The following is a 57,518-nucleotide window of genomic DNA, read 5'->3' as shown; positions in this document are numbered from 1 at the left end:
GTGACGAGCCCTGGGGCCGGACTCCCACGTGGGGTCCGGGACCTTCGGGACGGGGCCGAAGGAGGCACTCGATCCGGCGGCGCCGCGGCATCGCACGGGGGCCAGCTACGCCGGGTGACATTTGGTCACTCAGCGTTGCGCAAAGGTCACCGTGTCATACCGGCAATGCAGGGCTCACGCCCGACACGCCGGGCAACACGGCAATGTTGTGGCAGGCTGCACCCGGGCAGGCCACACTCGACTAGCGGAAGCAGCGACGCACGTGACGTCGGCAGGCACCACCCGGGAGGTCCCCATGCCCGAACTGCGTGTCGTGGCCGTCTCCAACGACGGCACACGACTGGTGCTCAAGGCTGCGGACAGCACGGAGTACACGCTTCCGATCGACGAGCGGCTGCGCGCCGCTGTGCGCAACGACCGCGCGCGGCTCGGCCAGATCGAGATCGAGGTGGAGAGCCACCTCCGCCCCCGCGACATCCAGGCCCGGATACGAGCCGGTGCCTCCGCGGAGGAGGTCGCTCAGTTCGCCGGGATTCCGGTCGACCGTGTCCGTCGCTTCGAGGGCCCCGTCCTCGCGGAGCGCGCCTTCATGGCCGAGCGGGCCCGGAAGACTCCCGTGCGCCGTCCCGGCGAGAACACCGGCCCCCAGCTCGGCGAGGCGGTGCAGGAGCGTCTCCTGCTGCGCGGCGCCGACAAGGAGACCGTCCAGTGGGACTCCTGGCGTCGTGACGACGGCACCTGGGAAGTCCTGCTGGTGTACCGGGTCGCGGGCGAGCCGCACTCGGCGAGCTGGACGTACGACGCGCCGCGACGGCTGGTCCAGGCCGTGGACGACGAGGCGCGTTCCCTGATCGGCGAGACCGACGATGTCGCCGCGCCCGAGCCGAGCTTCCCGTTCGTGCCCCGGATCGCCCGGCTGCCGCGCGACCGGCCGCTGGACCGTGCGCTCGACCGTCAGATGGAACGGCCCGCTCCGCCGCCTCCGCCCGAGCCGGAGGAGCACATCGTCGGAGTCTCGGCCGGTGAGCGCGACTCACTGACCAGCCTGCTGGAGGCCGTACCGAGCTTCCGTGGCGACATGGTGGTGCCGGAGCGGCCCGAGCCGCCGCCGACCGAGCCGACCGCGCAGGAGCCGAAGGCCGACGAGCCGCCGGCCGCGGCAGCCTCAGCGGGCGCCGGTTCCGCTTATGCGGATGTACTGATGCCGCGCGCAGTGGCCGGTCACCGCGACCGGTTGACCGGGACGACGGACCGCCAGGCGGAGGCGGACGGTGTCCGTCCGGGCCGCCGGGCCGCGGTGCCGAGCTGGGACGAGATCGTCTTCGGCACCCGCCGCAAGAAGCAGGACTGACCCGGGTGACCGTGGCATGACGAGGGCCCGTACGCCGCTGCGTACGGGCCCTCGTGCGGTCTGTTCCCGGAACCGATCGCGGCAGTTCCGGATGGCTGCGCTACTGCGGGTCGGGGCCCGTGGCCACCGGCCGGGACTCGTCGGCGGACCACTCGGACCAGGAGCCCGCGTACAGCGCGGCGGGGATTCCCGCGACGGCCAGGGCCAGCACCTCGTGCGCGCCGGAGACCCCGGAGCCGCAGTAGACGCCGACTTCCGGCGCCCCGTCCGTGCCGAGCTCCTTGAAGCGGGCGGCCAGCGCCTCCGCGGGCAGGAACCGCCCGTCACCACTCGTGTTCTCGGACGTCGGGGCCGAGACCGCTCCCGGGATGTGGCCGCCGACCCGGTCGATCGGCTCCACGTCGCCGCGGTAGCGCTCCGCGGCCCGCGCGTCGAGCAGCAGTCCGGAGCGGGCCAAGGCCGCCGCGCCTTCCGCGTCCAGCAACGGCAGCGCACCCGGTTCGGGCCTGAAGTCGCCCTCGGCCGGGGTGGGCGACTCGCTGGAGAGCTCGCCGTCCCAGGCCGCGAGACCGCCGTCCAGCACACGGACGTCCGGGTGGCCCGTCCAGCGCAGCAGCCACCAGGCGCGTGCCGCGGCCCAGCCCTGACCGCCGTCGTACACCACGACCGGAGTGTGACGGGAGACCCCGGCGCGGCGCATCACGGCGCCGAATTCCTCGGGATCGGGCAGTGGATGGCGGCCGCCGCCGCCTGGCGGACCGGCGAGTTCCGCGTCCAGATCGACAAAGACCGCGCCGGGGATGTGCCCGGCCTCGTAGTCGGGACGGCCGTGCGGTCCACCGAGCTGCCAACGCACGTCCAGGAGCACCGGCGGACGTGGCCCCGCCGACTCGCTCGCATATTCGAATGCGGAGATGATGGGCTTCATGGGTGCCATCCTCGCGCAACAGCCTGCTCACCTGTACCAACATTGAAACGGACGTGCCGCATCAAAACGGACTCCCTCTGTCGAGATCCGGGAACATGCGGCGCGGCCGGGGCGCATCGCGCGCCGGGTGGTGCAAGCATCTGCACGGGGCGTACACATCCCGCACCGCCGGTCGGCGCGTCGGCCCCGTTCCCCCCGTACGGCCACCACGATGGTCCGAGGAGAGAGTGACGATGACCGAGGCTGCCGTTCGGCGCACACCCGGAACACCTTGCTGGGTGAGCCTGATGGTGCACGGCCTGTCCACGACCCAGAAGTTCTACGCCGAGCTGTTCGGCTGGGAGTTCGGGCCCGGCCCGCAGCAGCTGGGCCCGTACGTGCGGGCACTGATCGACGGGAAAGAGGTCGCGGGCATCGGGCAACTGCCGCCGGAACGGCACCTGCCGGTCGCCTGGACGACCTATCTGGCCACCGACGACGCCGACGCCACGGCGGAGACGATCCGGTCCTGCGGCGGCACCGTCGCCGTGGGACCGCTGGACGCCGGGGAGGCCGGACGGCTCGCCATCGCCTCCGACCCCAGCGGTGCGGTCTTCGGGATCTGGCAGGCCGCCGCGCACCTCGGTACGGCGCTGGCGCGGGTCCCCGGCACCCCGGTCTGGAACGAGCTGGTGACCCGCGAGACCTCGACGGTCGCCAAGTTCTACCAGGCGGTCTTCGGCTACGAGGTCGAGGCTGTGGTCTCGGCCGACTTCGACTACCAGACCCTGCACCTGAACGGCCGCCCGGTGGCCTCGCTGCACGGCGTAGGCCGCGCCCTGCCGCGCGACCGGGGTCCGCACTGGATGACGTACTTCGAGGTCGTCGACACCGACGAGGCAGCCGCGCGGGTGGTGGACCTCGGCGGGCACGTACTGCAGCCCCCGCGGGACGGGTCGAGCGGGCGCGTGGCGACGGTCGCGGACCCGGAGGGCGCCGCCTTCACGATCGTACGGTCGGAGGATCGGTGATCCCCTGCGCCGCGGGCTACCGCGTCCGCCGGGTCGCCCGAGTCCCTGCCGTTCGCGCGGTCCCGCTACCGGTCCCCACCGGCGAGCGCCGGTTCGATGCGCAGAGAGACTGGCCACCCGCCGCCCGGCCGTCCCTCAAGCGCGCGGAGACAGGGCCTGGAAGGGGAGCTCCGCGGGTCCGGCGGCCGCTCAGCCGGACGTCACCGGAAGGACGTCCGGCGACAGCGCTCCCGCACGGGCCGTCGCGCTGGTCATCCTGCGCTGGTGGTGCCGCCTGCACAGCACCTCGTAACCGACCTCGTCCGCCTGCTGGTTGACGTCCCCCACCACGACCTGGGCACCTTCGACGACCATCTCGCCGCCCACCGTGCGGGCGTTGTGCGTCGCCCGTGCACCGCACCAGCACAGCGCCTCGACCTGAAGGGTCTCGACCCGGTCGGCCAGTTCGATGAGGCGCTGGGACCCGGGGAACAGCTTCGTCCGGAAGTCGGTGGTGATACCGAACGCGAAGACGTCCAGGCCCAGGTCGTCGACGATCCGGGCGAGCTGGTCGATCTGTACGGGGGCGAGGAACTGGGCCTCGTCCACGATCACGTAGTCCGCCCGGCCGCCACGGGTGACGTGGTCGACGAGATGGGAGTACACGTCCATGCCCTCGTCGGCCTCGACGGCCTCCGTGACGAGCCCCAGCCGCGAGGAGAGCTTGCCCTCGCCCGCCCGGTCGTCCCGGGTGAAGATGACGCCCTGCAGCCCGCGCGCCGACCGGTTGTGGCCGATCTGCAGCGCCAGCGTGCTCTTTCCGCAGTCCATCGTTCCGGAGAAGAACACAAGCTCGGGCATGACGGGGTGAACACCTTTCGGTTCAGGGGGGCAAGAGGAGAAAAACGGGTTACGAGCGTACTTCGAGGAGCGGGACGAGCTGCTCGACGGGGGTCATCGAGCCGTGCATGCCCACCATCGCCGATTCGTGCGGCTCCTGGACCGACGCGGTGACCACCACGTCGTCGCGGGCGGCCGCCACCACGTCGCCGATCCTGCCGTACACCCTCTCGTCGACCTTCGGACCGAACCAGCCGGCCGCGATCGCCTCGTCCCGGCTCGCCACCCAGAACTGCTCGCCGAGCACTTCCTGCCAGACAGTCAGCACATCGGTCTCGGCGCCCGGAACCGCGTACACATGGCGGGCCCGGCCCTCGCCTCCGAGCAGGGCGACGCCCGCGCGCAGCTCCCAGTCCTCGTCGAAGTCGATCCGGGACTGTTCGTCGAACGGGATGTCGATCATGCCGTGGTCGGCGGTGATGTACAGCGCCGAGCGGGGCGGGAGCTGCTCGGCGAGGCGCTGCACGAGACCGTCGACGTACATCAGCTGGCCGCGCCAGGCGTCGGAGTCGACGCCGAACCGATGCCCCTTGCCGTCGACCTCGCTGTAGTACGTGTAGACGAGCGACCGGTCACCGGCGGCGAGGCGGTCCGCGGCCAGGTCCATCCGCTCCTCGCCGGAGAGCCTGCCGTGGAACGTGCCGCCGCTCAGCGCGACCTCGGTGAGCGGGGTGTGCTGGAAGGTCGGGGCGGAGACCTGCGCGGTCGCCACACCGGCCTCGTCGGCGAGCCGGAAGACGGTGGGGTACGGCTGCCAGACCGCCGGCGAGGTCCAGGGCTTCCAGCGGAGCTGGTTCATCAGCTCGCCGGTCTCCGGATTGCGGGCGGTGTAGCCGGGAAGACCGTGTGCGCCGGGCGGCAGCCCCGTACCGACCGAGGCGAGCGAGGTCGCGGTGGTGGCCGGGAAGCCCGCCGTGAGGGGACGGCCCGTGCCCCCTCGAGAGGTGGGGAGCAGGGAGTACAGATACGGCGCCTCGTCCGGATGGGCCTTGATCTGCTCCCAGCCGAGACCGTCGATCAGGAAGACGCAGTTCCGGTCCGCGGGGGTGAGCTCCGGGATCGCCGCCGTGAAGCCGGGCACACCCTGTCCGGCGACGAGCGTCGGCAGCAGATCGGCGAGCGAACCGCTGCCGTACGCGGGGACGGGGGCGGTGTCGAGCGGGAGCAGAACGGGGTCCTGCCAGGCCGGCTGGGCCATCAGCGGCCGTTGGCCGCGGTCGCGGCCGTCGCCTCGGAGAGGGACTGGGCGAAGGCAAGGGTCTGCCGCACCGTGTCCGGGCCGTCACCGGCCTCGCTGACACGCAGGCTCAGGTCGTCGGCGGTGGAGCTGCCGGTGTAGCCGTGGTCCGCCTCGCAGTTGGGGTCGCCGCAGGCGGCGGGCTCCAGGTCGATGCGGGAGACCGCGCCCCAGCCGATGGTCAGGACGACCTCGCGGGGCAGTGTGCCCGGGACGTACTTCTCCGGGTCGGCCACGACGCGGCTGACCACCACCGACGAGATCCGGTCCAGCTTGACGGACTCGGTGGAGGTGGTGGCGTACGGCGACGGGGAACTGGTGTCCGCGTTCTGCTCGTCGGTGTGGCTGACGATGAAACGGTTGTCCGTCAGGACCAGGACCGTGACGTGCCTGCGCACCTCGTTGGAGTCGAAGGTCGTCTCCTGGTGCACCAGGTACGAGGCGACCGGCTCACCGCCGACGGCGGCCTCCACCGCCTCGGCCACAAGGGCCGGGTAGTAGCCGCTGCGCTCGATCGCCGCGCGCAGCCCCTGGGTCGTCGTACCGGTCTTCGCCATACGGACCATCCTACGGGGGGTGGATGACTGCCGGGGACGCTGTGGACGGGGCCTGCGGCGGATCGTCCGTGGATTCAGTAGTTGGGCAGGCGACGGGGGCCCAGGTCGGTACGGGCCGGTGGCGGCGACAGCCGGACGGCAGCGCCGAGGACGGTCAGTCCCTGCGTGGCGACCACGACCGGTTCCAGTGCGACGGAGACCACCTCGGGGTGGTCGTCGACCAGCCGGGACACCCTCAGCAGCAGTTCCTCGAGCGCCGCGGTGTCGACGGGCGCCGCACCCCGCCAGCCGAAGAGGACCGGGGCCGCCCGGATGGACCGGATCAGTTCGGCGGCGTCGCGGTCGGTGGCCGGCACGAGGCGGTGGGCGGTGTCCCCGAGGAGTTCGGAGGGCGCTCCCGCGAGACCGAAGGAGAGGACGGCGCCCGCCGCCGGGTCGATCGTGGCCCGTACGACGGTGTCCACGCCGCGCGGTGCCATGGACTGGACGACCGGCTGCAGCTCGGCGGGCTTGCCGAGCAGGTCGGTCAGCTCGCCGTAGGCCCGGCGCAGCGCGGTCTCGTTGGCGAGGTCGAGCCGGACGCCACCGAGGTCGGCGCGGTGGCGCAGATGAGGTGCGGTGGTCTTGAGCGCCACCGGATAGCCGAGCCGAGCAGCCGCGGCGACGGCGGCGTCCGGGTCGGGGGCGGGGAGCGTCGGCCGTACGGAGATGCCGTAGCGGCCCAGGAGTTCGCGCGCCTCCTCGTGGCTGAGCTGACGGCCCCGGGGATCGGGGTCGGGCCCGAGGAGTGCGTCGATGCGGTCGGCGGCGCCGGCCTCGTCGATGGTGTCGTCGAGGAACTCGGGCACCTTGCCGGGCACAGCGGCCTGCCGCCGCCACTGCGCATACTTCACCGCCTCGGCGAGGGCACGGACGGCACGCTCGGCGGCGGGGTAGGCGGGGATGCGGCCGCCGGAGGGAGCGGACGGCGTGGGGACACCGGGGCCGGGGGCGTGGGGCTGAGCCGGGGGATTCGGCGGAGCCGAGGTGGCCGGGGTGCCGGTGATGCCCGGCGTGGCCGAAGCGCCTGTGGTGCTCGTGACGCTCGGGGTGCCGTTGCCGTCCGCCGCGGCGGACGCACCCGGGGCAGCCGTCGCGGTCACCCGCGGCACCGCGACCGTGCTGCTGGCGGCCGCGAGCGCCTCCGCCAGGCCGCCGATCTCCACGTGGACCACGGCCACCGGCTTGGCCGGCCCCGTGGCCGCGGCCGTGCGTAGCGCGGTGGCCAGTATCTCGCCGTCCCCCTTTTCCGCCTGGCCGTTCTCCCCGACCCACGGGATCGCCGTCACGATCACCGCGTCGCAGCCCCGGTCGGCGAGTGCCTCCGCCAGCGCATCCCGGAAGTCCTGCGGGGTGGCCGCGGTGGTGAGGTCGCGGGGCGGGCGCGGGCGCAGCCCCTCGGCCAGGCAGGCGTCGTACGTGAGGAGGCCCAGGGACTCGGAGTTGCCGAGGATCGCGACCCGGGGACCCGCCGGGAGCGGCTGGTCGGCGAGGAGCAGACCCGCGTCGACCATCTCCGTCACCGTGTCGACGCGGATCACGCCCGCCTGCCGCATGAGCGCGGAGACCGTCGCGTCCGGGATCCGGCTGATCGGCACCGCGTGACCGGGCGGGGTGCTGCCGCTGTGCCGGGCCCCCTTCACCACGACGACCGGCTTCACCGCTGCGGTGCGCCGCGCGAGTCGGGTGAACTTCCGCGGGTTGCCGATGGATTCGAGGTAGAGCAGGGCGACGTCGGTGTTCGGGTCCTCGTACCAGTACTGAAGGAAGTCGTTGCCCGAGATGTCGGCGCGGTTGCCCGCGGAGATGAACGTCGACAGGCCCGCGCCGCGCCGGTAGAGCCCGGAGAGCAGGGCGATGCCGATCGCGCCCGACTGCGTGAACAGACCGATGCGCCCCGGGGCGGGCGGCTCGGGGGCGAGGGAGGCGTTCAGCCGTACGCCGTCCGCGTTGTTGATGATCCCGAAAGCATTGGGGCCGATGATGCGCATGCCGTACGAGCGGGCCTGGCGGACCAGTTCGCGCTGCCTCTCCCTGCCTTCGGCACCCCATTCGGCATATCCGGCGGAGAGGACGACGAGGCCCTGGACGCCGTGTTCGCCGCAGTCGGCGACGGCCTCCGGGACCCGGTCCGCGGGCACGGCGACGACCGCGAGGTCCACCGGTTCGCCGATCTCGCCGATGGAGCGGTGTGCGGGGACGCCGTCGATCGTTCCCTGATCGGCGTCGAACGAGCTGTTCACGGCGTACGTACGGCCGGTGAAGCCCGCACCGAGGAGGTTGCGCAGAACCGTGCGGCCGACCCCGCCGGGGGTACGGCCGGTGCCGATGACGGCGACGGACCCGGGTGTGATCAGCCGCTGCACCGACCGTGCCTCCGCCCGCTGCTCGCGGGCGCGCTGGACGGCGAGGGACTCGGCGGTCGGTTCGAGGTCGAGGGTGAGATGGACGGCGCCCTCCTCGAAGCTGCGCTGCTGGGTGTACCCGGCGTCGCGGAACACCTTGATCATCTTGTTGTTGGCGGGCAGCACCTCGGCCGCGAAGCGCCGGATGCCGCGCTCCCGCGCCACCGCGGCGATGTGTTCGAGGAGCGCCGATGCCACGCCGCGGCCCTGGTGCGCGTCCTGGACGAGAAAGGCGACCTCGGCCTCGTCGGCGGGGGCGGAGGCCGGCCGGCCGGCCGCGTCGATCCGGTCGTAGCGGACGGTGGCGATGAACTCGCCGCCGACCGTGGCGGCGAGCCCCACCCGGTCGACGTAGTCGTGATGGGTGAAGCGGTGGACGTCCTTGGCGGACAGACGGGGGTAGGGAGCGAAGAACCGGTAGTACTTCGATTCGTCCGAGACCTGCTCGTAGAAGCTGACCAGGCGCTCGGCATCGTCCGTGGTGATGGGCCTGATGCGGGCCGTACCGCCGTCGCGGAGCACCACATCCGCTTCCCAGTGGTCGGGGTACACGTGGTGCGGACTCTGCTCCGGCGTGGGCTGCATGGGCAAAGCCTACGGCGCGGTCAGCGGTCGCGTGGGGCCTGGAGCCGGGGCAGTCTGAGAGCTCCGATCGGCCGTGCGGCACGGGCTGGGGCCGGGTTGCGGGTCGGCGGGAGCACAGCGCACTGCGTGAGAGACTGGTCTAGACAACCATTGATTCGTGAAGGGCAGAACCATGGCTGAGCGCCGCGTCAACGTCGGTTGGGCCGAGGGCCTGCACGCCCGCCCCGCTTCCATCTTCGTCCGTGCCGCCACGGCTTCCGGCATCCCCGTGACGATCGCCAAGTCCGACGGCACCCCGGTGAACGCCGCCTCCATGCTCGCGGTGCTCGGTCTCGGCGCGCACGGCGGCGAGGAGATCGTGCTCGCCTCCGAGGCGGACAACGCGGAAGCCGCGCTCGACCGTCTGGCGAAGCTGGTCACCGAGGGGCTCGAGGAGCTCCCGGAGACCGTCTGATTCCAGGGTTCCGATCAGGGGAAGCCTTTCCGGCCGATTCCTGTCGGTCTATTTCTGTGGCGGAGCCGCGGCACCCCCAACCGGGGCCGCGGCTCCTTCGTTTTCGGATACCGATAATACATTCGGAGCGAATTCGGACAGCCCAAAGAAAGCCCCACCCATTTACTTCTCTTTGTATACGGCGCATGTGTTAATGCCGGCCGCCCGCGGTGTTTACGGCATGTTGCGAAGTCCTCACCCGGCCGCCGGAGCGGAGGGCGCGGGCATCGCGGCCCGGAGCACCGCCCGCGCGGCGCAGCCGGTGCGCGGCGGTGGCCCGCTCGGCGTGCTGGGCGGCCAGCGCCCTGGCCCGTTCCGCGTCCCCGCGCGCCACGGCGTCCACGATGGCTCCGTGCTCCGCCCAGGAATCGGCGGGGCGGGCCGACTGCTCGACCGCGTACATCCAGGCGATCTTGTGCCGTAGCTGGGTGAGCAGCGCGATGAGCCCGGGGCTGCCGGACGCCTGGGCGAGCGTCTCGTGGAACCAGCCGCCCAGCGAGCGCAGATCCTCCCCCTCGCCCCGCCGCACCCTCTCCTGCCCCAGCCTGACCAGACCGCGGAGCACCTTGAGGTGCGCCTCGGTGCGGCGTTGCGCGGCACGGGCCGCGCCCAGCGGCTCCAGCAGCATCCGCACCTCCAGAAGGTCGGCGGCCTCCTGCTCGGTGGGCTCGGCAACGCAGGCACCCGCATGTCGGCGAGTGACCACGAAGCCCTCGGACTCCAGGGTGCGCAGCGCTTCCCGCACCGGGACACGGGAGACCCCGTAACGACGCGCGAGCAGCTCCTCGGTGAGTCTGCTGCCGCGTTCGAAGACACCGGAGACGATGTCGTCACGGATTGCCGTGCATACCGATTGCGCCGGAATGCGCATGTCCGAACCTCCGCCTTAATCCCCGCGAAACGCGGCCGATCGACGCCTGTTCTGTGACTCTATTGCAATGCGACTGAATTTCCGATGCCGGGCCGAAAACCATGAATATCTTTTGGCCCGGGGCCGGTTCCGCGGGGCGCTTCGGCAGGGGCGGACGCGACGAAGGCCCCGGCGGGAAACCGGGGCCTTCGGGGTGTTGCGGAGGGAACGTCGGTCAGACGTTCACGCCATGGGCGCGCAGATACGCCACGGGGTCCATGTCGGAGCCGTACGAAGGCGTGGTGCGGGCCTCGAAGTGGAGGTGCGGTCCGGTGGAGTTGCCGGTCGAGCCGGAGAGTCCGATCTGCTGGCCCGCGCCGACGCTCTGGCCGACGGAGACGCCGATCGAGGAGAGGTGACCGTACTGGGTGTACGTGCCGTCAGTCATCCGCAGCACGATGTTGTTGCCGTAGGCGCCGCCCCAGCCCGCCTCGACGACCGTGCCGGCACCGACGGCGACGACGGAGCTGCCGGAGGCCGCGTGGAAGTCGATGCCCGAGTGCCTGCCGGAAGACCAGAGGGCACCGCTCGACTTGTAGCCGGTGGTGACGTACGAACCGGCGACCGGGAGCTGGAAGGAGCCCAGGCGGGTGCGCTCCGCGGAACGGGCGGCGCGGGCCTTCGCGTCGCGGGCCGCCTTGGCGCGGGCCTCGGCCTCGGCCTTGGCCTTCGCCGCCGCCTCGGCCTTCGCCTTGGCTGCCGCGGCGGCCTTCGCCTTCGCGGCTGCGTCGGCCTGGCGCTTCTGCACGTCGGCCTGGGTGGCCACCTGGTCGGCGAGGGCACCCTCGATGGCGATGATCTGGGTCAGGCCCGTCTCACTGACGTCGGGGGCCTCGGCATCCGTGGCGAGGGCCGGAGAGGCCAGTCCACCGATGACGCCGGTGGTCGCCAGCGTCGCGACTCCGGCGATGCGCGCGCTCCTGCGCTTCAGGCGGCTCGGGGCACGGTGCTTCCCGGTGGGGCGGGTGAACGCCATGAAGTAGCTGGTCCTTTCCTTCCTTCTCGCCTACCGGGTTAGCTGACGGGTTCGGAGCAGGAAGGTCTCCTACGGATCCCCGGCCTCACAGGAGGTCGCGGCATCCGATTCACCCCAGGGACTGCGTGGGTCCCCGGCTCCCCGGGCTCGCGCCTGAAGGGGACTCGGCGATCACTGCCCGGCGCCACGGATGCGGCATACGAGTGGCGGACAGTGGAGCCGACGCTAGGCGGGAGCACTTTCATTCACCAAACGGACAGGGCGTTTTGTAGTGCATCCCACAGGGCAAGCGAGAAGCTTTCATCTCAAATCAGACAAAAGGGGAGACCCTGGCGAGAAGCGACTCACCAGGGTCTCCTCTTGTCCCTCTTTGCGGGACTTTGTCACATCAGCCGGTGACGACCGACACCTCTCCGATGCCCAACGCCCTGACCGGCTCCTCGATCTGTGCGGCGTCGCCGACGAGAATCGTGACCAGCCGGTCCACGGGGAAGGCGTTGACCACGGCCGCGGTCGCCTCGACGGTGCCGGTCTCGGCCAGGCGGGCGTACAACTGTGCCTGGTAGTCGTCCGGGAGGTGCTGCTCGACCTGGTCGGCGAGCGTGCCTGCGACGGAGGCAGCCGTCTCGAACTTCAGCGGGGCGACACCCACGAGGTTCTGCACAGCGGTCTCGCGCTCGGCGTCGGTCAGCCCCTCGGCCGCCAGCGTCCGCAGGACCTTCCACAGGTCGTCGAGCGCCGGTCCGGTGGACTCCGTGTCCACCGAGCCGCTGATCGCCAGCATCGCCGCGCCGGTCGCACCGGAGGCGGAGTCCGGGGCCGTCGAGCGCAGGACCTGCCCGAAGGCCCGGACGCCGTAGGTGTACCCCTTCTCCTCGCGCAGCACCCGGTCCAGCCGGGAGGTGAGCGTGCCGCCCAGGCAGTAGGTGCCGAGTACCTGGGCCGGCCACACACTGTCGTGCCGGTCGGCGCCGATGCGGCCGATCAGCAGCTGTGTCTGCACGGCGCCCGGACGGTCGACGATCACCACGCGGCCGGTGTCGTCGGCGGTGATCGGCGGGACCGGACGGGGCTCCACAGTGTTCCCGGTCCAGTCGCCGATGGTGTCGGCGAGCAGGGCGTCCAGGTCGATACCGGTGAGGTCACCGACGACGACGGCGGTCGCGGTGGACGGCCGGACATGGGCCTCGTAGAAGGCGCGCACGGCCGCGGAGTCGATCCGCTCCACCGTCTCCTCGGTGCCCTGGCGCGGGCGCGACATCCGCGACGTGGCCGGGAAGAGCTCCTTGGAGAGCTGCTTGGCGGCACGCCGGGCCGGGTTGGCCTGCTCGTGCGGAATCTCGTCGAGCCGGTTGTTCACCAGTCGCTCGACCTCGCTGTCGGCGAACGCGGGCGCCCGCAGCGCCTCGGCGATCAGCCCGAGCGCCTTGGCCAGCCGAGAAGCCGGGACCTCCAGGGAGACCCGCATGCCGGGATGGTCGGCATGCGCGTCGAGGGTGGCGCCGCAACGCTCCAGCTCGGCGGCGAACTCCTCGGCGGAGTGCTTGTCCGTGCCCTCGGAAAGGGCCCGCGCCATGATCGTGGCCACGCCGTCGAGGCCCTCGGGCTCGGCGTCCAGCGGGGCGTCGAGGAAGATCTCGACCGCGACGACCTGCTGGCCGGGACGGTGACAGCGCAGCACCGTCAGGCCGTTGGGCAGGGCGCCGCGCTCGGGGGCGGGGAAGGCCCAGGGCCTGGCCGTGCCGGGGGCCGGCTGCGGGTGGTACTCCATCGAAACTCCAGTCGCGGCAGCGTCGGTCACTTGTCCGCCCCTTCGTGCGCGTCGGTGTCGGTGTCCGTCTCGTCGGCTTCCGCGTCGGCGGATTCGGCCGGCTCGACCGGCTCGTAGACGAGCACCGCCCGGTTGTCGGGACGCAGCTGGGCCCTGGCCGCCGCCTGGACCTCCTCCGCGGTGACGTCGAGGACCCGCCGGACGGCGGTCAGGGCGAGCTGCGGGTCGCCGAACAGCACGGCGAACCGGCAGAGTTCATCGGCGCGGCCCGCGACCGTACCGAGCCGGTCCAGCCACTCGCGCTCCAACTGTGCCTGAGCACGCTCCATTTCCTCGGGCGTGGGGCCCTCGGCGGCGAACCGGGCCAGCTCCTCGTCGACCGCGGCCTCGATCTGCGCCACCTCGACACCGCCGGACGCCTTCACGTCCAGCCAGCCGAGCGAGGGCGCGCCGGCCAGCCGCAGCAGCCCGAAACCTGCCGCAACGGCCGTGCGGTCGCGGCGGACCAGGCGGTTGTGCAGCCGGGAGGACTCGCCGCCGCCGAGCACGGTCAGCGCGAGATCCGCGGCGTCGCACTCCCTGGTGCCGTCGTGCGGCAGCCGGTAGGCGGCCATCAGGGCCCGGGCCGGGACCTCCTCGTGGACCTCTTCGCGCAACTGCTCGCCGATGATCTCGGGGAGCGTGCCGTCGCGCGGCGGCTGCTTGCCGTCGTGGGACGGGATGGAGCCGAAGTACTTCTCGATCCAGGCGAGCGTCTGCTCGGGGTCGATGTCGCCGACGACCGACAGCACCGCGTTGTTGGGTGCGTAGTACGTACGGAAGAAGGTCCGCGCGTCGTCGAGCGTCGCCGCGTCCAGGTCGGCCATCGAGCCGATCGGGGTGTGGTGGTACGGGTGGCCCTCGGGATAGGCGAGGGCGGTCAGCCTCTCGAACGCCGTGCCGTACGGAACGTTGTCGTACCGCTGACGGCGCTCGTTCTTGACGACGTCCCGCTGGTTCTCCATGGACTCGTCGTCGAGCGCGGCGAGCAGCGAGCCCATCCGGTCGGCTTCGAGCCACAGGGCCAGTTCAAGCTGATGCGTGGGCATCGTCTCGAAGTAGTTGGTGCGTTCGAAGCTGGTCGTCCCGTTGAGGGAGCCGCCGGCTCCCTGCACCAGCTCGAAGTGTCCGTTCCCCTTGACCTGTCCGGAGCCCTGGAACATCAGGTGCTCGAAAAGGTGAGCCAGTCCCGTGCGCCCCTTGACCTCGTGGCGCGACCCGACGTCGTACCAGAGGCACACCGCGGCGACCGGGGTCAGATGGTCCTCGGAGAGCACCACGCGCAGGCCGTTGGCCAGGCGGTGCTCGGTCGCTGTCAAGCCGCCGGAGCCGGCCTGGGCTGTGGCCGTGTGACCCATGGGCATGTACGTCCCTTCGATCGCGATACTGGATTTCCTGCGAGACCTGCCACTGTAAGCAAGCGCACCGACACCTGGCGAAGTTCCCGTGCCGTGGAAGTTCGCGTGAAAGAGCGCCAGGTCCTGTCCGGCCGGTCTCGTGGATCGGTCCGCGGCGTATGGTGCGGTGCATCGCAAGGTGGAGGATCGTGCTCGTACTGGACGTACGTGGACGACCGAAGCCAACGCGGCGAGGTGCCGTGCCGGACGTCGCGGGCCCACGAAGACCGGTCGGACAGGGCCTGAGGGCTGTCCCGCAATCCCTGGCGGGCGCACGACGACAGCTACGGCACCTCGCTGCCGCGTCGGAACGCCCGAATGCGCCCGGTATGAGGACGGTCCTCCGCCTTGCGATGCACCGCATCCGACGTCGCACGCTGTTCCGCCAGGGATTACGGGACTGTCCTTAGGGACGGGTCGAGGTCGGCGTTGTCAGTGCGGCGGTCCACAATGGTCCGCGTCAGAACCAGAGGTTGCCCGAACGAATCTGTGAAGGAGTCGCAGCAGCGATGGCCCGCCGCAGTACGAAGACCCCGCCGCCGGACGACTTCGAGGAGAAGATCCTCGACATCGACGTCGTCGACGAAATGCAGGGCTCCTTCCTCGAGTACGCGTACTCGGTGATCTACTCACGGGCCCTGCCGGACGCCCGCGACGGCATGAAGCCGGTGCACCGCCGCATCGTGTACCAGATGAACGAGATGGGGCTGCGCCCCGACCGCGGCTATGTGAAGTGTGCCCGCGTCGTCGGCGAGGTCATGGGCAAGCTGCACCCGCACGGCGACGCGTCGATCTACGACGCGCTGGTCCGGATGGCGCAGCCGTTCTCGATGCGGCTCCCCCTCGTCGACGGGCACGGCAACTTCGGCTCGCTCGGCAACGACGACCCGCCCGCCGCCATGCGGTACACCGAGTGCCGGATGGCCGACGCCACGTCGCTGATGACGGAGTCGATCGACGAGGACACCGTCGATTTCCAGTCGAATTACGACGGCCAGGAGCAGGAGCCGGTCGCCCTCCCGGCCGCGTATCCGAACCTCCTGGTCAACGGCTCGTCCGGGATCGCGGTCGGCATGGCGACCAATATGCCGCCGCACAACCTGGGCGAGGTCATCGCCGCCGCCCGCCATCTGATCAGGCATCCGGGCGCGGACCTGGAGACCCTGATGCGGTTCGTCCCCGGACCCGACCTGCCGACCGGTGGCCGGATCGTGGGCCTCGGCGGGATCAAGGACGCGTACGCGGCCGGGCGTGGCACCTTCAAGATCCGTGCCACGGTCGCCGTGGAGAACGTGACGGCCCGCCGCAAGGGCCTGGTCGTCACCGAACTGCCCTTCTCCGTCGGCCCGGAGAAGGTGATCTCCAAGATCAAGGACCTGGTCTCGGTGAAGAAGCTCCAGGGCATCGCCGATGTCAAGGACCTCACCGACCGCGAGCACGGCCTGCGCCTGGTCATCGAGGTCAAGAACGGCTTCGTGCCCGAGGCCGTGCTGGAACAGCTCTACAAGCTGACGCCGATGGAGGAGTCCTTCGGCATCAACAACGTGGCGCTGGTCGACGGACAGCCGCTCACGCTGGGCCTCAAGGAGCTCCTCGAGGTCTACCTCGACCACCGCTTCGACGTGGTGCGTCGCCGCAGCGAGTTCCGCCGGACCAAGCGCCGGGACCGGCTGCACCTGGTCGAGGGCCTGCTCGTCGCGCTGATCGACATCGACGAGGTCATCCGGCTCATCCGGTCCAGCGACAATTCCGCGCAGGCCAAGGAGCGGCTCATCGAGCACTTCTCGCTGAGCGAGATCCAGACGCAGTACATCCTGGACACCCCGCTGCGCCGGCTGACCCGGTTCGACCGGATCGAGCTGGAGAGCGAGCGGGACCGGCTCAACGTCGAGATCGACCAGCTGACGACGATCCTCGAATCGGACGCCGAGCTCCGCAAGCTGGTCTCCACCGAACTGGCCGCGGTCGCGAAGAAGTTCGGTACCGACCGGCGTACGGTGCTGCTGGAGTCGGCCGGTGCGCAGGTCGCCTCGGTGCCGCTGGAGGTCGCGGACGACCCGTGCCGGGTGCTGCTGTCCTCGACCGGTCTGCTGGCCCGTACGGCCACCGGCGACCCGATCGTCGTCGCCGAGGACGCCAAGCGCACCAAGCACGACGTGATCGTGTCGGCCGTGCCGGCAACGGCGCGTGGCGATGTCGGCGTGGTGACGTCGACAGGGCGGCTGCTGCGGCTCGCGGTGATCGACCTGCCCCAGCTGCCGGACACCCATGCCGCGCCGAATCTTTCGGGCGGGGCACAGGTCTCGGAGTTCCTCACGCTGGAGACCGGTGAGGAGGTCATCTGCCTCACCACGCTCGACGAGTCCTCCCCCGGCCTGGCGATCGGCACCCTGCAGGGCGTCGTCAAGCGGGTGGTGCCGGACTATCCGGCCAACAAGGACGAGCTGGAGGTCATCACCCTCAAGGACGGTGACCGGATCGTCGGCGCCGCCGAACTGCGTACGGGCGAGGAGGACCTCGTCTTCATCACGTCCGACGCACAGCTGCTGCGCTACCCGGCGGCCCAGGTACGGCCGCAGGGCCGGCCGGCGGGCGGCATGGCAGGTGTGAAGCTGGCGGAGGGCGCCGAGGTGCTCTCGTTCGGCGCGGTGGACCCGGCGGCGGACGCGATGGTGTTCACGGTGGCGAGCTCGCACGGCACGCTGGACGACTCGGTGGTGACGGCGAAGCTCACGCCGTTCGACCAGTACCCGCGCAAGGGCCGGGCCACCGGCGGCGTGCGCTGTCAGCGCTTCCTCAAGGGGGAGGACGTCCTGGTGTTCGCCTGGGCGGGTGCGGTCCCGGCACGGGCGGCGCAGAAGAACGGCACCCCGTCCGAACTGCCGGAACCGGATCCGCGGCGCGACGGTTCGGGGACGCCGCTGGCCAAGCCGGTCGCGGTGATCGCCGGACCGGTGTAGCCGACGGGATTCCGTCGATCGGTTTCAGTCGGCCGGCTGTTGTACGTAGCGCAGGACGCCCCACATGCTCTGCTCATGTGCGGCGTCCTGCGCCATGTCCGGCGCCGGCCCGGCTTCCACCGGCGGTTCGGCGCTCTCGCGGCAGTCGGCCAGTTCCTTGTGCAGGGCGTCCGGGGCGATGCCGGAACCGATCAGCACCAGCTGGGTGAGGCGCGGTTCGTCGCGCCTCCAGGGCTGCGGGGTGAACCTCAGGAATCGGCCGACCGCATGCACCTCGTACTTGTTGCCGCGGTCTCCCGCGCCGAAGTCGACGTACCCCTTGATCCGGTAGAGGCCCTCCGGCCGCGAGTCGAGAAATTCCATCGTTCGGCGGGGGTTCATGGGTACATCGGCGCTGAACGAGACACTCTCGTACGTGGCGTGCAGATGCCCCGCGTGCGTCCCGACGCCCTCCTCGTCCAGCAGGAGGTCCTCGAAGGAGAGCTGACGCATCCGCTCCTCGCCGTCCGGCCGCAGCGCCGGGTCGAAGAGCAGCTCCGGGTCGATGCGTCCGTACGCGGTGGGGACAACGGCCGCCCTGCTGCCGGTCGCCGCAACGGCATCCCGGGTCCGGTCCTGCTCCTCGTCCGTGACCCGGTCCGTCTTGTTCAGCACGACGAGATCGGCGACGCCGAGGTGCCGGTCGATCTCCGGATGGCGCTCCCGGACGGCGTCGAACTCGGCGGCGTCGACGAGTTCGACCAGTCCCCCGTACACGATCTGCGGGTTGTCGCTGGCCAGCAGCATGCGCACGAGCTCCTGGGGTTCCGCGAGTCCGCTCGCCTCGATGACGATCACGTCGAGGCCGACGGCGGGGCGGGTCAGCGTCTCCAGGAAGGTGTCGAGTTCGCTCGCGTCGACGGCGCAGCACAGACATCCATTGCCCAGCGAAACAGTCGAGCCGACCTGCCCCGAGACGGTCATGGCATCGATCTCGATCGAACCGAAGTCGTTGACGATCACGCCGATCCGGTTCCCCGCACGGTGCCGGAGCAAGTGGTTGAGCAGGGTCGTCTTGCCGGAACCCAGGAACCCCGCCAGGACGATGACAGGAATCTGCTGCTTGCGGTGCAAAGACGACGGGCTCAACGGTGGCCTTCCTCGGAGGGACCTCAGGGCGCCGGTACCGGCTGCGGCGGGGGCGGACCGATGTAGCGGGCCGCCGGGCGGATGATCTTCGAGTCCTCCGCCTGCTCCAGGATATTGGCGCTCCAGCCGACCACACGCGCCGCACAGAAGGTCGGCGTGAACATCTCACGTGGCAACCCGCACAGCTCCATGACGACCCCGGCGTAGAACTCCACGTTGGTGTGGAGCTCTCGGCCCGGCTTGAGCTCAGCAAGGATCTCTTCGACCTGCCGTTCCACCTCGACGGCGAAGTCGACCAACGGTCCGCCGAAACCCTGGGCGATCCCGCGCAGCATGCCTGAGCGCGGGTCCTCGGTGCGGTAGACGGGATGGCCGAAGCCCATGATCCGCTCGCCCGCCAGCACACGCTCGCGGATCCAGCCGTCGATGCGGTCGGGAGTACCGATCGCGTCCAGGGTGTCGAGCGCCCGGCTGGGCGCTCCACCGTGCAGCGGTCCGGAGAGTGCGCCGACGGCCGCCACCAGGCAGGCGGCGATGTCCGCACCGGTCGAGGCGACGACCCGGCCGGTGAAGGTCGAGGCGTTGAAGCCGTGGTCGACGGTGGAGATCAGGTACTGCTCGACGGCCCTGACGCGGGCGCGGTCCGGCACGGACCCGGTGAGCATGTAGAGGTAGTTGGCGGCGTACGGCAGATCGTCGCGCGGTTCGACCGGTTCGAGGCCCTGCCCGAGCCGGTGCAGTGCGGTCAGCACCGTGGGTACGGCGGCGCAGGCGGCCAGGGCGTCATTGCGGCGTCCCTCGCCGTCGATGTCGTACACCGGGTGGAATCCGGCCGAGGCGCCGAGCAGCGACAGGGCGGTGCGCAGCCCGGCAAGCGGTCCTGAGGCGGCCCCCGCGCGGGCTATGGCCGGCAGGGCGTCCCGTACGTCCGCAGGCAGCCGACGCAGGGCCGCGGTGCGCGCGGCGAAGTCGGCACGGACGGCCGGACCGGGCAGCTCGCCGTGGAACATCAGGTACCAGACGTCCTCGAAGCTGCGGGTCCGTGCGAGTTCGATCGCCGAGTACTGCCAGTAGTGGTAAAAGCCCTCGCGCCCCCGGACGTCACCGAGAGCGGTGTCCGTGACGACGACACCCGCGAGGCCGCGAGGTACATCGAGCGGGGTTCCGTCGGTCATGGTCGGCATCTCTTCCTCCGCGAACTTCGCTGCTGAAGCCAGATCGATATTGATTCGACTGTCTATGATTGACTCTAACCGTGTCAATGTTGATTGAATCAATATGGATACGGTGAGCAGCATGAAGGATCAAGCAGCCCCCGGCGACGGTTCGGCCGGGGCGACCACGGATCGGCTCACCACGCGCGAGACGGCCGAGCGCCTGGGGGTGAAGCCCGAGACGGTGTACGCGTACGTCAGCCGGGGCCAGTTGAGCAGCAGGCGCGCGCCCGGCGGCCGCGGCAGTACGTTCGACGCCGCGGAGGTCGATGCGCTGCTCCGGCGCACCGGACGCAGGGAACCCTCCCCCGTCAACGGAGACCTGGTGTTCCGCACCGGGATCACGCTGATCGAGGGCGACCGGTACTACTTCCGCGGTGTCGACGCGACCGAACTGGCCACGCACTACGCCTACGAGGCGATCGCCGAATGGCTGTGGACCGGTGAGCTCCGGCCAGGCACGCGCTTCACCGCGCCTGCCGAGGCCCTGGCCGCGGCGCGCCGCGCGGTGGGTGCGCTGCCCGCACACAGCGGGTCCACGGACCGGCTGCGGGTCGCGGTCGTGGCCGCGGCCACCGCGGATCCGCTGCGCTTCGACCTCTCCCCCCAGGCGGTGCTCGGCAGCGCGCGAAGCCTGATTCCCACCCTGGTCGACGCGCTGCCGACATCGGCCGGCGCACCGACGACGACCCGCCATGAGGCTGCTTCGCAGACACCCGGGCTGGCACGCCGGCTATGGCCGAAACTCACCGCCCACCCGGCCGACGCGGCGTCGCTCACCGTACTGGACGCGGCTCTCGGCCTGCTGATCGACCATGATCTGGCCGCCTCGACACTGGCCGCCCGCGTCGCCGCATCCGCGCATGCCCATCCGTACGCGGTGGTCTCCGCGGGCCTCGGCGTCCTGGAGGGCCCCCTGCACGGAGCCGCGAGCGGGCTGGCGCACAGGATGCTCGTCGAGGTCCTGGAGCGGGGCAGCGCGGCCCCGGTGGTCGCCGACCATCTCCGCACCGGCCGCAGGGTGCCGGGACTCGGGCACCGGCTCTACACCGCCGAGGATCCGCGGGCGCGAACGCTGTTCGCCCTGCTCGCACAGGTCCCGCAGGCGGCACCCGCGCTGGCCGCGGCGCGCGACGTGGTCACCACGACCGCGCGCCACACCCCGCTGCACGCCAACGTCGACCTGGCGCTCGCCGTGCTCTCGGTCTCGTCCGGCATGTCCGTCGAGGCGGGTGAGACGGTGTTCGCGGTGTCCCGAACAGCGGGCTGGATCGCGCATGCGCTGGAGGAGTACGGGGAACGCCCGCTGCGGATGCGCCCCAGCGGTCAGTACAGCGGCCCTCGCCCCCCTCAGCCCCTGCCCGGTCCGGGATCGGCCACGGCATAGGGGATCGACCGCAATAGATAGCTCATGAGTCGCAAAATATCGACGATCAACCGGAAGTGATTCGTGGGGGCTGTGCGGTGGACCCCCGCACCACCAGTTCCGGTTCGAAGAGCAGCTCGTCGGAGGGCACGGCCCGGCCCCCGATCTGCACGGAGAGCAGCTCGACGGCGGCGCGCCCCATCGCTTCGATCGGCTGCCGGACCGTGGTCAGCGGCGGCTCGGTGCAGTTCATGAAGGCCGAGTCGTCGTACCCGACCACCGAGACATCGGCGGGCACGGAGAGGCCGCGGCGGCGGGCCGCGCGCACGGCGCCGAGCGCGAGCGGGTCGCTGGCACAGATGATGCCGGTGACCCCCTGGTCCAGCAGGCGCATGGCCGCGGCCTGCCCGCCCTCCAGCGAGAACATGGCCCTCGCCACCCACTCGTCCGGCACGGTGGTGCCGGCCGCCCGGGCGAGCGCGCGGGCGGCCGCGAGCTTGCGCTGCGAGGGCACGTGGTCGGAGGGACCGAGCACCAGGCCGATGCGCTCGTGGCCGAGCGAGACCAGGTGACGCCACGCCTGCTCGACGGCGACCGAGTCGTCGCAGGACACCCCGGGGAAGCCGAGGTGCTCGATGGCCGCGTTGATCAGCACGACCGGGATCCTGCGGTCGGCCAGCACCCTGTAGTGATCGTGCGGGGCGTCCGCCTGGTGGTAGAGCCCGCCCGCGAAGACCACACCCGACACCTGCTGCTGCAGAAGCAGCTCCACGTAGTCGGCCTCGGAGACGCCCCCCTTGGTCTGGGTGCACAGGACGGGGGTCAGCCCCTGCTGGGCGAGCGCACCGCCGACGACCTCGGCGAAGGCCGGGAAGATCGGGTTCTGCAGCTCCGGCAGGACCAGTCCGACCAGTCGGGCCCGCTCGCCTCGCAGCTGGGTCGGACGCTCGTAACCGAGGACGTCGAGCGCGGAGAGGACGGCCTTCCGGGTGGCGTCGGAGACTCCGGGCTTGCCGTTGAGCACCCGGCTGACCGTGGCCTCGCTGACTCCCACCTTCTGTGCCACCTGAGCAAGTCGTCGCGTCATACACGCAAGATTAGCGAAAAAAACGCAAGCGGATTGCGTGGAGTTGGAAAGAAGAGAGATTTCAGGAAGCGCAGGGCGGCGTTTTACCTTCATACGATGAGCGCCCCACAGCCCACCCCCCGGAGACCGCGACGGCTCGGCTGGCCGCAGCGGGTCTTCTCCCAGGTGCTGCTGATGCAGCTCGCCATCGCCACCGGCGTCACCGTACTCGCCACCGGCCTCTTCCTGGCACCCCTCAGCACGCAGCTCGACGACGAGGCGATGCGCCGTGCGCTCGCCATCGCGCAGAGCACGGCGGCCCAGCCGCAGATCGCCGAGTCCCTGCTCACCACGGCACCTGTGCCCGGGGGGCCCGTGCAATCCGCCACGGAGCGGATCAGGCGGTCCACCGGCGCCGAGTACGTCGTCGTCATGGACCGGCACGGGGTGCGCTGGTCGCACACCGACACCCGCCGGATCGGCAAGGTCGTCTCGACCGACCCCAGTGAGGCGCTCGCGGGCGGAGAGATCATGGAGATCGACAGCGGTACGCTCGGCCGCTCGGCACGCGGCAAGGTGCCGCTCCGCGACAACGCGGACCACATCGTCGGAGCGGTCTCGGTCGGCATCGCGTACGACAGTGTCCGCGCCCGGCTCCTGGCAGCGATCCCGGGGCTGCTCGCCTACGCGGGCGGGGCGCTCGCCGTCGGGGCGCTGGCTGCGTACCTGATCTCCCGCCGCATCCAGCGACAGACCCACGACCTGGCGTTCTCCGACATCTCCGCGCTGCTGACCGAGCGTGAGGCGATGCTGCACAGCATCCGCGAAGGCGTCGTCGCACTGGACCGTACGGGACGCATCCGGCTGCTGAACGACGAGGCGCAGCGGCTGCTGGGGCTCGGCTCCGACGCCGCGGGCCGCCCGCTCGACGACGTGCTCGGCCGGGGGCGGACCGCGGACGTGCTTGCCGGCCGAGTGGTGGGCGACGATCTGCTGACCGTGCGCGGCAACAGGGTGCTGCTCGCCAACCGGATGCCGACCGCCGACGGAGGCGCCGTCGCCACCCTCCGCGACCGCACCGAACTCGAACACCTCGGCCGCGAGCTCGACTCCACCCGCGGTCTGATCGACGCCCTGCGCGCACAGGACCACGAGCACGCCAACCGGCTGCACACCCTCCTGGGGCTGCTGGAGCTGGACATGCACGAGGACGCGATGGAGTTCGTCACCGAGGTCGTCGGCGTCCACCGGGCCACCGCCGAGCAGGTCACCGAGAAGGTCCGCGATCCGCTGCTGGCCGCCCTGCTGGTCGGCAAGGCGACGGTCGCCGCGGAGCGCGGCGTATCGCTGCGCATGGCCCCCGGCACGCTGCTCCCCGACCGGCTGGTGGACCCGCGCGGGCTGGTCACCGTCGTCGGGAACCTCGTCGACAACGCCCTGGACGCAGCCGCCGGATCGGACGACCCTCTGATCGAGGTGGGGCTACGGACGGACGGCCGTACGGTGGTGCTGCGGGTCCGCGACAGCGGCCCCGGCGTCCCTCCCGAGCATCGCGAATCGGTCTTCACGGAGGGCTGGTCGACCAAGGAACTCCCGGCGCACGGCAAGCGTGGTCTGGGTCTCGCGATGGTACGGCGGCTGGCCGAACGACAGGGGGGCAGCGCCACCGTGGACGGTCCGCCGGAAGGCGGCGCCGAGTTCACTGTCGTACTGCCCGAGGCACTCACCGAACCGGGTCTCACGGACACACAGCTTCCGGAGCCGGATCTCACGGGAGGAGTTCAGTGATCCAGGTCCTGGTCGTGGACGACGACATCCGGGTCGCGCGGATCAACGCGGCGTATGTCTCGAAGGTGCCCGGCTTCCGGGTGGCGGCGCAGGCGCACAGCGCCGCCGAGGCCCTGGCCGCGGTCGAGTCGCAGCCCGTGGATCTCGTCCTGCTCGACCACTACATGCCCGACCGCAATGGCCTGACCGTGGTGCGCGAGCTGCGCAGGCTCGGTCACCGCACTGACGTGATCATGGTGACTGCGGCGCGTGACGTCGCCACCGTCCAGGAGGCCATGCGGCACGGCGCGCTCCAGTACCTGGTGAAGCCGTTCACCTACGCGGGGCTGCGTACCAAGCTGGAGGCGTACGCGGCGCTGCACCACACTCTGGAGGGCGGCGGCGAGGCCGAGCAGGGAGACGTGGACCGGCTCTTCGGCGCTCTGTGGGCGGCGGGCGAACCCGACCTGCCCAAGGGGCACTCCCCCACCACTGCGGAACTGGTCCGCCAGGCGCTCAAGGGGGCCGAGGGGCCGCTCTCCGCACAGGAGATCGCGGAGAGCGCCGGAATGAGCCGGCAGACCGCGCAGCGCTACCTGAAGCTGTTGGAGCGGACGGGTCGGGTGCGGCTGACACTGCGGTACGGCGAGACAGGCCGCCCGGAACACCGCTACACCTGGGCCTCGGGCTCCTAGGAAATTCCTGCGGGACGGACCGCCGACCCGCGTCCGCCACAGTCCGGTCCCGCATTCCTGGCCCGGCTCGTCCGCCGACCGCCGCGCCCTGACCGGCTACACCGCCCCCGCCCCGGTCAGCGCGCGGACCTCGGTCTCCGCATGCTTGGCGGCGTCGGGCGGCTCGGGTGACGTGACTGTGCCGATCCAGCCGGCCAGGAAGCCGAGCGGGACGGAGACCAGTCCGGGGTTCTCCAGCGGGAAGAACTGGAAGTCGACGCCGGGGAAGAGCGAGGTGGGACTGCCGGAGACGACCGGTGAGAGCAGGACGAGCAGCACCGCGGGGATCAGCCCTCCGTAGACCGACCAGACCGCCCCTCGCGTGGTGAAGTGGCGCCAGAACAGCGAGTACAGCAGCACCGGCAGATTGGCCGAAGCGGCGACGGCGAAGGCGAGCGCCACCAGGAACGCCACATTCAGATCCTGCGCGACCAGCCCGAGCACGATGGCGGCCACCCCGATCCCGGCCGCGGCGACCCGGGCCACGGTGACCTCGCTGTGCTGCTTCCGGCCCGGACGCCTGAGCGAGGCGTAGAGGTCGTGGGCCACAGAGGCGGACGAGGCGAGCGTGATCCCGGCGACGACGGCGAGGATGGTCGCGAAGGCCACAGCGGCGACCACCGCGAACAGGATCGTTCCCCCGGTGGAACCCTCACCGCCGCCGAGCACCAGGGCCAGCAGCGGGACTGCGGTGTTCCCGGCGGGATTCGACGCCCGTACGTCCGCCGAACCGACCAGCGCCGCCGCCCCGAACCCGAGCACGATCGTCATCAGGTAGAAGCTGCCGATGAGGCCGATCGACCAGACGACCGAGCGGCGGGCGGCGCGGGCGGTGGGCACGGTGTAGAAGCGCGACAGGATGTGGGGCAGTCCGGCCGTACCGAGCACCAGGGCCAGCCCGAGGCTGATGAAGTCGAATCGCGCGGTCCAGCTGCCGCCGTACTTGAGTCCGGGCGAGAGGAACTTCAGTCCGTGCCCGCTCCGTTCGGCGGCCGAGGTGAGGAGCGCGTTGACGTTGCCATGGAAATGGACCAGAACCAGCACGGTGAGCACGGTCGCGCCCATCATCAGCAGGACGGCCTTGACGATCTGGATCCAGGTCGTGGCACGCATCCCCCCGAAGGACACATAGATCACCATGAGCGCCCCGACCCCGATGACGGTCCAGGAGCGGGCGGCGTTGCTCGTACCGCCGAGGAGCAGGGCGACCAGGCTGCCCGCACCCACCATCTGCGCCACCAGGTAGAGCACGGAGACGGTGACGGAGGAGATCCCCGCCGCGATCCGCACCGGACGTTCCGCCATGCGCGCGGCCACCACATCCGCGAGGGTGAATCGGCCGCAGTTACGCACGAGTTCGGCGACCAGCAGCAGGACGACGAGCCAGGCGACGAGGAAGCCGACCGAGTACAGCATGCCGTCGTAGCCGAACAGCGCGATCAGACCGGAGATGCCGAGGAAGGATGCGGCCGACATGTAGTCACCGGCGATAGCGAAACCGTTCTCCATGGGTGAGAACAACCGACCGCCGGCATAGAACTCCTCCGCCGAGCCGTGCCGGCTGCGGCTCACCCAGGTGGTGATGGCGAGCGTCACGGCGATGAATGCGCTGAACAGAAGCAACGCCAGGGTCTGGTGATTCCCGCTCAACGCCCGATCCCCCGCGTCATCTCCTGGGTCTCCCACCGCAGATCGAGCGCCGCCCGGTCCCTGCGCAGCCGCGCATGACGTGTGTACGCCCCGGTGAGCAGGAACGTGGTGAGGAACTGCCCGAGCCCCGCGACCATCGCCACGTTGACGGCCCCGGCTACCGGACGGGCCATCAGTCCGGGTGCGGTGACCGCCGTGACAACGTAGGCGACGTACCAGACGACGAAGGCCAGGGTGGCGGGGACGACGAAACGCCGGTATCGACGCCGCACTTCCTGGAAGGCCTCGCTGCGCTGCACCTCCAGATAGATGTCTGCCGCGCTGTGGCTGCGCTGCGGGGCCACGGGCTCTGGTGGCCCGACGGGCACGAAGCCCCCCGCACCGTCCAGTTCGCCCCATCCGGAGGCCAGAGCGTCGTACCACGGGTCGTCGACTCGCATCGCTGCAGCGTCGCGCCCTGCTTCCTTCTCCACCGAACAACTCCCCTTGTCCACGGACCACTTCGGCCGCGTACCCAAGAATGGGCAGATCAGGAAGTTCTCGGGCACTTCATTCGCGCTCTTCACCTCTTCAGGTGAAGGATGCCCCGGGCGGGTGTGCGAGACCCCGAACGTACGCATAGCGCACGGCCTGCGCCCTGTCGCGCACCCCGGCCTTGGCGAAGAGATTGTTGATGTGACTCTTCACCGTGGCCTGCGAGATGTGCAGCCTGCGGGCGAACTCCTGGTCGGACATCCCCTCGGCGATCAGGGCGAGTACTTCCGCCTCGCGGGGCATGAGACCGTCCGGCAGTTGCGGCTGGGCAGGCAGCGGCCCGGCGGGGGCCGGAGCTGTGGTGACCCGCTCCGGCAGCCGACGCTGCACCACGGGCGAGAGCCCGGCCTCGCCCGACAGCACTGCCTGGATGGCCCGCACGATCTCGTCGCCCCGGCGTCCTTCGTGAGGTAGCCGCGGGCGCCCGCCTGCAGCGCTGGGAAGAGCGAGTCGCCATCCGCGAACGTCGTGAGGACCACCACCTGCGTGCCCGGACGCTCCGCGCGGATGCGCCGTGTCGCCTCCAGCAGGAGCGCGCGTACGGACCAGGCAACGACCGCCCGTGGGCGCGTGCGCCCCTGTCGGGAGAGCGCCTCCCGGGACGGCCGACTCGTCCCGGTAGCGCGCGTCACACACGGTCCTTCCACGCCGGCTGCGACGACAGACCGCCGGCAGCATCACCGTACGCCGGGCTCATCCCGAAGTGCGGAAAGGTTCAACACCTTCGACGCTACGGAAAATGCCAGGTCGGAGGATCGGCTCAGGGGTTGATCGTGGGTGGAGCCGCCGTCTCCACCCACGGGTGGAGACGGCGGCTGCCGGTCACGCGTCGATGCGCGAGCGGTCCAGCGTGGCGGCCGAGCTGGTGATGAATTCCTTGCGGGGCGCGACCTCGTTGCCCATCAGCAGATCGAAGACCTGCTCGGAGGATTCGAGGTCGCCGATGTTGATCCGCCGCAGTGTCCGGTGGCGCGGATCCATCGTGGTCTCGGCCAGCTGGTCGGCGTCCATCTCACCCAGACCCTTGTACCGCTGGATCGAGTCCTTGTACCGGACGTTCTTGCGCTGCAGCTCCAGCAGCGTCTGGCGCAGCTCGCCGTCGGAGTAGGTGTAGATGTACTTGTCCTGGCCCTTCTTCGGCTGGACCAGCTCGATCCGGTGGAGCGGGGGCACAGCGGCGAAGACGCGTCCCGCCTCGACCATGGGCCGCATGTACCGCTGGAAGAGCGTGAGCAGCAGGATACGGATGTGCGCGCCGTCGACATCGGCGTCCACCAGAAGGACGATCTTGCCGTAGCGGGCGGCGTCGATGTCGAAGGTCCGCCCGGACCCGGCCCCTATGACCTGGATGATCGCGCCGCACTCGGCGTTCTTCAGCATGTCCGAGACGGACGCCTTCTGGACATTGAGGATCTTGCCCCGGATCGGCAGCAACGCCTGGAACTCACTGTTCCGGGCGAGCTTGGCCGTGCCGAGCGCGGAGTCCCCCTCCACGATGAAGAGCTCGCTGCGGTCCACGTCGTCGCTGCGGCAGTCCGCGAGCTTGGCGGGCAGCGAGGAGGACTCCAGCGCCGTCTTACGACGCTGCGCGTCCTTGTGCTGTCGGGCCGCGATGCGCGTGCGCGCGGCGGCGACCGCCTTGTCCAGGACTGCCCTGGCCTGCGCCTTGGCATCACGCTTGGTGGAGGTCAGGAATGCCTTGAGTTCCTTGGCGACGACATTGGCGACGATCCGGTTGGCCGCCGAGGTGCCGAGGACCTCCTTGGTCTGGCCCTCGAACTGCGGCTCCGCCAGCCGTACGGTGACGACTGCGGTGAGGCCCTCCAGGGCGTCGTCCTTGACGATGTCGTCCTCGGCGACCCGCAGGAGCTTCGCGGAGCGGAGCACCTCGTTGACCGTCTTGGTCACGGAACGTTCGAACCCGGTCACATGTGTGCCGCCCTTGGGGGTGGCAATGATGTTGACGAAGGACTTGAGATTGGTGTCGTATCCCGTGCCCCAGCGCATGGCGATGTCGACGGCCAGCTCACGCGTGACCTCGGTCGCCGTCATGTGACCGCGCTCGTCCAGGACCGGCACGGTCTCCTTGAAGGTGCCCTGCCCGGTCAGCCGCAGCACGTCGCAGACAGCCTTGTCCTGGGCCAGGTACTCGCAGAATTCACTGATTCCGCCGTCGAAGCGGAACGTCTCCTCGGTCTTGCCCTCACCGTCGAGACCGCGTTCGTCGCGTACGACGATGGTGAGTCCGGGGACGAGGAATGCCGTCTGCCGGGCCCGCTGGTGGAGCGTCTCCAGGCCGAGCTTGGCGTCCTTGAGGAAGATCTGCCGGTCGGCCCAGTAGCGGACCCTGGTGCCGGTGCGCGCCTTCGGGACCCGCTTCCCCTTGCGGAGGCCGTTGGCCGGGTCGAACGGACTGTCCGGGCCCTGCTCCGTGAAGATGCCCGGCACCCCGCGCCGGAAGCTGATCGAGTGGGTCGCGCTGTTGCGGTCGACCTCGACGTCGAGCCGGGCCGAGAGCGCGTTGACCACGGAGGCTCCCACACCGTGCAGACCACCGGACGCGGCGTACGAGCCGCCGCCGAACTTGCCGCCGGCGTGCAGCTTGGTCATGACGACCTCGACGCCGGACAGTCCGGTCTTGGGCTCGACATCGACGGGGATGCCCCGGCCGTTGTCCCGGACCTCGACGGAGTTGTCCTCGTGGAGGATGACCTCGATGTGGTCGCAGTAACCGCCCAGGGCCTCGTCGACGGAGTTGTCGATGATCTCCCAGAGGCAGTGCATGAGGCCGCGGCTGTCGGTCGACCCGATGTACATCCCGGGGCGCTTGCGGACTGCCTCAAGCCCCTCGAGCACGAGAAGGTGCCGCGCGGTGTAGTTGGAGCCGTCTCGGTCGGCTCCGGTCAGCAGCGCAGTGGACGGCACGGACGTATCGGCGGTCACGCGGTTCGCTCCTCGCTGAATTTCATTTGGGGTCCAGGTGGGTAACGGGCTCGGCTTCGGTTGCCGTTGAGAGCCTACCGAGGCCTGGTAGAGCGGTTGTACCGCCTCCCTCAGGGAATGCTCACACTAGACCAGCCTCGCATACACGTTCGATCCCTCGTTGGAGTGACGCGCACATCACGTTCCCTTCGAGGCATGAACCATTTAGGCTCCGGGCACGTCCTCATGAACAAACCGGCAAGCCGGCCGGACGGACCGACCGACCCATACAAGCAACGCGAAACCGTAGCGCTACGCAATACGGCACATTCGCCGCCAACCGGCAACAGACAGCCATCTTGAGAAGAAGTTTCGAAGAAAAGCCACGAGCGGGAACGTTTTCGGCCTGGTTGGATGTTGACCCTGGTACGACAGCTCGTCGAGCTAGAGAAGAGGCGACGTGACTACTGTTCTGACCCCCGCGAGCCCGCTGACCGCAGCAGATCGCTGTGACCGTTGCGGCGCCCAGGCATATCTGCGCGTCGTCCTGATCAGCGGCGGTGAACTGCTCTTCTGCGCCCACCATGGTCGCAAGTTCGAGCCGGAACTCAAGAAGATCGCCGCGGAAATACAGGATGAGACGGACCGGCTGACGGCCGTGCAGGCCAATGCCGTCGAAGAGGAACAACACTGACACCTCGCATCCACGACGAGCCAGGGTCCGGCTCCGTACCGGCCGACGGGCGGCTCCCCCTACCGAGGGGGAGCCGCCCGTTCTCGTACCTACGGAGCGACGCCGGTCAGCTACTGCCCGCCATCCATCCCGCCGCCTCGGAGATCCTCGTGTAGACGCCGGGGCTTCCCGCCACCCCACAGCCATTCCCCCAGGACACCAGGCCGATGAGCCGCCCACCGGCCACCAGCGGCCCTCCGCTGTCCCCCTGGCATGCGTCGTGCCCGCCGTCCGGTTCGCCCGCGCAGAGCATCGTCGAAGCCTTGTACGCGGCGCCCCTGCCACCCGGGTAGGCCCGCTCACACGTGCTGTCCGGCAGAACCCTCACCTGGGCGGAGCGGAGTGACGTCACGTAGTCACCGTTCCCGGAGGTGTCCCCCCAGCCGTAGACGAGGGCTGTGCTACCCGGCTCATCGGCCCGGTCACCGGCTGTGGCCATCGGGATCACACTCTCTCCGGGGAGCGCGTCGGCCAGGGTGAGCACCGCCAGATCGCCGGAGTTGGTGGTGGGGTCGTACCCCGGGTTGATCCACGTCTCCTTGACCGCGACCTCCCGGCCACCGGAGCCGGTCAGCTCATCCCGCCCGGCAATGATCCGCAGGTCGTGCACCTGACTCACATCGATGCCGAGCGCCTCCCGGCTCAGACAGTGCGCGGCGGTCAGCACCTTCGTCGGCCTCACCAGCACAGCACCGCAGAAATGCCCCGCACGGGTACCTCCGAAACGGTTACGGCTGGTCAGTGCCACGACCCACGGACTGTCCTTGACATATGCCGGCTGCCCACCGATGACGATGCTGTCGGCAGCCGCCGGAACCAGGGACCCGAGCGGTATCACGGCTGCCGCGGCAACCAGGGCGAGCAGCCCGGTCATGGCGCGGACGACGGTACGGGACATGCGTACTCCTGACTCTGCGGTGGACCATGCCCACTCAGAGTCATCCAGCGTGTCGGCAACCGCACCCGCACATGCGTCGAGGGCCCGGTTCCTCGGAACCGGGCCCTCGACCTGCTTGCTCCCGCGACTCAGTCGAGGTAGTCGCGCAGCACCTGCGAACGCGACGGGTGGCGCAGCTTCGACATGGTCTTCGACTCGATCTGACGGATGCGCTCACGCGTCACGCCGTAGACCTTGCCGATCTCGTCGAGGGTCTTCGGCTGCCCGTCCGTGAGACCGAAGCGCATCGAGACCACGCCGGCCTCGCGCTCGGAGAGGGTGTCGAGCACCGAGTGCAGCTGCTCCTGGAGGAGCGTGAAGCTGACCGCGTCGGCCGGGACGACCGCCTCGGAGTCCTCGATCAGGTCACCGAACTCGCTGTCCCCGTCCTCACCCAGCGGCGTGTGGAGAGAGATCGGCTCACGACCGTACTTCTGGACCTCGATGACCTTCTCGGGGGTCATGTCGAGCTCCTTGGCCAGCTCCTCCGGGGTGGGCTCACGGCCCAGGTCCTGGAGCATCTGACGCTGCACACGCGCGAGCTTGTTGATGACCTCGACCATGTGCACCGGAATACGGATGGTGCGGGCCTGGTCGGCCATGGCACGGGTGATCGCCTGACGGATCCACCAGGTGGCGTACGTGGAGAACTTGTAGCCCTTGGTGTAGTCGAACTTCTCGACCGCGCGGATCAGACCGAGGTTGCCCTCCTGGATCAGGTCCAGGAAGAGCATGCCGCGGCCGGTGTAACGCTTGGCCAGCGAGACCACGAGGCGGAGGTTGGCCTCCAGCAGGTGGTTCTTGGCCCGGCGCCCGTCCTCGGCGATGATCTCCAGCTCGCGCTTGAGCTTCGGCGCGAGCTTGTCGGAGTTCGCCAGCTTGTCCTCGGCGAACAGGCCCGCTTCGATGCGCTTGGCGAGCTCGACCTCCTGCTCGGCGTTGAGGAGCGGGACCTTGCCGATCTGCTTCAGGTAGTCCTTGACCGGGTCGGCCGTGGCGCCTGCGACGGCGACCTGCTGCGCGGGCGCGTCGTCCTCGTCGTCGTCGGAGAGGACGAAGCCCTTGTTCTCGCCCTCGCCCTCCTCGTCGTCGCCCTTGCCGACCTGTACTTCCTCGACAGCCTCGTCGCCGTCGAGGAGCTCGTCGGCGTCCTTCTTACCGGCCTTCTTCGTTGCAGTCTTCTTGGCCGCCGTCTTCTTCACGGCGGTCTTCTTGGCAGCCGTCTTCTTGGCTGCCGCCTTCTTCGCAGGGCTGGCCGCGGCAGCGTCGTCGGCCACCACGTCCACGGTCTCGGCCGACGGGGCGGCGGTGGCCGCGACGGTCCTCGTCACGGTCGTCTTGGCCGCGACAGTCTTGGTGGCGGTGCGCTTGACCGGGCTCTTCGCTGCGACGCTCTTGCGGGCGCGCTTCGGCGACTCCGCGGCACTGACCATCAGCGTCACACCCTCTTCCTCGAGGATCTGGTTGAGGCTGCGCAGAACATTCTTCCACTGGGTTGGCGGAATCTGGTCAGCCTCGAAGGCCCGACGCACGTCATCGCCGGCGATCTGCCCATCAGCCTTTCCCCGCTCGATGAGCGCCATCACAGACTCGGACTCGACGATCTCCGGCGGGAGCGTACGGGATGTGCTGGCCGACACGAACAACCTCTCGGAACGATGGAAAACGGCTTCCGGCCCGGCCCTGGAGAGAGCTGGAGCCGACGACCGTCGGGCTGGGAATGTACCGACGGCGCGGGTTTGGCCTCAGAACTGCACAGCGCCGTCAATGGCTGCTGTATTCCTTCCGCGGCGGTCACCTCTTAGGTCATCGCACTGCCTCAAGGAGTGTTACGCCCAATCCGCGTGGCCCGAGTCACACCCCATGTGCGGCGAATGCGACCAAGGGTGACATCCCTCAACAATTGAGCCGCCGGACCGCGAGGGTCCGGCGACACATGGTTCGTACACCCTGGCCGTACCGTGGTCAGTGCTCGCGCGGCGCCGGCACCACCCGGTCCACCTCGGGGTGGACGACGAGCAGTTGACGCATGGCCGCCTCGGCACCCGCCGCGTCGCCGGTCGCGAGGGCGTCGACGATCCGGCCGTGGTGACCGAGGGACGCCTCGGCGGGGCGGTCACAGCCGGTGACCGGACCACCCGAGACCTGGAGGGCGGCGGAGACGATGCCGGAGAGATGTTCGAGCATGCGGTTGCCGGCGGCCTGGATCAGCAGGGAATGGAACTCGGCATCGGCCCGCGAGTAGGTGATCACGTCGCCTTGCGCGAGCGCGTGCCCCATGATCTCGACCATGTCACCGAGCCGCTGCTGAATGTCCTCACGGCCGTGACCGGCGGCAAGGCGAGCGGCGAGCGGTTCGATCGTCCAGCGGAGCTCACCCAGCTCACGACGCTGGTCGTCGCGCTGCGGACCGAAGGCTCGCCATTCGATGATGTCGGGATCCAGCAGATTCCAGTCACTGACCGGACGGACCCGGGTACCCACGTTGGGCCGGGCGCTGACCAGCCCCTTGGCCTCGAGAACGCGCAGAGACTCACGTACGACCGTGCGGGACACCTCGAAGCGCTGGCCGATCTCCTCGGGCACGAGCGGGCGATCGGCACCCAGATCACCGGAGACGATCATCTGACCGAGCTGCTGAACGAGCTGTCCGTGGAGGCCACGGCCGCGGCTGGCCGAACCCCGCCGGCTCGCTCGCCCCAGCTCTGCATCGGTGCCGTCCCACGAACGGATGGCGGCGCGCTCGCCGGCCGGCGCCTCCGTATAGGGGTAGCGGTCGAGTTCACCCGAGCCGGCGAGGCCGGAATCGACGGAGCGGGCGGCGGTCATCATGGTGTGCGCAAGGGTACTCACGCATCCTTTGTCGGCGCGGCTCGCCCGCCTCTTGAGGTCTTTGGTGAAAAGCACACGAAAGGGTGATCGGCGCCCACCCCCCAATTGACGCCTTATCTGCATAAAACGGGCACGCTCAAGGGAGTTAAGAGCCTCGCGACCAGGTGGTCGCGCTCCCTGATCACCAACGGACCCTGCCGCGAAGGCCGGTGAACACATACGCGCAGACGAGGATCGAGAGCGACAACGACAGCGCCGCCCCCACGGGGTGCGCAACCACGCGCACCCCCGCCATCACCCAGGAATCCATCCCGTTCGGCCACTGCACCCAAGCCAGTTCGCGGAGCCTGCCGGGGAGCCCCGGTGCCGAATGACCGGCCGCCCCCGACAGCACCCTGCGCACGAGCGGAACGACGAGCACGGGCACAGCAAGCACCGCGGCGACCCCGGCGGCTGTCACCCGGAAGATTCCGGCGGCCAGCAGACCCGCCCAGGCGCAACCCACGTTCAGGCCCACCCAACTCACTGCGGAAAAAGCCGCATTCGACGGAAAGCCGACCAAGTCGCCTCCGTACACAAGACGGAGCGCCTCGGCGGAGGCCGCCGCAACGATCAGAGCGAGGAGCAGCGCGACGCCCGCGGAGACCGCCAGCTTGGCCATGAGCAGACCGAGCCGGCGGGGGACGGTGCCCCGGCCCGCCGCAAGCGCGGGGTAGCGGAACTCGTCGCCGAAGGAGAGCGCGCCGAGCAGCCCGGCGCCGACAGCAGCAGGCGGCAGGGGCAGCACCTCGGGCCAGGCGGCAAGCACGTTCGGCAGCGGGGCATGGCCGGTGCGGGCGAGCAGGACGGAGAGCCCGACCGAGACGACCAGAACGGCCGCCATGATCAACGTTGTTGTCCTGACGCCGAAGAGACGGCGCAGTTCGTAGCGGACCGGCCGGTGCGGGCCACGGGCCGATCGCCGGCGGATGGACGGTACGTGTTCCGACCCCGGGACGGGCGATGCCGTCCGCGGCGCAGCTTCCGGCCCGTAGGCAGTCGGCTCCGGTTGCGCCCGTGCCGCGTCCGGGCCTGACGCGGGTGACGCCCGCCCCGGCGATACAGCCTTCGCTTCCGGAGCGGTGGCCGTTGCCGGGTCCGGAGCGGTGGCCGCTGCCGGGCCGGTGTCGGCGATCTCGTCGGCGAGCTGATGAACGGGTACACCGTGACGGTATGCGGTGTCGCCGATCTCCGCGCACGTGCTGCCGTACACCGAGAGGCGGCTGCCCGCTTCGGTGACCACCTCGACGGAACGCCGGGCCGCGCGCGCCTCACGGCTCACGACTGCGGCGAGTCGTGCGGCGTGCGGAGTCCGGACCACGACGCGGGGGCGCAGCCGGGTACGCGAGAAGTCGACGGCGTCCTGGTCGGAGACCAGCCGTCCGGCGTCGACAGTGACCACATGGTCGGCCGCGCGCGCCGCCTCCTCGGGGTCACAGGTGGTGTAGAGGACCGTGCCTCCCTGCGCGGCATGGGCACGCAGGAACCCGTGCAACCAAGCGTTCTCGCGCGGCGAGAGCCCCTCTCCGGGATCGTCGAGAATCAGCGCGTGCGGGTCTCCGAGCAGCGCAGACGCGAGACCCAGCCTGCGGTCCATGCCGAGCGAGAGCGCTCCGAGGCGCTGGTCGCCGAGCCCGGCGAGGCCGACAACATCGAGCAGTTCGTCGGCCCGGGAGGCGGGTACACCCACTGCGGCGCTGAGCATACGGAGCTGACCACGGGCGGTGCGGACGGGATGGCCGGGTACGTCCCCGAGGAGCACTCCCACCTCACGGGCGGGATGCGGGATGCGGTGCAGTGGTCTGCCACGAAAGTAGGTGACTCCGCGCCCCGACTCGATTTCGAGCATCAGACGGAGGGCTGTGGTCTTACCGGAACCGGGAGCGCCGAGGAGTGCCGTGACGCGGCCGGATCCGGCTTCGAAGGTGAGGTCGTCCACGGCGGGCGGACGGCCGCGGTGGGGGGCGCTGGTGAGTCCGATGGCCTGAAGCATCGCTTCTCTCGCGGGAGGTGAAACCGCTCGGCGGCAGGGCGAATACCGCAGCACGATAACCCGTCATATCGGACTTTTAGCGCATCATCGGTCCTGCGGGCGTTCCGCGAGGTCAGACTTCGGGCCTCAGCATCGGCGGATTGAGCACGGTGGCCGCGCCGGCCCGGAAGAGCTGGGCGGGGCGCCCGCCCTGGCGGGTGGTCGTTCCGCCCGCAGGCACCAGGAAACCGGGGGTGCCTGTCACCTTGCGATGGAAGTTCCGCGGATCCAGAACCACCCCCCAGACTGCTTCGTACACCCGGCGCAGCTCTCCGACCGTGAACGCAGGCGGGCAGAAAGCGGTGGCCAGCGAGGAGTACTCGATCTTGGAACGCGCCCGCTCGACGCCGTCGGCGAGGATCTGCGCATGATCGAAGGCGAGCGGGGCGTGCTGCTCACCCTCGCGGCCGAAACCGCCCTCCGGCCCGAGCAGATCCTCGACGGGCGCCCACCGTGCACTGTTCGCGTCGCCGCCGGCGCGGGGAGCGGGCAGGTCGGGGGCGAGCGCGAGGTGAGCGACGCTGACGACCCTCATCCGGGGGTCGCGCTTGGGGTCGCCGTAGGTGGCGAGCTGTTCGAGGTGGGCGCCGTTGCCGACTGCCGGAGTCGCCGGGTCCTGCGCGCACAGTCCGGTTTCCTCGACGAGCTCACGCGCCGCCGCGGCTCCGAGGTCCTCATCGGCTCTCACGAAGCCACCGGGAAGTGCCCACCTCCCCTGGAACGGGGACTCGCCGCGGCGAACCACCAGCGCACAGAGCGCATGACGGCGCACGGTGAGCACAACCAGGTCGACGGTGACAGCGAAGGGCGGGAAGGTCGACGGGTCGTAGGGCGGCATGCCGTGATCATAGTCGTCTGCCTGACGATAAACACTCCCTTCGTCATGATCTTCATCCACCCCGGCCCCGGAAACTGGTCGGCTTGCCGCCCGCGCGACGGGAGGCGTCCTCCGGCAGGCAACGGCAGCACCCCGCAGGCCGTTGTGTGCCGGGGCGCAGAAGCTGCCACCGGCGGCTCCCCTCGTCGCTCCTTTCGCGGCTCTTTCCGCTCTCGCTTTCTGTGCCCGCTCAACTCGATGCCCCGCGCCGCGCCCCCGTTTCCCTGACGGACACCGGGCGATCGGTATCCATGGTCATCGGCCGCCCCCGGTCCCACCGCGACCGTGGGCCCGCGACTCACGGGCACGGCGTCGCGCGACCGCCCTCGGCCGGGCCGGTCCGGGCTGCGTCTTGTTCCGCCGCACGGCCGGCGGGCGTGCTGTCCGGGGCCGGACGACTCGCTCGGCACGATGGTGACCGCGCTCCTTCTGCTCGCCGTTCTCCCCACGCAGGCAGCGGCGCAGAGCCTCCGGATCGAGTCCTTCGTTGCACGCCTGATGAAGCAGTTGAGCGAAGGTGTAGTCGGGGTCGGCCCGGAGGGCGAGCCCCAGTGCGACCCGGGCGCCCGGCTCGTCACCCGTCGACCAGGAGACCCAGCCGGTCAGGGTGAGCGGCGCAGCGGCGTGTTCCTCGTACGGTCCGACGCAGCGGCGTGCGAGCGCCCGCCACAGCCGCAGGGCGGATTCCGCTTCGGGCCCTTCCATCCATTCCGCGGCCTTGTCCCGGGTCTCCCGGTCCTGGAGACCGAGGATCACCGCAGCGGCCTCGTCATTGCTGATCAGCGAGTCGTCCTGGCTGTCGGCCGCGGAGGGCGCGGCCGTCGGCGCGTCCCGGAGGCGTTTCATCAGGAGGCGTGCGAGCCCGAGCGTCTCGCGAGCCACTTCCTTGCGTCCCTCCTCGTCGAGGATCCTCGGCACGAGTGCAGCGCCGGCCGAGTCAAGGGCCTGCGGTTGCTCTGCCACGGCCGGGGTCTTCAGAGGCGCCAGTCTGGCTTCCATGTCCCTCAGGGATCCCCGGACCTGGACGCCCGCGTAGGTGGCGGCGGCCGCCATCACCGAAGTGCCCGGCAGGGACAGACCGTTGCCTTCGCTCGGGCAACAGCGTGCGTCCGGACAGCAGTAGGACCAGTAGCGTCCGCCGGAGATGCAGAGCGCTTCGAGGACGGGTACGTCGAGGACTCCGCAGGCCGTGCGCAGACGCTGGGCCAGCGGCCGCAGCCGCTCCATCGTCTGGCCGGGGGTCTCTCCGTCGGCAGGGTCCTGGCAGAGGAAGACGACGATCGCATCGGGGTGCTCACCGCGTCGCTCACTCCCCTTGACCAGACACTCGGCGAGCTGCTCTGCGACGTGCGGCCATTCCTGCGGCGACTGCGGAATTCCGAGCCTGAGCCGCCCGCCGAAGCGGCCCCGGCCGCCGTGCAGAGCGACCATGACCACGCTGTCGTTCGGATAGAAGCCCATGAGATACGGAAGGGCATCGGCGAGTTCGGCGGGCCCGCGCAGAGTGATCTGCTGCACGTCGGCCGGTCCTGTGGATTCGTGGTGCTTGTTCATGGCATGACCGTCCCGCGGGCAGCAGAATTCCGCGACCCCCTGTGGATAAGTTGTCCACAGGGTCGCGGGGTCGTTCGCCGTTTGTCGTAGCCATCGGGTTGCATGGGGGCATGACCAACGCAGACCGCGCAGAGCTCAGGGCTTCGGCCGATTCCGTACTGGCCCGACTCGTCGGGGACACCACCGGCACTGCCCGGCTGCGCGAGGACCAGTGGCGGGCCATCGAGGCGCTCGTCGCGGACAGGCGCAGAGCGCTGGTCGTCCAGCGGACCGGCTGGGGCAAGTCCGCCGTGTATTTCGTCGCGACCGCTCTCCTGCGGGCGCGGGGCGGCGGCCCGACAGTGATCGTCTCTCCACTGCTCGCGCTGATGCGCAACCAGGTTGCGGCCGCGGCCCGGGCCGGCATCACCGCCCGCACGATCAACTCGTCCAATACCGAGGAGTGGGACACCGTCCAGGCCGAGGTCGCAGCGGGCGAGGTGGATGTGCTGCTGGTCAGCCCCGAGAGGCTCAACAATCCCGACTTCCGGGACCAGGTCCTGCCCCGCCTCGCCGCCGCCACCGGGCTGCTCGTGGTCGACGAGGCACACTGCATCTCCGACTGGGGCCACGACTTCCGGCCCGACTACCGACGGCTGCGGACCATGCTCGCCGATCTGCCCGCAGGGGTACCCGTGCTCGCGACGACCGCCACCGCGAACGCGCGGGTGACGGCGGATGTCGCGGAGCAGCTCGGCACCGGGGCGGGTACGGACGCGCTGGTGCTGCGTGGGCCGCTGGACCGCGAGAGTCTCAGCCTCGGCGTACTGCAACTGCCGAACGCCGCGCACCGGCTGGCCTGGCTGGGCGATCACCTCAAGGAGCTGCCCGGCTCGGGGATCATCTACACGCTCACGGTGGCGGCCGCCGAGGAGATCACAGCGTATCTGCGCCAGTGCGGACACACCGTTGCGTCCTACACGGGCCGCACCGAGAACGCCGACCGGCAGCAGGCGGAGGACGACCTCCTGGCCAACCGGGTCAAGGCTCTCGTCGCAACGTCCGCGCTCGGCATGGGATTCGACAAGCCCGACCTCGGCTTTGTCGTCCACCTCGGCTCTCCCTCCTCCCCCATCGCCTACTACCAGCAGGTGGGCCGTGCGGGCCGAGGCGTCGAGCACGCCGAGGTACTGCTGCTCCCGGGCAAGGAGGACGAGGCGATCTGGCAGTACTTCACCTCGGTCGCCTTCCCTCCGGAGGAACAGGTCCGACGCACGATCGATGCGCTCGCCCAGGCCGGCCGACCGCTCTCGCTGCCCGCTCTGGAACCGCTGGTCGACCTTCGGCGCACACGGCTGGAGACCATGCTGAAGGTGCTCGACGTCGATGGCGCGGTCAAGCGGGTGAAGGGTGGCTGGACCGCCACGGGAGAGCCCTGGGTCTACGACTCCGAGCGGTATGCCTGGGTGGCACGCCAGCGCTCGGCCGAGCAGCAGGCGATGCGCGACTACGCAACGACGACCGGTTGCCGGATGGAATTCCTGCGTCGCCAGCTGGACGACGAGGAAGCGACGGCATGCGGACGCTGTGACAACTGCGCGGGGGCGCGCTTCGACGACCAGGTGTCGACGGCCGCCCTGGACACCGCACGGGGCGAGCTCGGCAGGCCCGGTGTCGAAGTGGAACCCCGCAAGATGTGGCCGACCGGTCTCGCGGCGGTGGGCGTCGATCTCAAGGGCCGCATCCCGGCGGGAGAGCTCTCCTTCTCCGGGCGGGCGCTCGGCCGTCTCTCCGACATCGGCTGGGGCAACCGGCTGCGCCCGTTGCTGGCTTCGCCCACACCTGACGCACCCGTTCCGGACGATGTGGCGAACGCGGTGGTGACGGTGCTGGCCGACTGGGCCAAGGGACCCGGGGGCTGGGCGTCCGGCGCAGCCGATGCCGTACCGCGGCCGGTGGGGGTCGTCGCGGTCGCCTCGCACAGCAGGCCACAGCTGATCCAGTCGCTCGCCGGCCGGATCGCCGAGGTCGGCCGGATGCCGCTGCTCGGCAGCGTCGCCTATGCCCCCGGGGCGGACGGGGTACGAATGTCGCAGACCAACAGCGCGCAGCGGGTGCGTGCTCTGCATGAGGCGCTCGTCGTGGAACCGGAACTGGCAGAGGCGTTGGTTTCGGCAGGGGGGCCGGTGCTGCTCGTGGACGATCTCTCGGACACCGGCTGGACGCTCGCCGTGGCAGCACGGCTGCTGCGCAGGGCCGGTGCGGAAGGGGTGTTTCCGCTGGTCCTCGCCGTTCAGGCGTGACAGGAGCGTCACCCGCCTGCGGTTTGGGCAGGGATATCCGTGTCATTCCAGCCGATTTCCGTCAGCCGCACCAATTGCTCGTTGCCGCCTGCCGATACGCCAGGAAGAATTGAACTCGCTCCCCGCACGGTCCTTTCGCGGCCCGGAAGGGCTGTGCCGCGGTGCGCCCCACCCAACCCTGCCCGCACCGTGGGCGCGTATGCGAAGGGAGGATCGTGACCTTCGGATTCGCTCCGTCCGCAGCCACTTCGATCTCGGCGTCCTCGGTGTCCGCCGACTCCGCCAACCGCCTTGCCAGAATGCTCGAACCGGCCGAGTGGGCCGCTGCGGGCATACCGTTGCTGCGCAGCCCGCGCGAGGTGGTCAGCGGCCTGCATACCCGGCACCGGCCGACCCCGGAAACCGCTGTCGTCGCAGTACTCGACCATGAGGAACGCCTCACGGCCAGCGCCTCGTTCGCCCGTCGCTCCGTCTCCGCGGACGGCTGGGAGTTCCGGAACGCACTGCTGGCGCATTTGCGCCGGGTCATCCCGCACGATCTGCGCCGCCGCACACCCGTCCGTACTGCGGTGCTGCTCTACTGCCGCGAGGGCGACGAACGGTGGACGGAGGAGGACGGGGCGTGGATGTGGGGTCTGCGGGATGCCTGCACGCTGCACGGCCTGCGGTGCGGCGCGTACATCACGCTGACGCGTGGCGGGTGGCAGGTGCTGGGCGAGGGCCGTGGCGGCCGTCGGCCCAACTCCATATCGACGCCTGCGGCTCTCGCCGACACGGTTGCCGACCATGATCCGTTCCCGCTGCGCACCGGTGGCGGCGCGGCAGAGCCACTGCGACGCACCGCGGCCCGCTGACCCCGGTCGTGGGCCCGGCCGCCCTGTCGGGCAGCCGGGTCGCCACGGCCGTGCGCGTCGTTCGGCTCAGACGCCGGCGCCGAGTACGGCGTTGATCCGCTGCGGTTCACCGCAGACGACCAGCAGTGCTCCGGCACGCTCCCTCGCGAGAGGCAGCGCATGGGCGGTGGCGTCATCGACGCCACCGTTGACCGCGACGATCACCACGGGGCGGGCCTTGACCCGGTCCGCAGCCACGGCATCGGCGAAGAAGACGTCGTCGCCCGCATCGTGCTGGGCCCAGTAGGCGGCTTCTCCGAAGGAGAGTTCGTGCACCGCCCACGGGTGCCGCTCACCGGTGGTGATCACCAGGATGTCGCCCGGTGCGCGTCCGGAGTCGAGCAGCAGATCGACAGCCTCGTCGGCGGCGTCGAGCGCACTGCCGGCCGAGGCCGGGATCAGCTGGAACTGCGGCGCGGAACGAGTCTTCGACCGGGCAGCCTGAGACTGACCGGAGGTGGAGTGCGGGCGTTGCGCCGGGGGCGCGGGCCTCGCGGGGCCGGGACCCGGACGACCGGGGCGCGGCGTGGCCGCGGAACGCGGGCCGGGTACGGGACGGGGGGTCGGCGCGGTGCGGCCTGCGGCCGGTGTGACGCGGGGACCCTGGGCGCTCTCGTGAATCTGAGGCTCCTCGGGGATGAGAGGCATGGGTGGTTGTCTATCAAACGCCGGCGCAGAGGGCGTCGGCGGGTGGGCACAAATGCGCGATCAGAAGTCGAAGCCGAGTTGGCCCCCGCTTTCCAGTGCAGCCGCCTCGGCGGAGATGCGGATCTTCTTCAGGTGCTGCCACCTGGGCAGCGCGTCGAGGTAGGACCACGAGAGGCGGTGCAGGGGCGTGGGCCCCAGCGCCTCCAGAGCGGCCCTGTGCACAGGGGACGGGTAGCCGGCGTTCGCATCGAACGCGAAGGCGGCGTACTCCCCCGATTCCGCGCCCAGTTCGGCCATCATCGTGTCCCTGTGGACCTTCGCGATCACCGAGGCGGCCGCGACCGCGATGCAGGACTGGTCGCCCTTGATGACGGTTCGGACCGTCCAGGGCTTTCCCAGGTAGTCGTGTTTGCCGTCGAGGATCACCGCGTCCGGGCGCACGGGCAGCGCTTCGAGGGCGCGCACGGCGGCGAGACGCAGAGCCGCGGTCATCCCGAGCTCGTCGATCTCCTGCGGCGAGGCGTCACCGAGGCCGTAGGCCGTGACCCAGGCCTGGAGCAGCGGCGCCAGCTCGGCGCGGCGCTTCGGGCTGATCAGCTTGGAGTCGGTGAGTCCCGCGGGGGGCTTGCGGAGGCCGGTGACAGCCGCGCACACGGTGACCGGTCCCGCCCACGCTCCGCGTCCGACCTCATCTACACCGGCGACGGTCTTGGCACCGGTGGTAGCGCGCAGTGAGCGCTCGACGGTGTGCGTGGGTGGTTCGTACGGCATGGCGCCAGTCAGCGTACGCCGACGCAGGCGCCACGAACACCCCCGGGGCGCCGGACCGTCGTCCGGCCCGCTGCGTCGCTCCGACGGAACGCTCACGGTCCGGCTGCCACCGGTTGCACTCAGCTGCCGGAAGGCCGGAGCAGCGGCACCATGATCTGATCGATCAATTCGGCGATGTACGCATCCGGCCATTCGCTGCCGCACACCTTGCTGCGGTACATCATCATCGCGGGGATCACGTCCAGGGCCAGGTCGCTCGTCGCATCGGAACGGACGTCACCCCGCTCGACACCTCGGCGCACGACCTCCCGAAAGAGCTCGGTGGAGGGCTGGATCACACCCTGGAAGATCACCGCCTGGAAGCGGCCGGAAGCGCTCGAATCGCACTCGTGAAGCACGGAAAGCAGAGCGGTTCCGGGCGTGGAGAGCATGGCGTCGCGCAGCCGTCGGCCCAACTGGTAGAGATCTTCGCGAATGCTGCCGCAGTCGGGCGCCTCACCGACCGGGGGCAGCGCCGCCCGCAGCGCCTCCGCCACCAGATCTTCCTTCGATGGCCATCGCCGGTAGACCGCCGCTTTCCCCGTCCGGGCGCCGGCGGCGACACCCTCCATCGTCAGCCCGTTCCAGCCCACTGTGCTCAGTTGTTCCAGCGCGGCATCGAGAATCGCGCGTTCCAGTACGGGACCACGGCGGCGCAGCGACACCACCGACGGCCGAGCGGCGGCCGCCGAGCGCGAAGTATCCATCAGCTTCTCTCCATCGAGACGGGTGGGGACGTCGAGGCGGGACTGAGCAGATCCCGTCCCCGCGATGTACGGGCGCATCCCGTCACCGGCACATTCAGTGAACGCTTGCGTTCACTGAAGGGGACTCACTACCGTTGACGAGACAGTGAACGCACTCGTTCACTAACTCACTTGTGGGGGATCCATAGTGACAACCTCTCAGTTAGAAGCACAGAGTTCGCCGGGCGCCGCCCGACAGCAGGGGCGACGAGGGATCGCCCTCACCGTCATCGCCGCATGTCAGCTGATGGTTGTGCTCGATGCCACGATCGTCAACATCGCTCTTCCGCACATTCAGGACGCGCTCAGCTTCTCCACCACCGATCTGTCGTGGGTTCTCAGCGCATACACGCTCACCTTCGGCGGACTGCTCCTCCTCGGCGGCAGGGCGGGTGACATCCTCGGCCGTCGTCGGGTCTTCATCATCGGCATTCTGGTCTTCACCCTGGCCTCCCTGCTGGGCGGACTGGCACAGGAACCCTGGCAGTTGCTCGTGGCCCGGGCCCTCCAGGGTGTCGGCGGCGCCATCGCCTCGCCGACATCGCTGGCCCTGATCACCACCACGTTCCCCGAAGGACCCGAGCGGAACCGGGCCTTCGGGGTCTTTGCCGCAGTCTCGGCGGGCGGTGGCGCGATCGGCCTGCTGGCGGGCGGGATGCTCACCGAATGGCTCGACTGGCGTTGGGTCTTCTTCGTCAACGCACCGATCGGTGTGCTGATAGCGATGCTGGCACCGCTGTACATCAGCGAGTCCGAGCGGCACCCGGGCCGCTTCGACATCTCCGGGGCTCTGACGTCGACCCTTGGCATGGCCTCGCTGGTGTACGGATTCATCCGGGCCTCCGAGGAGGGCTGGCGGGACTCCTTCACCATGGCATCCTTCGCCGCCGCGGTCGCGCTGCTGGCCGCGTTCGTCCTCATCGAAACGCGGGCGAAGGAACCGATCACGCCGCTGAGAATGTTCGCCGACCGCAACCGGTCGGGGACGTACCTCGTCATGCTCAGCCTGGCCGCCGCCATGCTCGGCATGTTTTTCTTCATCGTGTTGTTCGTCCAGAACGTGCTGGGCTACAGCCCCGTCGAATCAGGGCTGGCCTTCCTCCCCGTGACGGTCGCGATCGCCATAGGAGCAGGGCTGTCGCAGCGGCTGTTGCCTGCCCTCGGCCCCAAGCCGTTCATGATCACCGGATCGACGCTCACCGGGGTCGGCCTGTTCTGGCAGACGCTGATCTCCCCCGACAGTTCGTACGTGAGCGGCGTATTGGGGCCGATGATCCTGTTCGGCTTCGGCATGGGGCTGAACTTCGTCACCCTGACCCTGACCGCGGTGTCCGGGGTCGCCCAGCACGAGGCGGGCGCGGCGTCCGGACTGCTCAATGCCAGCCAGCAGGTGGGCGGTTCGCTCGGCCTCTCGATTCTGGTCACCGTCTTCGGCACAGCGAGCCGCAACGAGGCGGAAAAGCAGATTCCGTCGTTCATGGCGCAGGCGACACCGGAGCAGAAGGCGACCTTCGCCAAGTCGCAGGAACTGCCTGCACCGTGGGGGCATGAAGTGCTCACCCAGGGCATTTCGACTGCCTTCACGGCAGCGGTGGCGATGGCGGCCGTCGCCCTGCTGACTGCGGTGCTGGTGATCCGGGTGCGCAAGAGCGACTTGGACGCGCTGAGCGGCAAGGCCTCCGCAGCAGGACCTGGCGCATAACGCAGCACGACGCGTGTCGCCACAGGCGCTCGATCAGCAGGGTGTATCGGCGAGGAAGCCCGTCGGCCCAGGTGCAGGACGTCCCGCGAAGGGTACGTCCTGCACCTGTCCGGATCGCCCGGTAGGACTCGGACCGGCCCCCTGCGCAGTGCGTGCCACGCAATGCGGGATGAGCACGGATCGGTGCGGGGCGGTCAGGGGTCAGTACGGGTCGTAGGAGTCGTCGCCCTCGTAACCGCCGCGCTCGCTGTCTCCTTCGCTCCCCGGCCCCCGGCAGTCCGTCACGAGGGCATTCGCGCTCCGCTTCTCCAGAATGTCGCGTGCCCGCGCCTCGCCCCAACTGGTGGCGTACCACGGTGCATCGGACGCACGGAGCGTGTGCTGGATCTCGTTGAGGGCGCAGGACCGCAGCGGTTCGGGAAGCCTGTCGAGAGCCGGTACGGCATCGGCCGAGAGGCCCCGGAGGTAGTCGATGTCGATGGTGTGATGGCTGCGGTAACGCTGCACGTTCTGTTCCGCGATCAGCCCGTCGGGCGAGACCAGACCGAACGTGAGCACGGCGACGGCGGCGCTCGCCGCCACGGCGCGCGGCAGCATACGGGCGCCGAACACACCAGCCGCCATGATCAGGATGAGCACCAAACCCAGCCAGAGTTCCACCGCAGCCACGGATATGCGCAGCCGGGTCAGGCCGTAGGCATCGACGTACAGGTCCATGCGCCGCAGCGCAGAGGCGACCACCACGAGAGTGAGAAGGCAGAGCGCGCCGAGGACGGTCCGTACGAGCCTGCGGTCGCGCGAGTGCCCGCGCGGTGCCCAGCGCAGCGCGAGCGCAATGACCAGGAGGGTGAGCACGGTCGCCCACAGCAGCTGCCAGAAGCCCTGGCGGGCGTATGCGGAGTAGCTGAGATCGGTCTCGGCCATCACCTTGTCGTACCCGCCGAGCAGCACGGTGAGCTGGATGGCGATGAAGACGGCGAAAAGCAGATTCAGCACGATGAGCGGCAGCGCCCACTCCAGGCGCCCGCGGGGCTTCCCGTCCCGCACGGTGATGTCGTCCCAGCGCACCGGGGCGGCGGTGGTGTATGCGGCGGTGAGCGCACCGACCAGACCGACCACGAACAGGAAGAACCGCCACGGGGCTTCGCCCAGCGACACGTCGGGAATCAGGTTGCCGAGCACATCGGCGAACGCGGCGTCCGCGCTGGCGAAGAGCGTTCCGAAGACGATGAGCAGGGCGATCGCCACCACAGTGGAACGGAACACGACACCCCACCGACGGCGAGAACCGGCCATACGGTCGCGAACACCATTCACTCCCCACCTCAGTCCCCCCGCCACGGAGGAGAAGAGGCCCACCGAACCGAGGAACACGCCGAGCCAGCTGCGGCTGCCGTGCAGCGTCAGCGAGCCCAGCGCGACGGCCGACACAACGGCGAGGAAGGTGGGCCAGCCCGCGTCCCTGAGCGCCGGGACCGCAAGCAGAGCAAGGCCGCCCACTGCCCAGACCGCGGACCAGGACCGGAGCCGACGGCCCGCTGCCTGCGCGGCGAAGTAGGCCGCGAGTGCGGCGGGGACTGCCACGATCAGAAGGTTCGGGCCGAGTCCGTCACCGAGCAACAACGCGCTGAGGAGCGCGGTGGCGACGGCCGCCCAGAGCGTGGCGTTACGAATGGCGGCCGGGCGGGCCGGGCGCAGCCGCGCGAGCGTACCGGCTGTCTGCCGACTGCTCGGCCATGGGCTGGGCTGCTGCGGTTGCCACCCCTGTTGCGCGTACGCCGGGACCTTCGGCGCCGGCGGAACGGCGTCCCGGGACGCCGGCGCCTCGGACGGCTCCGGTGGCTCCGTCGGCTCCCCCGCGGGATCCGACCCCGTCGCGCGAGACGGTTCCGACGGACGCGGCGGCTCGGGCACCTCCGGCTGGGCGGCTGATTCTGACGCGTGATCGGACATGGGACCCCTCCCCACCGAGGTCCGCTCACACGACAGCTGAACAGTGCGAGCAACCCGGCATCTCATTCGGCACACGCCCGTCATGATGATCATCGTGGGCGGCGTGGCCGAAAGATTAGCCCCCTGCTACCGCTCGCAGGCGACCGCGGCAGGGATGTGTCAGTACCGTGACAGTCGGCCCGTCTCAGCTGCGGCCCGGGCGGGGAAGCCAGTCCGGCAGCTCTTCCGCCTGCGCCGACCAGTCGGCCGGCGGTGCGCCCGTCCTGCCCGCCGCGACGACCCCACCGACGATCGCGCAGGTCGTGTCCACGTCCCCACCCGCCTGAGCCGTCACCCAGAACGCCTTCTCGAAGTCGCCGAGGCTCCGCGCCGCAGACCAGAGAGCGAACGGCACCGTGTCATGTGCACTGGTACGGCGCCCGTTGCCCAGAACCGCGGCCACAGTCCCGGCATCGCTGTAGTCGAGCATGTCGCGAGCCCGGCGCAGCCCGGCGCCCACCGCGCTGCGCGGTACGAGCGCGACCACGCCGTCGAGGAGATCCTCGGGCGTCGGTGGCCCTCCTGGCGCGGCTGCGAGTGAGGCGGCCGCCGCCACAGCCATCGCACCCACGACGGCCTCCCGGTGCTGGTGCGTGGTGTACGAGGAGATCTCGGCCTGGTGCGTGGCCTGCTCGGGGTCGTCCGCGTACCAGGCGCCGAGGGGCGCGATGCGCATCGCTGAGCCGTTGCCCCAGGAGCCCTGACCGTTGAAAAGCGCCGACGCCAGCTCGCGCCAGTCGCCGCCCTCCCGGATCAGTCGGAGCATCCGGTTCACTGCGGGGCCGTATCCCCGGTCGAAGTCGTGATGGTCGGCGAAGGAGTGGGCGAGCGCGTCCTGGTCGATACGGTCGTGCCCGACCAGCACGGCCAGGACCGAACAGGCCATCTCCGTGTCATCGGTCCATTGCCAGGGTCCGGGCGGCAATGCGCGCTGTTTCAGGAGCGGATAGTTGACGGGCACAAAGAACTGGGATCCCAGGGCGTCTCCCACGGCCAGCCCGCGCAGGCTGGCCAGGGCGCGCTCGAAACGTGGGGCGGTAGCGGAGTCAGCGGTCATCGCCCTTCCACTCTATCCGGTGATGCCATAGGGCTCAGGGGTGCGCCACCGCTCGAACGGCCGGTCAAGTGTGTAGCGGCCGTCCTCGCCGAGTATCAGCGTCCGCTTCTCCCCGTTGCCGGGATTGGACAGTGACTCGAATTCGGCCACCGTCCAGTGGAACCAACGCATGCAGAACAACCGCATCGTCAGTCCATGGGTGACGAGCAGAACGTTGGGCGGATGGTCGGGGGCTTCGAAGCTCCGGTGCAGGCTCTCCAGAAATGCTCCGACCCGGTCGTACACGTCGGCGCCGGACTCCCCCTGCGCGAAGCGGTAGAAGAAGTGCCCGTAGGCATCCCGGTACGCCTTCTGCAGTCTTACGTCCTCGCGGTCCTGCCAGTTTCCCCAGTCCTGTTCACGCAGCCGTGGCTCCTCCCGCACCCGCACCCGCTCCAGGTCGAGGCCGAAGGACCTGAAGGTCTCGTGCGTGCGGCGGTAGGGCGAGACGTACACGCTGACCCGCTCCCGGCCGAAGAGTTCGCGCAGCTGTGCCCCGGTCTCCCTGGCCTGCCGCAAACCCGTCGCGGTGAGCCGCAATGCATGGTCGGGCTCGCGCTCGTACACCGTGTCATCGGCATTGCCCTCGGACTCGCCGTGCCGGACGAGGACAATGCGCTGCGGTCGTGCCATGTACAGACCCTAGATCGATTCCAGCTCATTTGGCTGTCCGGACCCCGTCCGATGCATGTCGTCGGTGAGACGGCGCCGCAGAGCCGGTCGGGAGAGGGACAGGGCTCTTCTTCAGCTCCCGCGCCGGCCCGAGCGCCACGTGATTCACGGGCACGCCGAACAGCGGCAGACCCAGGGGCCGGGCCGGCGGACGGCCGAGCCGGAGCCGCCTGCGCTGCCCACGGTGGGCGATCCGCCGGATACCCGCAGGTCCCGGACGCGGAACAGCCCGTTGCCCGAGACATCGCCGACCGGCTCGCCGACGCAGCCCACGCTGCCGTCCAGGCACGCCGTTCAGCACTCGCCGAACCGCGGCAGGACCCTGCCGATCACGAGCGGAACGGCCGCGGGTGCCGTCGGCTCAGACCGTCCAGGAGGGCTCGAGCTGCACGACGTCCCCCGCCACAGCCGACACATCGTCCTCGGTCCGCGCCCGTTGCGAAAGCCGTTCGAGGCTCCCCGGCCGGTACTTGCCCCGCTCAGCGCTCGACTGCCACATCGACAGCACGAGGAACTCGTGCCCCGGCGCTTCGCCGAACACGCCGCGCAGCATTCCGGGCGATCCGGCCATCGCCGGATTCCACACCTGCTGCTGCATCAGCGCGAAATGCTCCACACGGTCCTCGTGCACGGTGCTGTGTGCCACTCTGACCACGTCCGCATCAGTGAAACGTGGCTCGAAGCCGGTCTTCACGTCGAAGCGGCACTCGAACAGTTTGACCTGGACGTCGCTGTACGTTCCGGACTGCGCCGCAGTCAACTGGTCATGCGCACGCGCCATGAAGGAGTCGTAGAAGACCCGGTTCTCCCAGAACGCGAACACATGGGCAACCTCCGGTCGCCCCCGGCTCCATCCGCCCCCCTGTCCCCTGAACCCCGGCTCACCGAGCAGCCCCGCCCACTTTCGCTGCCCACGCTCGAAGCCACGACGATCCATCACGGTGCAGCGAATCCACTTGACCAGCACCGCGCCATCGTACGGCGCCGAACGTGGCGCGGGTCACGCTCTGCCGGAGTACGCCCGAACCGGTCAACACGGACCGGAGAATGATCTCCATGACGGCCTTCCACACCAACCCTCTGTTCGCGCGCCTCGACTCGGCCGAGCGCGTCCTCGTAGCCGGGGCGGGGGGCGGCTTCGATATCTACGCGGGCCTGCCGGTGGCGCTCTCCCTGCTCCATCAGGGCAAGGACGTCCGGCTCGCCAATCTGTCGTTCAGCGCGCTCGAAGGGCTTCCCCTCGACGCGTGGCTGGCACCGGACGTCGCAGTCATCACCCCCGAAACGGCTCTCCATCAGGCGTACTTCCCCGAACGCACCCTCGCCCAGTGGCTCGATCTTCACCACTACCCGAGCACCGTGCACGCCTTCACCCGGGTGGGAGTGCAGCCGCTGCGCGCCGCCTACCGGGCGCTGATCGAGCGGTACGACATCGATGCGGTCGTCCTCGTCGACGGCGGTACGGACATCCTGATGCGCGGCGACGAAACCGGGCTCGGCACCCCGGAGGAGGACCTGACCAGCGTCGCCGCCCTCGCCGGAATCGACGTACCGGAGCGCCTGGTCGTCTCCGTCGGCTTCGGAATCGACGCGTACCACGGGGTGAGCCACGGACTCGTCCTGGAGAACATCGCCGCTCTCGAACGCGACGGCGCCTGCCTCGGCGCATTCTCCGTCTCCCGTACGACGCGCGAGGGTGCCCTCTTCGTCGATGCGGTGGCACACGCCCAGGAGCACACGCCCCAGCATCCGAGCATCGTCAACGGATCGATCGCCGCGGCGGTCCAGGGCGCTTTCGGGGACGTCCAGTTCACGTCACGCACCCGTGGCAGCGAGCTGTTCATCAACCCGCTGATGACCCTCTGCTTCGCCTTCGAGCTGGAAGGGCTGGCGCGCCACTGTCTCTATCTCGACCGCATCGAGAACACCCACCTGATGCGGCAGGTCAGCAGCGCGATCGAGCTCTTCCGCGAAGAGATCAGCCCGCGTCCACCACGCCGCATCCCGCACTGAACGGCGCCGGGAACAACAATGGTCCGATTCCGCCACTCGCGCCCAAGCCGGTTGGCTCCGGGGACAGTTACGGACATGATCAGGTGGTACGACCGGTCCGACGGCCCAGCGGCAAGGAGGGAAGCCCGATGAGCACTCCCAACAAGGACATCGAAAAGGTCGAGGTCAGGCTCAAGTGGGACCCGAGTCCGCCGGGTGCGCCCGCTCACGACCTCGACATCATTGCGGCGACCTACCCGGCGGACGAACCGTCCGGCAGCGCCTCGTATCTCGTGCACTTCGACAGCCGCTCGCCGGACGGCACCATCACACTGAACCGCGACAGCAGGACCGGCCAGGGCCTCGGTTTCGACGAGGTGATGACTCTGGAACTGGAACGGCTGTCGACCGCGTACACCCGGGTCGTGGTCGGAGTGGTCATTCAGCAGCGCGACGGCCGGAAGACGTTCGGCGACATAGCCAATACCGGCGTGCAGATTCGCGAGGGCTACACGAACCTGGCGGAGGACGACTTCTCCGGGGTCGCCACCGCCACCGCGGCAACCGTGGCCGAGTTCGTCCGGGACGGATCGGGCGTCTGGACGTTCCACGGAACGGTCCGGGGCTTCGACGGCGACCCCGGTTCGTACGCCGCGATCATGGGAAGCCACAAGCCGGGCATCTGACAGCTCGAGCCCCGGCACGGCAGATGCCGAGGGCGGCGGAGTCGAGAGACCGACTCCACCGCCCTGACCGGTGCTTCATGCCCTACCGGGCACTGGATCAGCTGCAGCCGCTGGTCGAGCCGCAGCCCTCGCAGATGTAGCAGGACCCGGCGCGCTGCATCTTCGTACCGCAGGAGAAGCAGAGCGGCGCGTCCGCGCTGATGCCCAGCTGCATCTCGACGAGCTCCGCCGAGGTGTGCGCCGTCCTCGGAGCCGGCATCTCCGCCTCCTGCGGAGCGGCCACCGCCTTCAGCGGCTCCGTCCGGAGCGGGGCGGACTGGGCCAGGCCCTCGACGTCCAGCTCGTCGTCCTCGAGAGACGGCTCGTACGAACCGGTGTCGAGGTGGCGCTGACGCTCCTCGGCCGAGTGGATGCCGAGTGCCGAGCGGGTCTCGAAGGGCAGGAAGTCCAGCGCCAGGCGGCGGAAGATGTAGTCGACGATCGACTGCGCCATCCGCACATCCGGGTCGTCCGTCATGCCGGCCGGCTCGAAGCGCATGTTGGTGAACTTCGAGACGTACGTCTCCAGCGGGACGCCGTACTGCAGACCGACCGAGACGGCGATGGAGAAGGCGTCCATCATGCCGGCGAGGGTGGAACCCTGCTTGGACATCTTCAGGAAGACCTCACCGAGACCGTCGTCCGGGTAGGAATTGGCGGTCATGTAGCCCTCGGCGCCGCCCACCGTGAAGGAGGTGGTGATGCCGGGGCGGCCCTTGGGGAGACGCTTGCGGACCGGTCGGTACTCGACGACCTTCTCGACCGCGGTACGGATGGTCTCCTCGGCCTTGGCCGTGACCTCGGCCTTCTCCTTCTCCTTGGTCTTCGCGGAGAGGGGCTGGCCGACCTTGCAGTTGTCGCGGTAGATGGCGAGCGCCTTGACGCCCATCTTCCACGCCTCGAAGTAGACCTCCTCGACGTCCTCGACGGTGGCCGTCTCCGGCAGGTTCACCGTCTTGGAGAGCGCGCCGGAGATCCACGGCTGGATGGCCGCCATCATGCGCACGTGGCCCATCGCGGAGATGGAACGCTCGCCCATCGCGCAGTCGAAGACCTCGTAGTGCTCGGCCTTCAGACCGGGGGCGTCGATCACATTGCCGTGCTCGGCGATGTGGGCGACGATCGCCTCGATCTGCTCCTCCTGGTAGCCCAGGCGACGCAGAGCCTGCGGAACGGTGCCGTTGACGATCTGCATCGAGCCGCCGCCGACCAGCTTCTTGAACTTGACCAGGGCGAGGTCGGGCTCGAGGCCGGTGGTGTCGCACGACATCGCGAGACCGATGGTGCCGGTGGGCGCGATGACCGAGGCCTGAGCGTTGCGGAAACCGTTCTTCGCGCCGAGGCGGATGACGTCCTGCCAGGCCTCCGTGGCGGCGGCCCAGATCGGGTTGTCCAGGTCGTCCATGTGGACGGCCGCGGCGTTGGCGTCGGCGTGCTGCCTCATGACGCGCTGGTGCGGCTCGGCGTTGCGGGCGTAGCCGTCGTACGGGCCGACGACCGCGGCGAGCTCGGCGGAGCGCTTGTACGAGGTGCCGGTCATCAGCGAGGTGATGGCACCGGCGAGGGCGCGGCCGCCGTCGCTGTCGTACGCGTGGCCGGTCGCCATCAGCAGGGCGCCGAGGTTCGCGTAGCCGATACCCAGCTGACGGAAGGCACGGGTGTTCTCGCCGATCTTCTGGGTCGGGAAGTCGGCGAAGCAGATGGAGATGTCCATCGCGGTGATGACGAGCTCGACGACCTTGGCGAAGCGCTCGGACTCGAAGGACTGGTGGCCCTTGCCGTCGTCCTTGAGGAACTTCATCAGGTTCAGCGAGGCCAGGTTGCACGACGTGTTGTCCAGGTGCATGTACTCGCTGCACGGGTTCGAGCCGTTGATCCGGCCGGACTCGGGGCAGGTGTGCCACTGGTTGATCGTGTCGTCGTACTGGATACCCGGGTCGGCGCAGGCCCAGGCGGCCTCGGCCATCTTGCGGAAGAGGGACTTGGCCTCGACCTCTTCGATGACGTCACCGGTCATCCGAGCACGCAGCCCGAACTTCCCGCCGGACTCGACGGCCTTCATGAACTCGTCGTTCACGCGGACCGAGTTGTTGGCGTTCTGGTACTGGACGGACGTGATGTCGTCGCCGCCCAGGTCCATGTCGAAGCCCGCGTCGCGCAGGGCGCGGATCTTCTCCTCCTCCTTGACCTTGGTCTCGATGAAGTTCTCGATGTCGGGGTGGTCGACATCGAGAATGACCATCTTGGCCGCACGGCGGGTGGCACCACCGGACTTGATCGTTCCGGCCGACGCGTCGGCGCCGCGCATGAAGGAGACGGGACCGGAGGCGTTGCCGCCGGAGGACAGCAGCTCCTTGGAGGAGCGGATACGGGAGAGGTTCAGGCCGGCGCCGGAGCCGCCCTTGAAGATCATGCCCTCTTCCTTGTACCAGTCGAGGATCGACTCCATGGAGTCGTCGACGGCCAGGATGAAGCAGGCGGAGACCTGCTGCGGCTGGGGCGTGCCGACGTTGAACCAGACCGGCGAATTGAAGCTGAAGATCTGGTGCAAGAGGGCGTACGCCAGCTCGTGCTCGAAGATCTCGGCGTCGGCCGGAGAGGCGAAGTAGTTGTAGTCCTCGCCCGCCTTCCGATACGTCTTCACGATCCGGTCGATCAGCTGTCGCAGACCGGTCTCGCGCTGCGGCGTGCCGACAGCACCGCGGAAGTACTTGCTGGTGACGATGTTGACCGCGTTCACCGACCAGAAGTCGGGGAACTCGACGCCACGCTGCTCGAAGTTGATCGAGCCGTCGCGCCAGTTGGTCATGACGACGTCACGGCGCTCCCACGCCACCTCGTCGTACGGATGCACGCCGGGGGTGGTGTGGATGCGCTCGATACGCAGGCCCTGCTTCGTCGCAGTCGACTTGGATCCCTTGGCTCGGGAACCTCGTGCCGGGCCGCTCGCCGTCTCTGTCATGCCGCCTCCCATATGTGGGCAAAAACGCCCTGAAGTGCCCAGAACTTCCCGGGGCACAGTGTGTGTCTGATGCTTCGGATGCCGCGCACAGCGCCCGGAGCAGGTTCCTGCAGCCGCCCTGCCGCTGATCTCACAGCCCTGTGTCGATCAGCCGGTGCCGCTCAGTCGGCGGCGACGGCGGGAACGGGAACCTCAAGAGTCCCGCCGGTCCCGCATCCCTCCGCGGGAGACCGTCGCTCGCGGAGTTCCACGATCGCGGCCTCGAAGTCTTCAAGTGTGTCGAACGCCCGGTACACGGACGCGAAGCGCAGGTACGCGACGAGGTCGAGTTCCTGCAAGGGGCCGAGAATGGCCAGACCCACGTCGTGAGTGGTCAGCTCGGCGCTCCCGGTGGCGCGCACCGCCTCCTCGACCCGCTGGCCGAGCTTGGCGAGGGCGTCCTCGGTGACCGGCCGCCCCTGACACGCCTTGCGCACGCCGGAGATGACCTTGGTGCGGCTGAAGGGTTCGGTCACCCCGCTGCGCTTCACCACCATCAGCGAGCAGGTCTCCACCGTGGTGAAACGGCGGGAGCAGTCGGGGCACTGACGGCGTCGACGGATCGCCGTGCCGTCGTCGGTGGTGCGGCTGTCGACGACCCGGCTGTCGGGGTGCCTGCAGAAGGGGCAGTGCATGGCTCCGAACCCTCCTTCACGGCACGACTGAATAGCCTCTTCAGGCCCCGTTGGGGGTCTTCGAAGCAGCCACAAGCATAGGCGATGGCCACGGCCGGATCGACCGGAGACCACAACTTCTGGGTGGCTGGAACAATCCAACCACTAGATCTTGGGTTTGGTTGCACATTCGGCCCTAGCGCGTGTCGCGCATCCCAGGCGGCCCGCAGGCAACGTGCGGCCGCCCACGAGGTTACGGGACACTCCCGGCCGCACGGATCGCGGGGCACCCGCCACCTGACCCGAACGGCCGCCGGAGGACCACCCCGCGTGGCGGCGGCGCGGCCGCGAAGGCTACCGTAATGGTCCGAATTGCCGGTGGCATCGGATCGTCGCAAAGCGGCCCGGGCCTGGGTCGGAACGCAGCTGGAAACCCGCCCGGACCCTGCTCATACACCCCGCGGTGAACAGGGCACAGACTTTTATTCGTTTTTCACTCGAACGTGTGTTTGGCGCAACCTTTCGAAAGCTACTACCGTTGTCCAGCTAGGGAGACCATTCGAGAGGGGCCGACGTGACCACCACCGCAGACAGTGCCACCATCACTGCCCAGGACCGCTCCCAGAGCCGACTCCAGCCGGTGCATGCCATGAATGACTCAGTCACGAACACGGAGGGGCCGGAGCCGGCACGACCGGCACGCTCGCTCCCCGGCCGACCTCCAGGCATCCGAGCGGACAGCTCGGGGCTCACGGACCGCCAACGACGCGTGATCGAGGTCATCCGGGATTCCGTACAACGCCGGGGATACCCGCCATCGATGCGGGAGATCGGTCAGGCGGTGGGCCTGTCCAGCACGTCCTCCGTCGCCCATCAGCTGATGGCCCTGGAGCGCAAGGGCTTCCTGCGCCGCGACCCGCACCGGCCCCGGGCGTACGAGGTCCGTGGTTCGGATCAGCCCAGTACGCAGCCGACCGATACGACCGGCAAGCCCGCGGCATCGTACGTACCACTCGTCGGGCGGATCGCAGCCGGTGGCCCGATCCTTGCCGAGGAATCGGTCGAGGACGTCTTTCCGCTCCCCCGCCAGCTGGTCGGGGACGGCGAGCTGTTCGTTCTGAAGGTCGTCGGCGACTCGATGATCGAGGCGGCGATCTGTGACGGCGACTGGGTCACCGTCCGCCGTCAGCCCGTAGCGGAGAACGGCGACATCGTGGCCGCGATGCTGGACGGCGAGGCCACCGTCAAGCGCTTCAAGCGGGAGGATGGCCATGTATGGCTGCTCCCGCACAACTCCGCGTACCAGCCGATCCCTGGCGACGAGGCAACCATCCTCGGCAAGGTCGTGGCGGTGCTGCGACGGGTGTGAAGAGACACCTGCACGGGCAGGGCCCCGGGATCCGCTGCGCCGGTCCCGGGGCCC

At 69.7% G+C, this 57,518-nt stretch carries 44 protein-coding genes, 1 pseudogene and 1 riboswitch; of the genes and pseudogenes, 14 read left to right on the top strand and 31 right to left on the bottom strand.

Features of this window, described 5'->3' with window-relative positions:
- The first annotated feature begins 295 nt into the window (after positions 1 to 295).
- Complete coding sequence (sepH, locus tag ACFU6I_RS18595) at positions 296 to 1,351, top strand: septation protein SepH (protein WP_384367586.1); 1,056 nt, start codon at positions 296 to 298, stop codon at positions 1,349 to 1,351.
- Between the two features lie 100 nt (positions 1,352 to 1,451).
- Here sepH and ACFU6I_RS18590 read toward each other — a convergent pair whose 3' ends face one another.
- On the bottom strand, positions 1,452 to 2,279 hold the full coding sequence (locus ACFU6I_RS18590; RefSeq protein WP_384367583.1) for a sulfurtransferase: 828 nt from the start codon (positions 2,277 to 2,279) through the stop codon (positions 1,452 to 1,454).
- A gap of 233 nt (positions 2,280 to 2,512) precedes the next feature.
- Here ACFU6I_RS18590 and ACFU6I_RS18585 point away from each other — a divergent pair, with 233 nt between their 5' ends.
- A complete protein-coding gene (locus ACFU6I_RS18585) occupies positions 2,513 to 3,289 on the top strand; it encodes a VOC family protein (protein ID WP_384367580.1) in 777 nt (258 codons plus the stop codon).
- A gap of 189 nt (positions 3,290 to 3,478) precedes the next feature.
- Here ACFU6I_RS18585 and ACFU6I_RS18580 read toward each other — a convergent pair whose 3' ends face one another.
- The 4 genes from ACFU6I_RS18580 to ACFU6I_RS18565 all read right to left on the bottom strand — a co-directional run bounded on the left by ACFU6I_RS18580 (position 3,479) and on the right by ACFU6I_RS18565 (position 8,991).
- Positions 3,479 to 4,129 (bottom strand): thymidine kinase, encoded by a 651-nt coding sequence (locus ACFU6I_RS18580; RefSeq protein ID WP_384367577.1) that lies wholly within the window; start codon positions 4,127 to 4,129, stop codon positions 3,479 to 3,481.
- A 49-nt stretch (positions 4,130 to 4,178) separates the two neighbouring features.
- A complete protein-coding gene (locus tag ACFU6I_RS18575; protein WP_384367574.1) occupies positions 4,179 to 5,366 on the bottom strand; it encodes an alkaline phosphatase family protein in 1,188 nt (395 codons plus the stop codon).
- On the bottom strand, positions 5,366 to 5,962 hold the full coding sequence (locus ACFU6I_RS18570; RefSeq protein WP_327243968.1) for a DUF5998 family protein: 597 nt from the start codon (positions 5,960 to 5,962) through the stop codon (positions 5,366 to 5,368). Before ACFU6I_RS18570 ends, ACFU6I_RS18575 begins: the two co-directional genes overlap by 1 nt.
- A 74-nt stretch (positions 5,963 to 6,036) precedes the next feature.
- Positions 6,037 to 8,991: a GNAT family N-acetyltransferase gene (locus tag ACFU6I_RS18565; RefSeq protein WP_384367571.1), complete on the bottom strand. Its 2,955-nt coding sequence runs from the start codon at positions 8,989 to 8,991 to the stop codon at positions 6,037 to 6,039.
- 172 nt (positions 8,992 to 9,163) lie between these two features.
- On the opposite strand from ACFU6I_RS18565, the gene ACFU6I_RS18560 reads away from it, so the two are divergent.
- Positions 9,164 to 9,445: an HPr family phosphocarrier protein gene (locus ACFU6I_RS18560; RefSeq protein WP_384367568.1), complete on the top strand. Its 282-nt coding sequence runs from the start codon at positions 9,164 to 9,166 to the stop codon at positions 9,443 to 9,445.
- A gap of 190 nt (positions 9,446 to 9,635) precedes the next feature.
- On the opposite strand, the gene ACFU6I_RS18555 is transcribed toward ACFU6I_RS18560, so the two are convergent.
- The 4 genes from ACFU6I_RS18555 to ACFU6I_RS18540 all read right to left on the bottom strand — a co-directional run bounded on the left by ACFU6I_RS18555 (position 9,636) and on the right by ACFU6I_RS18540 (position 14,544).
- Positions 9,636 to 10,355, bottom strand: a complete 720-nt coding sequence (locus ACFU6I_RS18555) for a GntR family transcriptional regulator (protein ID WP_384367565.1) — start codon at positions 10,353 to 10,355, stop codon at positions 9,636 to 9,638.
- Between the two features lie 214 nt (positions 10,356 to 10,569).
- On the bottom strand, positions 10,570 to 11,370 hold the full coding sequence (locus tag ACFU6I_RS18550; protein ID WP_384367562.1) for a M23 family metallopeptidase: 801 nt from the start codon (positions 11,368 to 11,370) through the stop codon (positions 10,570 to 10,572).
- 12 nt (positions 11,371 to 11,382) lie between these two features.
- A riboswitch (cyclic di-AMP (ydaO/yuaA leader) is annotated at positions 11,383 to 11,550 on the bottom strand.
- Between the two features lie 208 nt (positions 11,551 to 11,758).
- Positions 11,759 to 13,141 (bottom strand): M16 family metallopeptidase, encoded by a 1,383-nt coding sequence (locus tag ACFU6I_RS18545; protein ID WP_384367625.1) that lies wholly within the window; start codon positions 13,139 to 13,141, stop codon positions 11,759 to 11,761.
- Between the two features lie 26 nt (positions 13,142 to 13,167).
- On the bottom strand, positions 13,168 to 14,544 hold the full coding sequence (locus ACFU6I_RS18540; RefSeq protein ID WP_384367557.1) for a M16 family metallopeptidase: 1,377 nt from the start codon (positions 14,542 to 14,544) through the stop codon (positions 13,168 to 13,170).
- A 542-nt stretch (positions 14,545 to 15,086) separates the two neighbouring features.
- Here ACFU6I_RS18540 and ACFU6I_RS18535 point away from each other — a divergent pair.
- Positions 15,087 to 17,537, top strand: a complete 2,451-nt coding sequence (locus ACFU6I_RS18535; protein ID WP_384367554.1) for a DNA topoisomerase (ATP-hydrolyzing) subunit A — start codon at positions 15,087 to 15,089, stop codon at positions 17,535 to 17,537.
- A 24-nt stretch (positions 17,538 to 17,561) separates the two neighbouring features.
- On the opposite strand, the gene ACFU6I_RS18530 is transcribed toward ACFU6I_RS18535, so the two are convergent.
- Both ACFU6I_RS18530 and ACFU6I_RS18525 read right to left on the bottom strand, forming a co-directional pair.
- Entirely contained in the window at positions 17,562 to 18,665 is a 1,104-nt protein-coding gene (locus ACFU6I_RS18530) for a CobW family GTP-binding protein (RefSeq protein WP_384367550.1), read from the bottom strand.
- 23 nt (positions 18,666 to 18,688) lie between these two features.
- Complete coding sequence (locus ACFU6I_RS18525; protein ID WP_384367547.1) at positions 18,689 to 19,849, bottom strand: citrate synthase/methylcitrate synthase; 1,161 nt, start codon at positions 19,847 to 19,849, stop codon at positions 18,689 to 18,691.
- A gap of 112 nt (positions 19,850 to 19,961) precedes the next feature.
- Here ACFU6I_RS18525 and ACFU6I_RS18520 point away from each other — a divergent pair, with 112 nt between their 5' ends.
- On the top strand, positions 19,962 to 21,266 hold the full coding sequence (locus ACFU6I_RS18520; protein ID WP_384367544.1) for a citrate/2-methylcitrate synthase: 1,305 nt from the start codon (positions 19,962 to 19,964) through the stop codon (positions 21,264 to 21,266).
- 46 nt (positions 21,267 to 21,312) lie between these two features.
- Here the strand turns inward: ACFU6I_RS18520 and ACFU6I_RS18515 are convergent, their stop codons facing one another.
- The gene (locus ACFU6I_RS18515) at positions 21,313 to 22,332 is read right to left on the bottom strand and encodes a LacI family DNA-binding transcriptional regulator (RefSeq protein ID WP_384367541.1); all 1,020 of its coding nucleotides are present in this window, start codon (positions 22,330 to 22,332) and stop codon (positions 21,313 to 21,315) included.
- 96 nt (positions 22,333 to 22,428) lie between these two features.
- On the opposite strand from ACFU6I_RS18515, the gene ACFU6I_RS18510 reads away from it, so the two are divergent.
- Both ACFU6I_RS18510 and ACFU6I_RS18505 read left to right on the top strand, forming a co-directional pair.
- Positions 22,429 to 24,099: an ATP-binding protein gene (locus ACFU6I_RS18510; RefSeq protein ID WP_384367538.1), complete on the top strand. Its 1,671-nt coding sequence runs from the start codon at positions 22,429 to 22,431 to the stop codon at positions 24,097 to 24,099.
- The gene (locus tag ACFU6I_RS18505) at positions 24,096 to 24,773 is read left to right on the top strand and encodes a response regulator (protein WP_384367535.1); all 678 of its coding nucleotides are present in this window, start codon (positions 24,096 to 24,098) and stop codon (positions 24,771 to 24,773) included. The genes ACFU6I_RS18510 and ACFU6I_RS18505 overlap by 4 nt, the downstream gene beginning before the upstream one ends.
- A 96-nt stretch (positions 24,774 to 24,869) precedes the next feature.
- Here the strand turns inward: ACFU6I_RS18505 and ACFU6I_RS18500 are convergent, their stop codons facing one another.
- From ACFU6I_RS18500 to ACFU6I_RS18485, 4 genes and pseudogenes are all read right to left on the bottom strand, one after another.
- On the bottom strand, positions 24,870 to 26,462 hold the full coding sequence (locus ACFU6I_RS18500; protein WP_384367532.1) for a cation acetate symporter: 1,593 nt from the start codon (positions 26,460 to 26,462) through the stop codon (positions 24,870 to 24,872).
- Positions 26,459 to 26,902: a DUF485 domain-containing protein gene (locus tag ACFU6I_RS18495; RefSeq protein WP_384367529.1), complete on the bottom strand. Its 444-nt coding sequence runs from the start codon at positions 26,900 to 26,902 to the stop codon at positions 26,459 to 26,461. Before ACFU6I_RS18495 ends, ACFU6I_RS18500 begins: the two co-directional genes overlap by 4 nt.
- Positions 26,903 to 27,032: 130 nt before the next feature.
- Positions 27,033 to 27,523 (bottom strand): annotated as a pseudogene (locus ACFU6I_RS18490) (LuxR C-terminal-related transcriptional regulator); the annotation flags it as partial.
- A 295-nt stretch (positions 27,524 to 27,818) separates the two neighbouring features.
- Entirely contained in the window at positions 27,819 to 29,939 is a 2,121-nt protein-coding gene (locus tag ACFU6I_RS18485; protein ID WP_384367526.1) for a type IIA DNA topoisomerase subunit B, read from the bottom strand.
- Positions 29,940 to 30,378: 439 nt separating this feature from the next.
- Between ACFU6I_RS18485 and ACFU6I_RS18480 the strand changes: the two genes are divergently transcribed.
- Positions 30,379 to 30,612 carry a hypothetical protein gene (locus tag ACFU6I_RS18480; protein WP_037701300.1) on the top strand — a complete coding sequence of 78 codons (234 nt, stop codon included), beginning with the start codon at positions 30,379 to 30,381 and terminating at the stop codon, positions 30,610 to 30,612.
- Positions 30,613 to 30,718: 106 nt separating this feature from the next.
- Here the strand turns inward: ACFU6I_RS18480 and ACFU6I_RS18475 are convergent, their stop codons facing one another.
- The 6 genes from ACFU6I_RS18475 to ACFU6I_RS18450 all read right to left on the bottom strand — a co-directional run bounded on the left by ACFU6I_RS18475 (position 30,719) and on the right by ACFU6I_RS18450 (position 38,922).
- Positions 30,719 to 31,549 carry a S1 family peptidase gene (locus ACFU6I_RS18475; protein ID WP_384367523.1) on the bottom strand — a complete coding sequence of 277 codons (831 nt, stop codon included), beginning with the start codon at positions 31,547 to 31,549 and terminating at the stop codon, positions 30,719 to 30,721.
- A 128-nt stretch (positions 31,550 to 31,677) separates the two neighbouring features.
- Positions 31,678 to 33,228: an RNA polymerase sigma factor gene (locus ACFU6I_RS18470; RefSeq protein ID WP_384367520.1), complete on the bottom strand. Its 1,551-nt coding sequence runs from the start codon at positions 33,226 to 33,228 to the stop codon at positions 31,678 to 31,680.
- Positions 33,229 to 33,553: 325 nt separating this feature from the next.
- Positions 33,554 to 34,441 (bottom strand): FadR/GntR family transcriptional regulator, encoded by an 888-nt coding sequence (locus ACFU6I_RS18465; RefSeq protein ID WP_384367517.1) that lies wholly within the window; start codon positions 34,439 to 34,441, stop codon positions 33,554 to 33,556.
- 160 nt (positions 34,442 to 34,601) lie between these two features.
- A complete protein-coding gene (locus tag ACFU6I_RS18460; RefSeq protein WP_384367514.1) occupies positions 34,602 to 36,452 on the bottom strand; it encodes an ATP-binding cassette domain-containing protein in 1,851 nt (616 codons plus the stop codon).
- A 112-nt stretch (positions 36,453 to 36,564) separates the two neighbouring features.
- Complete coding sequence (locus ACFU6I_RS18455) at positions 36,565 to 37,329, bottom strand: NUDIX domain-containing protein (RefSeq protein ID WP_384367511.1); 765 nt, start codon at positions 37,327 to 37,329, stop codon at positions 36,565 to 36,567.
- Positions 37,330 to 37,623: 294 nt separating this feature from the next.
- Positions 37,624 to 38,922, bottom strand: a complete 1,299-nt coding sequence (locus tag ACFU6I_RS18450) for a DUF4192 domain-containing protein (RefSeq protein WP_384367508.1) — start codon at positions 38,920 to 38,922, stop codon at positions 37,624 to 37,626.
- Positions 38,923 to 39,032: 110 nt separating this feature from the next.
- Between ACFU6I_RS18450 and ACFU6I_RS18445 the strand changes: the two genes are divergently transcribed.
- The gene (locus ACFU6I_RS18445) at positions 39,033 to 41,204 is read left to right on the top strand and encodes a RecQ family ATP-dependent DNA helicase (protein ID WP_384367505.1); all 2,172 of its coding nucleotides are present in this window, start codon (positions 39,033 to 39,035) and stop codon (positions 41,202 to 41,204) included.
- Between the two features lie 215 nt (positions 41,205 to 41,419).
- Positions 41,420 to 42,058 (top strand): hypothetical protein, encoded by a 639-nt coding sequence (locus ACFU6I_RS18440; protein WP_384367502.1) that lies wholly within the window; start codon positions 41,420 to 41,422, stop codon positions 42,056 to 42,058.
- 66 nt (positions 42,059 to 42,124) lie between these two features.
- On the opposite strand, the gene ACFU6I_RS18435 is transcribed toward ACFU6I_RS18440, so the two are convergent.
- From ACFU6I_RS18435 to ACFU6I_RS18425, 3 genes are all read right to left on the bottom strand, one after another.
- Positions 42,125 to 42,745 carry a hypothetical protein gene (locus ACFU6I_RS18435; protein ID WP_384367499.1) on the bottom strand — a complete coding sequence of 207 codons (621 nt, stop codon included), beginning with the start codon at positions 42,743 to 42,745 and terminating at the stop codon, positions 42,125 to 42,127.
- Positions 42,746 to 42,805: 60 nt separating this feature from the next.
- Positions 42,806 to 43,516: a ribonuclease HII gene (locus ACFU6I_RS18430; RefSeq protein WP_327243995.1), complete on the bottom strand. Its 711-nt coding sequence runs from the start codon at positions 43,514 to 43,516 to the stop codon at positions 42,806 to 42,808.
- A 119-nt stretch (positions 43,517 to 43,635) separates the two neighbouring features.
- Positions 43,636 to 44,262, bottom strand: coding sequence for a TetR/AcrR family transcriptional regulator (locus ACFU6I_RS18425; protein WP_384367622.1), 627 nt, complete (start codon positions 44,260 to 44,262; stop codon positions 43,636 to 43,638).
- Between the two features lie 187 nt (positions 44,263 to 44,449).
- On the opposite strand from ACFU6I_RS18425, the gene ACFU6I_RS18420 reads away from it, so the two are divergent.
- Positions 44,450 to 46,003 carry an MFS transporter gene (locus tag ACFU6I_RS18420; protein ID WP_384367496.1) on the top strand — a complete coding sequence of 518 codons (1,554 nt, stop codon included), beginning with the start codon at positions 44,450 to 44,452 and terminating at the stop codon, positions 46,001 to 46,003.
- A 201-nt stretch (positions 46,004 to 46,204) separates the two neighbouring features.
- On the opposite strand, the gene ACFU6I_RS18415 is transcribed toward ACFU6I_RS18420, so the two are convergent.
- From ACFU6I_RS18415 to ACFU6I_RS18400, 4 genes are all read right to left on the bottom strand, one after another.
- Positions 46,205 to 47,956: a DUF4153 domain-containing protein gene (locus ACFU6I_RS18415; RefSeq protein ID WP_384367493.1), complete on the bottom strand. Its 1,752-nt coding sequence runs from the start codon at positions 47,954 to 47,956 to the stop codon at positions 46,205 to 46,207.
- Between the two features lie 184 nt (positions 47,957 to 48,140).
- Positions 48,141 to 49,052, bottom strand: a complete 912-nt coding sequence (locus tag ACFU6I_RS18410; protein ID WP_384367490.1) for an ADP-ribosylglycohydrolase family protein — start codon at positions 49,050 to 49,052, stop codon at positions 48,141 to 48,143.
- A 12-nt stretch (positions 49,053 to 49,064) separates the two neighbouring features.
- On the bottom strand, positions 49,065 to 49,724 hold the full coding sequence (locus ACFU6I_RS18405) for a histidine phosphatase family protein (protein WP_327243999.1): 660 nt from the start codon (positions 49,722 to 49,724) through the stop codon (positions 49,065 to 49,067).
- A gap of 400 nt (positions 49,725 to 50,124) precedes the next feature.
- Positions 50,125 to 50,730, bottom strand: a complete 606-nt coding sequence (locus ACFU6I_RS18400; protein ID WP_384367487.1) for a YdbC family protein — start codon at positions 50,728 to 50,730, stop codon at positions 50,125 to 50,127.
- An 89-nt stretch (positions 50,731 to 50,819) separates the two neighbouring features.
- Between ACFU6I_RS18400 and ACFU6I_RS18395 the strand changes: the two genes are divergently transcribed.
- Both ACFU6I_RS18395 and ACFU6I_RS18390 read left to right on the top strand, forming a co-directional pair.
- Positions 50,820 to 51,776 (top strand): DUF1152 domain-containing protein, encoded by a 957-nt coding sequence (locus tag ACFU6I_RS18395; protein ID WP_384367619.1) that lies wholly within the window; start codon positions 50,820 to 50,822, stop codon positions 51,774 to 51,776.
- 128 nt (positions 51,777 to 51,904) lie between these two features.
- Positions 51,905 to 52,441: a TerD family protein gene (locus ACFU6I_RS18390; protein WP_384367483.1), complete on the top strand. Its 537-nt coding sequence runs from the start codon at positions 51,905 to 51,907 to the stop codon at positions 52,439 to 52,441.
- Between the two features lie 97 nt (positions 52,442 to 52,538).
- On the opposite strand, the gene ACFU6I_RS18385 is transcribed toward ACFU6I_RS18390, so the two are convergent.
- Both ACFU6I_RS18385 and nrdR read right to left on the bottom strand, forming a co-directional pair.
- Positions 52,539 to 55,442: a vitamin B12-dependent ribonucleotide reductase gene (locus ACFU6I_RS18385; protein WP_384367480.1), complete on the bottom strand. Its 2,904-nt coding sequence runs from the start codon at positions 55,440 to 55,442 to the stop codon at positions 52,539 to 52,541.
- A 161-nt stretch (positions 55,443 to 55,603) separates the two neighbouring features.
- On the bottom strand, positions 55,604 to 56,116 hold the full coding sequence (gene nrdR / locus ACFU6I_RS18380) for a transcriptional regulator NrdR (RefSeq protein WP_384367477.1): 513 nt from the start codon (positions 56,114 to 56,116) through the stop codon (positions 55,604 to 55,606).
- Between the two features lie 553 nt (positions 56,117 to 56,669).
- Between nrdR and lexA the strand changes: the two genes are divergently transcribed.
- Entirely contained in the window at positions 56,670 to 57,464 is a 795-nt protein-coding gene (gene lexA / locus ACFU6I_RS18375) for a transcriptional repressor LexA (RefSeq protein WP_266980763.1), read from the top strand.
- Positions 57,465 to 57,518 lie beyond the last annotated feature (54 nt).

Origin of the sequence: Streptomyces sp. NPDC057486, from assembly GCF_042802415.1 — a bacterium.
In the GTDB taxonomy this organism is placed as follows: Bacteria; Actinomycetota; Actinomycetes; order Streptomycetales; family Streptomycetaceae; genus Streptomyces; species Streptomyces yanii.
This window is presented reverse-complemented; position numbering and strand designations above follow the sequence as displayed.

Excerpts from the sequence above, each read along its gene's own strand:
- sepH (WP_384367586.1), top strand. The coding sequence starts at position 296 with ATGCCCGAACTGCGTGTCGTGGCCGTCTCCAACGACGGCACACGACTG.
- ACFU6I_RS18590 (WP_384367583.1), bottom strand. The coding sequence starts at position 2,279 with ATGAAGCCCATCATCTCCGCATTCGAATATGCGAGCGAGTCGGCGGGG.
- ACFU6I_RS18585 (WP_384367580.1), top strand. The coding sequence starts at position 2,513 with ATGACCGAGGCTGCCGTTCGGCGCACACCCGGAACACCTTGCTGGGTG.
- ACFU6I_RS18580 (WP_384367577.1), bottom strand. The coding sequence starts at position 4,129 with ATGCCCGAGCTTGTGTTCTTCTCCGGAACGATGGACTGCGGAAAGAGC.
- ACFU6I_RS18575 (WP_384367574.1), bottom strand. The coding sequence starts at position 5,366 with ATGGCCCAGCCGGCCTGGCAGGACCCCGTTCTGCTCCCGCTCGACACC.
- ACFU6I_RS18570 (WP_327243968.1), bottom strand. The coding sequence starts at position 5,962 with ATGGCGAAGACCGGTACGACGACCCAGGGGCTGCGCGCGGCGATCGAG.
- ACFU6I_RS18565 (WP_384367571.1), bottom strand. The coding sequence starts at position 8,991 with ATGCAGCCCACGCCGGAGCAGAGTCCGCACCACGTGTACCCCGACCAC.
- ACFU6I_RS18560 (WP_384367568.1), top strand. The coding sequence starts at position 9,164 with ATGGCTGAGCGCCGCGTCAACGTCGGTTGGGCCGAGGGCCTGCACGCC.
- ACFU6I_RS18555 (WP_384367565.1), bottom strand. The coding sequence starts at position 10,355 with ATGCGCATTCCGGCGCAATCGGTATGCACGGCAATCCGTGACGACATC.
- ACFU6I_RS18550 (WP_384367562.1), bottom strand. The coding sequence starts at position 11,370 with ATGGCGTTCACCCGCCCCACCGGGAAGCACCGTGCCCCGAGCCGCCTG.
- ACFU6I_RS18545 (WP_384367625.1), bottom strand. The coding sequence starts at position 13,141 with ATGGAGTACCACCCGCAGCCGGCCCCCGGCACGGCCAGGCCCTGGGCC.
- ACFU6I_RS18540 (WP_384367557.1), bottom strand. The coding sequence starts at position 14,544 with ATGCCCATGGGTCACACGGCCACAGCCCAGGCCGGCTCCGGCGGCTTG.
- ACFU6I_RS18535 (WP_384367554.1), top strand. The coding sequence starts at position 15,087 with ATGGCCCGCCGCAGTACGAAGACCCCGCCGCCGGACGACTTCGAGGAG.
- ACFU6I_RS18525 (WP_384367547.1), bottom strand. The coding sequence starts at position 19,849 with ATGCCGACCATGACCGACGGAACCCCGCTCGATGTACCTCGCGGCCTC.
- ACFU6I_RS18520 (WP_384367544.1), top strand. The coding sequence starts at position 19,962 with ATGAAGGATCAAGCAGCCCCCGGCGACGGTTCGGCCGGGGCGACCACG.
- ACFU6I_RS18515 (WP_384367541.1), bottom strand. The coding sequence starts at position 22,332 with ATGACGCGACGACTTGCTCAGGTGGCACAGAAGGTGGGAGTCAGCGAG.
- ACFU6I_RS18510 (WP_384367538.1), top strand. The coding sequence starts at position 22,429 with ATGAGCGCCCCACAGCCCACCCCCCGGAGACCGCGACGGCTCGGCTGG.
- ACFU6I_RS18495 (WP_384367529.1), bottom strand. The coding sequence starts at position 26,902 with ATGCGAGTCGACGACCCGTGGTACGACGCTCTGGCCTCCGGATGGGGC.
- ACFU6I_RS18475 (WP_384367523.1), bottom strand. The coding sequence starts at position 31,549 with ATGTCCCGTACCGTCGTCCGCGCCATGACCGGGCTGCTCGCCCTGGTT.
- ACFU6I_RS18460 (WP_384367514.1), bottom strand. The coding sequence starts at position 36,452 with ATGCTTCAGGCCATCGGACTCACCAGCGCCCCCCACCGCGGCCGTCCG.
- ACFU6I_RS18455 (WP_384367511.1), bottom strand. The coding sequence starts at position 37,329 with ATGCCGCCCTACGACCCGTCGACCTTCCCGCCCTTCGCTGTCACCGTC.
- ACFU6I_RS18450 (WP_384367508.1), bottom strand. The coding sequence starts at position 38,922 with ATGAACAAGCACCACGAATCCACAGGACCGGCCGACGTGCAGCAGATC.
- ACFU6I_RS18445 (WP_384367505.1), top strand. The coding sequence starts at position 39,033 with ATGACCAACGCAGACCGCGCAGAGCTCAGGGCTTCGGCCGATTCCGTA.
- ACFU6I_RS18435 (WP_384367499.1), bottom strand. The coding sequence starts at position 42,745 with ATGCCTCTCATCCCCGAGGAGCCTCAGATTCACGAGAGCGCCCAGGGT.
- ACFU6I_RS18430 (WP_327243995.1), bottom strand. The coding sequence starts at position 43,516 with ATGCCGTACGAACCACCCACGCACACCGTCGAGCGCTCACTGCGCGCT.
- ACFU6I_RS18425 (WP_384367622.1), bottom strand. The coding sequence starts at position 44,262 with ATGGATACTTCGCGCTCGGCGGCCGCCGCTCGGCCGTCGGTGGTGTCG.
- ACFU6I_RS18415 (WP_384367493.1), bottom strand. The coding sequence starts at position 47,956 with ATGTCCGATCACGCGTCAGAATCAGCCGCCCAGCCGGAGGTGCCCGAG.
- ACFU6I_RS18410 (WP_384367490.1), bottom strand. The coding sequence starts at position 49,052 with ATGACCGCTGACTCCGCTACCGCCCCACGTTTCGAGCGCGCCCTGGCC.
- ACFU6I_RS18405 (WP_327243999.1), bottom strand. The coding sequence starts at position 49,724 with ATGGCACGACCGCAGCGCATTGTCCTCGTCCGGCACGGCGAGTCCGAG.
- ACFU6I_RS18395 (WP_384367619.1), top strand. The coding sequence starts at position 50,820 with ATGACGGCCTTCCACACCAACCCTCTGTTCGCGCGCCTCGACTCGGCC.
- ACFU6I_RS18390 (WP_384367483.1), top strand. The coding sequence starts at position 51,905 with ATGAGCACTCCCAACAAGGACATCGAAAAGGTCGAGGTCAGGCTCAAG.
- ACFU6I_RS18385 (WP_384367480.1), bottom strand. The coding sequence starts at position 55,442 with ATGACAGAGACGGCGAGCGGCCCGGCACGAGGTTCCCGAGCCAAGGGA.
- nrdR (WP_384367477.1), bottom strand. The coding sequence starts at position 56,116 with ATGCACTGCCCCTTCTGCAGGCACCCCGACAGCCGGGTCGTCGACAGC.